The 57,671-nt window shown below is 65.7% G+C and carries 54 protein-coding genes (2 of these 54 only partly in view); 16 read left to right on the forward strand and 38 right to left on the reverse strand.

The features are described from left to right. From treS to CUTER_RS07950, 4 genes are all read left to right on the forward strand, one after another. Position 1 carries a 1-nt sliver of a maltose alpha-D-glucosyltransferase gene (treS, locus tag CUTER_RS07935; protein WP_047259978.1) on the forward strand. It extends 1,781 nt beyond the left edge of the window, so a 1-nt sliver of its 1,782-nt coding sequence is all that appears in the window; the start codon falls outside the window, past its left edge; its stop codon straddles the left edge of the window (only 1 of its three bases is visible, at position 1). Then, positions 2–1,141: a phosphotransferase gene (locus tag CUTER_RS07940; protein WP_047259979.1), complete on the forward strand. Its 1,140-nt coding sequence runs from the start codon at positions 2–4 to the stop codon at positions 1,139–1,141. Between the two features lie 53 nt (positions 1,142–1,194). Further along, entirely contained in the window at positions 1,195–2,562 is a 1,368-nt protein-coding gene (brnQ, locus tag CUTER_RS07945; protein WP_047259980.1) for a branched-chain amino acid transport system II carrier protein, read from the forward strand. Between the two features lie 81 nt (positions 2,563–2,643). Beyond that, the gene (locus CUTER_RS07950; protein ID WP_082121416.1) at positions 2,644–3,639 is read left to right on the forward strand and encodes an LLM class flavin-dependent oxidoreductase; all 996 of its coding nucleotides are present in this window, start codon (positions 2,644–2,646) and stop codon (positions 3,637–3,639) included. Here the strand turns inward: CUTER_RS07950 and CUTER_RS07955 are convergent. Beyond that, complete coding sequence (locus CUTER_RS07955; protein ID WP_047259982.1) at positions 3,636–5,438, reverse strand: BCCT family transporter; 1,803 nt, start codon at positions 5,436–5,438, stop codon at positions 3,636–3,638. The genes CUTER_RS07950 and CUTER_RS07955 overlap by 4 nt on opposite strands. Before the next feature lie 66 nt (positions 5,439–5,504). Here CUTER_RS07955 and CUTER_RS07960 point away from each other — a divergent pair, with 66 nt between their 5' ends. From CUTER_RS07960 to CUTER_RS07975, 4 genes are read left to right on the forward strand one after another with little or no spacing between them, the layout of a single operon-like run. After that, positions 5,505–7,010: an ABC transporter substrate-binding protein gene (locus CUTER_RS07960; protein ID WP_047260707.1), complete on the forward strand. Its 1,506-nt coding sequence runs from the start codon at positions 5,505–5,507 to the stop codon at positions 7,008–7,010. Between the two features lie 5 nt (positions 7,011–7,015). Continuing rightward, positions 7,016–7,948 carry an ABC transporter permease gene (locus CUTER_RS07965; RefSeq protein WP_047259983.1) on the forward strand — a complete coding sequence of 311 codons (933 nt, stop codon included), beginning with the start codon at positions 7,016–7,018 and terminating at the stop codon, positions 7,946–7,948. Further along, positions 7,945–8,751, forward strand: coding sequence for an ABC transporter permease (locus CUTER_RS07970; protein WP_047259984.1), 807 nt, complete (start codon positions 7,945–7,947; stop codon positions 8,749–8,751). The genes CUTER_RS07965 and CUTER_RS07970 overlap by 4 nt, the downstream gene beginning before the upstream one ends. Then, positions 8,744–10,174, forward strand: coding sequence for an ATP-binding cassette domain-containing protein (locus tag CUTER_RS07975; RefSeq protein WP_047260708.1), 1,431 nt, complete (start codon positions 8,744–8,746; stop codon positions 10,172–10,174). Before CUTER_RS07970 ends, CUTER_RS07975 begins: the two co-directional genes overlap by 8 nt. 195 nt (positions 10,175–10,369) lie before the next feature. Here the strand turns inward: CUTER_RS07975 and CUTER_RS07980 are convergent, their stop codons facing one another. Beyond that, entirely contained in the window at positions 10,370–11,593 is a 1,224-nt protein-coding gene (locus CUTER_RS07980; RefSeq protein ID WP_407919162.1) for an alpha/beta fold hydrolase, read from the reverse strand. 41 nt (positions 11,594–11,634) lie between these two features. On the opposite strand from CUTER_RS07980, the gene CUTER_RS07985 reads away from it, so the two are divergent. Continuing rightward, positions 11,635–12,417, forward strand: coding sequence for an aldose epimerase family protein (locus CUTER_RS07985; RefSeq protein ID WP_047259986.1), 783 nt, complete (start codon positions 11,635–11,637; stop codon positions 12,415–12,417). Here CUTER_RS07985 and CUTER_RS07990 read toward each other — a convergent pair. Further along, positions 12,395–13,801 carry a YeeE/YedE thiosulfate transporter family protein gene (locus CUTER_RS07990; RefSeq protein ID WP_047259987.1) on the reverse strand — a complete coding sequence of 469 codons (1,407 nt, stop codon included), beginning with the start codon at positions 13,799–13,801 and terminating at the stop codon, positions 12,395–12,397. The genes CUTER_RS07985 and CUTER_RS07990 overlap by 23 nt on opposite strands. Before the next feature lie 124 nt (positions 13,802–13,925). After that, positions 13,926–15,773, reverse strand: coding sequence for a translation elongation factor 4 (lepA, locus tag CUTER_RS07995; RefSeq protein ID WP_047259988.1), 1,848 nt, complete (start codon positions 15,771–15,773; stop codon positions 13,926–13,928). A 171-nt stretch (positions 15,774–15,944) separates the two neighbouring features. Between lepA and CUTER_RS08000 the strand changes: the two genes are divergently transcribed. Then, positions 15,945–16,445: a type II toxin-antitoxin system PemK/MazF family toxin gene (locus tag CUTER_RS08000; RefSeq protein ID WP_047259989.1), complete on the forward strand. Its 501-nt coding sequence runs from the start codon at positions 15,945–15,947 to the stop codon at positions 16,443–16,445. Between the two features lie 167 nt (positions 16,446–16,612). Beyond that, positions 16,613–16,876, forward strand: a complete 264-nt coding sequence (gene rpsT / locus CUTER_RS08005; protein ID WP_047259990.1) for a 30S ribosomal protein S20 — start codon at positions 16,613–16,615, stop codon at positions 16,874–16,876. 114 nt (positions 16,877–16,990) lie between these two features. On the opposite strand, the gene CUTER_RS08010 is transcribed toward rpsT, so the two are convergent. The 20 genes from CUTER_RS08010 to ndk form a co-directional block, all read right to left on the reverse strand. After that, positions 16,991–17,632, reverse strand: a complete 642-nt coding sequence (locus CUTER_RS08010; RefSeq protein WP_047259991.1) for a LysE family translocator — start codon at positions 17,630–17,632, stop codon at positions 16,991–16,993. Further along, positions 17,629–18,015, reverse strand: a complete 387-nt coding sequence (locus CUTER_RS08015) for an ankyrin repeat domain-containing protein (protein ID WP_047259992.1) — start codon at positions 18,013–18,015, stop codon at positions 17,629–17,631. The genes CUTER_RS08010 and CUTER_RS08015 overlap by 4 nt, the downstream gene beginning before the upstream one ends. 11 nt (positions 18,016–18,026) lie before the next feature. Further along, positions 18,027–18,962: a DNA polymerase III subunit delta gene (gene holA, locus CUTER_RS08020; protein WP_047259993.1), complete on the reverse strand. Its 936-nt coding sequence runs from the start codon at positions 18,960–18,962 to the stop codon at positions 18,027–18,029. Further along, the gene (locus CUTER_RS08025) at positions 18,925–20,325 is read right to left on the reverse strand and encodes a ComEC/Rec2 family competence protein (RefSeq protein WP_047259994.1); all 1,401 of its coding nucleotides are present in this window, start codon (positions 20,323–20,325) and stop codon (positions 18,925–18,927) included. Before CUTER_RS08025 ends, holA begins: the two co-directional genes overlap by 38 nt. Next, positions 20,322–21,041, reverse strand: coding sequence for a ComEA family DNA-binding protein (locus tag CUTER_RS08030; RefSeq protein WP_052844083.1), 720 nt, complete (start codon positions 21,039–21,041; stop codon positions 20,322–20,324). Before CUTER_RS08030 ends, CUTER_RS08025 begins: the two co-directional genes overlap by 4 nt. Positions 21,042–21,120: 79 nt before the next feature. Continuing rightward, a complete protein-coding gene (locus CUTER_RS08035; RefSeq protein WP_047259995.1) occupies positions 21,121–21,918 on the reverse strand; it encodes a DegV family protein in 798 nt (265 codons plus the stop codon). Then, a complete protein-coding gene (locus CUTER_RS08040; RefSeq protein ID WP_047259996.1) occupies positions 21,915–22,544 on the reverse strand; it encodes a histidine phosphatase family protein in 630 nt (209 codons plus the stop codon). The genes CUTER_RS08035 and CUTER_RS08040 overlap by 4 nt, the downstream gene beginning before the upstream one ends. Before the next feature lie 5 nt (positions 22,545–22,549). Further along, positions 22,550–23,017, reverse strand: a complete 468-nt coding sequence (rsfS, locus tag CUTER_RS08045) for a ribosome silencing factor (RefSeq protein WP_047259997.1) — start codon at positions 23,015–23,017, stop codon at positions 22,550–22,552. Positions 23,018–23,087: 70 nt separating this feature from the next. Further along, on the reverse strand, positions 23,088–23,753 hold the full coding sequence (nadD, locus tag CUTER_RS08050) for a nicotinate-nucleotide adenylyltransferase (RefSeq protein WP_269079408.1): 666 nt from the start codon (positions 23,751–23,753) through the stop codon (positions 23,088–23,090). Positions 23,754–23,783: 30 nt separating this feature from the next. Beyond that, positions 23,784–25,076: a glutamate-5-semialdehyde dehydrogenase gene (locus CUTER_RS08055; protein WP_047259999.1), complete on the reverse strand. Its 1,293-nt coding sequence runs from the start codon at positions 25,074–25,076 to the stop codon at positions 23,784–23,786. Positions 25,077–25,131: 55 nt separating this feature from the next. Then, positions 25,132–26,415 (reverse strand): threonine/serine exporter family protein, encoded by a 1,284-nt coding sequence (locus tag CUTER_RS08060; protein WP_047260000.1) that lies wholly within the window; start codon positions 26,413–26,415, stop codon positions 25,132–25,134. Between the two features lie 124 nt (positions 26,416–26,539). Beyond that, a complete protein-coding gene (locus CUTER_RS08065; protein WP_047260001.1) occupies positions 26,540–27,457 on the reverse strand; it encodes a D-isomer specific 2-hydroxyacid dehydrogenase family protein in 918 nt (305 codons plus the stop codon). Positions 27,458–27,495: 38 nt separating this feature from the next. Continuing rightward, positions 27,496–28,647: a glutamate 5-kinase gene (gene proB, locus CUTER_RS08070; RefSeq protein WP_047260002.1), complete on the reverse strand. Its 1,152-nt coding sequence runs from the start codon at positions 28,645–28,647 to the stop codon at positions 27,496–27,498. Between the two features lie 37 nt (positions 28,648–28,684). Then, positions 28,685–30,214, reverse strand: coding sequence for a GTPase ObgE (gene obgE, locus CUTER_RS08075; protein ID WP_047260003.1), 1,530 nt, complete (start codon positions 30,212–30,214; stop codon positions 28,685–28,687). A 119-nt stretch (positions 30,215–30,333) separates the two neighbouring features. After that, positions 30,334–31,278, reverse strand: a complete 945-nt coding sequence (locus CUTER_RS08080) for a GDSL-type esterase/lipase family protein (protein ID WP_047260004.1) — start codon at positions 31,276–31,278, stop codon at positions 30,334–30,336. Between the two features lie 157 nt (positions 31,279–31,435). After that, positions 31,436–31,714: a 50S ribosomal protein L27 gene (gene rpmA / locus CUTER_RS08085; RefSeq protein ID WP_047260005.1), complete on the reverse strand. Its 279-nt coding sequence runs from the start codon at positions 31,712–31,714 to the stop codon at positions 31,436–31,438. 22 nt (positions 31,715–31,736) lie between these two features. Then, positions 31,737–32,042: a 50S ribosomal protein L21 gene (rplU, locus tag CUTER_RS08090; protein ID WP_047260006.1), complete on the reverse strand. Its 306-nt coding sequence runs from the start codon at positions 32,040–32,042 to the stop codon at positions 31,737–31,739. A gap of 208 nt (positions 32,043–32,250) precedes the next feature. Beyond that, positions 32,251–35,397, reverse strand: coding sequence for an Rne/Rng family ribonuclease (locus tag CUTER_RS08095; protein WP_047260007.1), 3,147 nt, complete (start codon positions 35,395–35,397; stop codon positions 32,251–32,253). Between the two features lie 274 nt (positions 35,398–35,671). Then, positions 35,672–36,235: a TetR/AcrR family transcriptional regulator gene (locus CUTER_RS11095; protein WP_144412290.1), complete on the reverse strand. Its 564-nt coding sequence runs from the start codon at positions 36,233–36,235 to the stop codon at positions 35,672–35,674. Between the two features lie 192 nt (positions 36,236–36,427). Next, entirely contained in the window at positions 36,428–36,841 is a 414-nt protein-coding gene (ndk, locus tag CUTER_RS08105) for a nucleoside-diphosphate kinase (RefSeq protein WP_047260008.1), read from the reverse strand. A 69-nt stretch (positions 36,842–36,910) separates the two neighbouring features. On the opposite strand from ndk, the gene CUTER_RS11100 reads away from it, so the two are divergent. Continuing rightward, a complete protein-coding gene (locus CUTER_RS11100; protein WP_052844085.1) occupies positions 36,911–37,936 on the forward strand; it encodes a LacI family DNA-binding transcriptional regulator in 1,026 nt (341 codons plus the stop codon). On the opposite strand, the gene CUTER_RS08115 is transcribed toward CUTER_RS11100, so the two are convergent. The 6 genes from CUTER_RS08115 to CUTER_RS08140 are packed head-to-tail and all read right to left on the reverse strand — an operon-like array spanning position 37,926 to position 43,478. Further along, entirely contained in the window at positions 37,926–38,636 is a 711-nt protein-coding gene (locus CUTER_RS08115; protein WP_047260009.1) for a DUF1868 domain-containing protein, read from the reverse strand. The genes CUTER_RS11100 and CUTER_RS08115 overlap by 11 nt on opposite strands. 3 nt (positions 38,637–38,639) lie before the next feature. Continuing rightward, on the reverse strand, positions 38,640–39,974 hold the full coding sequence (locus CUTER_RS08120; RefSeq protein WP_047260010.1) for an extracellular solute-binding protein: 1,335 nt from the start codon (positions 39,972–39,974) through the stop codon (positions 38,640–38,642). Continuing rightward, positions 39,974–40,804: a carbohydrate ABC transporter permease gene (locus CUTER_RS08125; RefSeq protein WP_047260011.1), complete on the reverse strand. Its 831-nt coding sequence runs from the start codon at positions 40,802–40,804 to the stop codon at positions 39,974–39,976. Before CUTER_RS08125 ends, CUTER_RS08120 begins: the two co-directional genes overlap by 1 nt. Before the next feature lie 15 nt (positions 40,805–40,819). Beyond that, positions 40,820–41,713 carry a carbohydrate ABC transporter permease gene (locus CUTER_RS08130; protein WP_047260012.1) on the reverse strand — a complete coding sequence of 298 codons (894 nt, stop codon included), beginning with the start codon at positions 41,711–41,713 and terminating at the stop codon, positions 40,820–40,822. Next, positions 41,710–42,792 carry an ABC transporter ATP-binding protein gene (locus CUTER_RS08135; protein ID WP_047260013.1) on the reverse strand — a complete coding sequence of 361 codons (1,083 nt, stop codon included), beginning with the start codon at positions 42,790–42,792 and terminating at the stop codon, positions 41,710–41,712. The genes CUTER_RS08130 and CUTER_RS08135 overlap by 4 nt, the downstream gene beginning before the upstream one ends. Before the next feature lie 29 nt (positions 42,793–42,821). Beyond that, positions 42,822–43,478: an HAD family hydrolase gene (locus CUTER_RS08140; RefSeq protein ID WP_052844086.1), complete on the reverse strand. Its 657-nt coding sequence runs from the start codon at positions 43,476–43,478 to the stop codon at positions 42,822–42,824. Between the two features lie 194 nt (positions 43,479–43,672). Here CUTER_RS08140 and CUTER_RS08145 point away from each other — a divergent pair, with 194 nt between their 5' ends. Together CUTER_RS08145 and CUTER_RS08150 are read left to right on the forward strand one after the other, a co-directional pair. Next, positions 43,673–44,641: a pirin family protein gene (locus CUTER_RS08145; RefSeq protein WP_052844087.1), complete on the forward strand. Its 969-nt coding sequence runs from the start codon at positions 43,673–43,675 to the stop codon at positions 44,639–44,641. A 161-nt stretch (positions 44,642–44,802) separates the two neighbouring features. Beyond that, on the forward strand, positions 44,803–46,293 hold the full coding sequence (locus CUTER_RS08150; RefSeq protein ID WP_052844088.1) for a fibronectin type III domain-containing protein: 1,491 nt from the start codon (positions 44,803–44,805) through the stop codon (positions 46,291–46,293). On the opposite strand, the gene CUTER_RS08155 is transcribed toward CUTER_RS08150, so the two are convergent. The 7 genes from CUTER_RS08155 to CUTER_RS08185 form a co-directional block, all read right to left on the reverse strand. Further along, positions 46,290–46,595 (reverse strand): hypothetical protein, encoded by a 306-nt coding sequence (locus CUTER_RS08155; RefSeq protein ID WP_047260015.1) that lies wholly within the window; start codon positions 46,593–46,595, stop codon positions 46,290–46,292. The two genes, CUTER_RS08150 and CUTER_RS08155, sit on opposite strands and share 4 nt — an antisense overlap. Positions 46,596–46,597: 2 nt before the next feature. Continuing rightward, on the reverse strand, positions 46,598–47,032 hold the full coding sequence (locus tag CUTER_RS08160) for a DUF4233 domain-containing protein (RefSeq protein WP_047260016.1): 435 nt from the start codon (positions 47,030–47,032) through the stop codon (positions 46,598–46,600). Between the two features lie 95 nt (positions 47,033–47,127). After that, positions 47,128–48,015: an ATP-grasp domain-containing protein gene (locus CUTER_RS08165; RefSeq protein WP_052844089.1), complete on the reverse strand. Its 888-nt coding sequence runs from the start codon at positions 48,013–48,015 to the stop codon at positions 47,128–47,130. Between the two features lie 2 nt (positions 48,016–48,017). Continuing rightward, positions 48,018–49,517, reverse strand: a complete 1,500-nt coding sequence (locus CUTER_RS08170) for a bifunctional folylpolyglutamate synthase/dihydrofolate synthase (protein WP_047260715.1) — start codon at positions 49,515–49,517, stop codon at positions 48,018–48,020. A 123-nt stretch (positions 49,518–49,640) separates the two neighbouring features. Then, a complete protein-coding gene (locus CUTER_RS08175; protein WP_047260017.1) occupies positions 49,641–52,358 on the reverse strand; it encodes a valine--tRNA ligase in 2,718 nt (905 codons plus the stop codon). 42 nt (positions 52,359–52,400) lie between these two features. Next, positions 52,401–53,870 carry an Hsp70 family protein gene (locus tag CUTER_RS08180; protein WP_047260018.1) on the reverse strand — a complete coding sequence of 490 codons (1,470 nt, stop codon included), beginning with the start codon at positions 53,868–53,870 and terminating at the stop codon, positions 52,401–52,403. A 56-nt stretch (positions 53,871–53,926) separates the two neighbouring features. Then, positions 53,927–54,910 (reverse strand): malate dehydrogenase, encoded by a 984-nt coding sequence (locus CUTER_RS08185; RefSeq protein WP_047260019.1) that lies wholly within the window; start codon positions 54,908–54,910, stop codon positions 53,927–53,929. Between the two features lie 304 nt (positions 54,911–55,214). Here CUTER_RS08185 and CUTER_RS08190 point away from each other — a divergent pair, with 304 nt between their 5' ends. Further along, entirely contained in the window at positions 55,215–56,009 is a 795-nt protein-coding gene (locus CUTER_RS08190) for a TetR/AcrR family transcriptional regulator (protein WP_144412291.1), read from the forward strand. 9 nt (positions 56,010–56,018) lie between these two features. On the opposite strand, the gene clpX is transcribed toward CUTER_RS08190, so the two are convergent. Further along, positions 56,019–57,302 carry an ATP-dependent Clp protease ATP-binding subunit ClpX gene (gene clpX / locus CUTER_RS08195; protein WP_047260021.1) on the reverse strand — a complete coding sequence of 428 codons (1,284 nt, stop codon included), beginning with the start codon at positions 57,300–57,302 and terminating at the stop codon, positions 56,019–56,021. Between the two features lie 193 nt (positions 57,303–57,495). On the opposite strand from clpX, the gene CUTER_RS08200 reads away from it, so the two are divergent. Further along, positions 57,496–57,671, forward strand: partial view of an ABC transporter substrate-binding protein gene (locus CUTER_RS08200; protein ID WP_047260022.1) — the beginning only. Its footprint extends 1,102 nt past the window's final position; the window shows 176 of its 1,278 coding nt (coding positions 1–176); it begins with the start codon at positions 57,496–57,498; its stop codon lies beyond the right edge, outside the window.

A 57,671-nucleotide genomic window follows, 5' to 3' on the forward strand; every position in this document is an offset into this window, starting at 1 on the left:
GATGAGCATCGCGGACATGCTGATGGGATCCCGTTTTTACGGGGCGAAGAGCGAGGCGATCGACGCGGTGGACGTCGTCGACAGCCGCGACACCCCGGCCGGGTTATGGGCGGTGGTGCGGGTGCACCATGGCACAACTAGTGACCTGTACCAGGTGCTGCTCGACGGCGACGTCGACGTCCTCGGCCAGCGCGCCACGGAGTACGGGCAGGCCCTTGCTGCCGGCACTCCCCTGGGAGCGGGCCAGTTGACCGGGCAAGCACCCATCGCCGGGGAATCCGGGCGCGTGCTCACCGGTGAGCAGTCGAATACCTCCCTGCTCTTCGACTCGGCCATGGTCAAGGTGTTCCGGCGCCTGGAGCCGGGGCTGAGCCCGGACGTGGAGCTGCTGAGCCGGTTGGGCGACTGCCCTCATGTAGCGCCGGTGCGCGGCTGGGTGACGCATACCCTCGGCGGGCAGGACTACACCCTGGCCATGGTGCAGGACTTCGTCCACGGTGGGCGCGACGGCTGGGCCCTCGCGCTGGATTACGCTGCGCGCGGTGAGTCTTTCGCCGCCGAGGCCACCGCGCTGGGCCGGGCAATGCGCGCGGTACACGACGCTTTGGCACGAGAGTTCGGTACCAAGACAGTGCCGGGCGAGGAGGTCGCCTCCCGGCTTTCTGGCCAGGCCCGCGCGTTGGCTACCCGAGTGCCGCAACTGAAGGATTACCTTCCCCAGGTGCTTGATTCCTACGACGAACTTCGCGGCACGGACGTCAGCGTTCAGCGGATCCATGGCGATCTGCACCTGGGCCAGACGCTGCGCACTCATCAGCGCTACGTGCTCATCGACTTCGAAGGTGAGCCGGCGCGGCCGTTGGCTGAGCGGCGCCGCCCAGACAGCCCGCTGCGCGACGTGGCCGGCATGGTGCGTTCCTTGGACTATGCGGCACACTTCAACGGCACGGCGGATACGGGCTGGTCGGCGGAGGCTACCGAGGCGTTGTTGGCCGGGTACGGGGTGCAACCCGGCCCGCTGCTCGACGCCTATCTGGTGGACAAGGCGCTCTACGAAGTTGACTACGAGGCGAATAATCGCCCAGACTGGGTGAGGATTCCGCTGGGGGCCGTGGAGCGGATTATGTCCGCCCGGGCTTAGTTCTTGAGACTCTTGTTTCACGTCACGGGATAGCCCGGTGTACGCTAACGGGCATGTCTAACCCAGTTTCAGCGCCCAAGTCTGTGTCGACCATTATCGTCGTCACGGCGCTCATGCTGTTCTCGATGTTCTTCGGGGCCGGCAACCTCATTTTCCCGCCGGTGCTGGGAGTCAACGCCGGCACGAACTTCTGGCCCGCCATCATCGGCTTCCTCCTTGCCGGTGTGGCCCTGCCGGTCATCGGCATCGTGGCCATCGCCCTGTCCGGCCATAGCGTGCGCGACCTCGCCGGCCGCGCGGGCCGGGTCTTCGGTCTCATCTTCCCGATCCTGGCCTACCTGTCTATCGGCGCGTTCTACGCCCTGCCGCGCACCGGCGCAGTCGCCTTCGAAACCGCCTACACCCCCTTGGGCGGCTCCTCGTCGATGCTGTCCAGCGCCGTGTTCAACCTCGTCTTCTTCGGCATCGCTCTGGCTCTGTCGTGGAACCCGAACACCATCGCCTCCAGCCTGGGCCGCGTGCTGACCCCGGCTTTGGTGATCCTGCTGGCGGTGCTCATTACCATCTCGATGCTGCGGTTCGACACCATCGAGCGCCCCGCCCTGGAGCCCTACGACGCCGCCGCCATGTCTTCGGGCCTGCTGGCGGGATATCTGACGATGGACGCCATCGCCGCGCTGGCCTTCGGCATCGTCGTCATCTCCACGCTGCGTTACAACGGCCTGACCGAGGGTAAGCAGCTGGTCAGCGGCACGATCATTGCCGGTGTCGGCGCGGGCGTCTTGCTCGCCGCCATCTACGTGGGCCTGGGCATCATCGGCCAGGTGCTGCCCACCGCCACCGATCACGAAAACGGCGCCGGCATCCTCGCCGACGCCGCCAACACCACCATGGGCTTCGGCGGGCAGATCGTCTTCTCCGCCATCGTCGTGCTTGCCTGCATGACCACCGCGGTGGGCCTGATCACGTCTACGAGCGAGTTCTTCACCACGATGTTGCCCGGGGTCAAGTACCACGCGTGGGCGGTGTTGTTCACGGTCATGTCCATCTCCATGGCGACGCTCGGTCTCGACACGGTGCTGGCCGTCGCCGCCCCGATCATCGGGTTCATCTACCCGCCGGCGATCACGCTCATGTTCCTTGCCCTCTTTGAGCCCGCCGTGGGCGGAAAGATGAGCTTCAACTGGGCCTTCCGTATCGGCATCTGGGTGTCCGTGGTGTGGTCGGCGCTGACGACCTTCGTCTCCCTGGGGTGGGGTGCGTCCGTCATCGAGCCGCTCATCAACTGGTCGCCGATGCAGGCGGAATCCCTGGGCTGGTTGCTGCCGACCGTCGTCGGCGTCGTCGTGGGTCTCGTTCTCGATGTCACCACGCGGAACAAGGCCACCGCGGTGCCGGCGGATCCGGCTCCCGTGTCCTAAGCCTTCGGAATATTCCCTCTCAGGCGGTCGCTGAATCACAGTGACCGCCTTTTCGCATCGCATTGATTGGGAGTGACCACCGTGTCTCAGCATGTCCCCTTGTCCCTCATCGACTTTTGCACGATCTACGACGCAGAGACACCGGGGCAATCGATGCAGCGCTCCGTGGAGTTGGCCCGCGACGCCGAACGGCTCGGATTCTTAAGGATCTGGTACTCCGAGCACCACAACATGTCCACCATCGCTTCGTCGGCGCCGGCGGTGCTCATTGCCCACATTGCGGCGAATACGTCCACGATCCGGCTCGGCGCCGGCGGAGTCATGCTGCCGAACCACTCCCCCTACGTGGTGGCCGAGCAGTTCGGCACACTGGCGGAGCTGCACCCGGGCCGCATTGACCTGGGCCTGGGCCGCGCCCCCGGCACGGACCAGAACACCCTCGGTCGGGCCCTGCGCCGGCACCCGGCTGCGGCAGAGAACTTCCCCCAAGACGTCGTGGAGCTGCAGAGTTACTTTTCGGACCGCTCCACGATCCCGGGCGTGCGGGCGGTGCCCGGTGCGGGTACGGACGTCCCGCTGTACATCCTCGGTTCCTCGCTTTTTGGCGCGTCGCTGGCGGCCAAACTGGGGCTTCCCTACAGCTTCGCCTCCCACTTCGCCCCGCAGCACCTCACGGCGGCAACCAGCTACTACCGGGACAACTACGTCCCGTCCGAACAGCACCCGGAGCCCTACGTCATCGCGGCGGTCAACGTCATCGCCGACGAGACCTCCGCCGGCGCCCACCAGCAGCGTAGCCTCGTGGAGCGCAACCGGGTGCGGGCGTTTATGACCCGCGGCCGCGTCGGCGCCTCCCTCACCGAGGCACAGCTCGACGGGCTCGTGGCCTCCCCGCAAGGCCGGCAGATCGCGGATATGCTGCGCTACACCGCGTGCGGCACGCCGGAAGAGGTGACGGCCTACCTGGAACAGTTCCAGGACGCGGCACACGCCGACGAGCTCATGATCTCGCTGCAAGGCCCGGACTTCGCCCACGCCCACCGCAGCCTGGAGCTGCTCGCCGGGGCCTGGTTCTAGCGGCCCTGGTCGTCCGCCGGTCGCGGCGCGATCTCCTCCACGATGGTGGTTGTCCGCGCCGGTTCCTCGTCGAGGGCCGAATGTCCGTCCACGTCGAGCGACCCGCCGACGATGACGTCGCCCGGGATGACAAGATTGCCGTCCTCGTCGTAGCCGATGCCCTCCTCCGAGATCTGATTGCCGTCGGCGTCGAATCCCGGCGCGCTCTTGGCCTCTCCGGCCTCTAGCTTCTCGGCAGTGTCGGTCTTCTCCCACCGGCGCGTGCGAGCCCGGTGCTGGGCGGCGGCGTCCTCCGCCATGCCCTTGATGAGCGAGTACATCATGACAAATTGAGTGAGGAAGAACGGCAGTGCGACGATGATGACCACCTGTTGCAGCGTGGTCACCGCCTGGTTTTTGCCCACGAGCAGGATCGCCGCCGTCACCGCCCCGATGGCCACCGCCCAGCCGATGCGGTAGTAGGTGGGCGACTTGCCGGACTCCCCCGTGGCCAGCATGTCATTGACCATGGCGGCGGAGTCGATGGAAGTGACGAAGAAGATAACAATCACCAGCAGGGCAAATCCAGAGACCACGCCGGCAAGGGGATAGTGCTGGAGCAATCCGAAGAGAGCGAAGGGGACGTTACCGTCGGCGACGACGGGGTCGGACAGCGACCCCGGGTTCGCCAACTCGGCCTCAATGCCGGCGCGGCCGAGGACCGCGAACCAGATGATGTCGAATACGGTCGGCAGGAGCAACACCCCGCCGATGAACTCGCGGACCGTTCGCCCGCGCGAAATCGAGGCGATAAACATGCCCACGTACGGCGACCAGCAAATGGACCACGCCCAGTAGAACACCGTCCATTGGCCCTGCCACCCCGGGTTGGTGTGGAAGGAGTCCGTCCAGAACATCAATTCGGGCAACCACGTGGAGTAGATGCCGAAGGATTCGATGATGAAATTCAGCAGGGTGAGCAGCGGCCCGGTGACGAGGATGAAGAGCAGCAGGGCCACGGTCATTCCGATATTGATATTGGACAGGATCTTGATTCCGCGATCCAGGCCGGAGGCGACGGAGATCGACGCTGCCGCGGTGATGACGACGATGACGGCCATCTCCACCCATCCCACGAGCGGGACGCCCCAGAGCATGTTCATGCCGGCGTTGATCTGCAGGGTCCCCAAGCCCACCGACACGGCGATGCCGAACACGGTACCGATGATGGCGAGGATGTCGATGAGCTTGCCCGGAGTCGCGTAAATGCGGCCGTGAAGAACCGGGGCGAACACGCTGGACAGGCGCGGAGGCAGCTTCCGCTTGTGAATGAAATAGCCTAAGGCGAGTCCGGGGATGGTCATGATGACCCACATGTGGACGCCGAAGTGATAGAAGGTGAATCCAAAGGCCTGCTCGATGGCTTCCTGCGACATGGGGGCATAGTCCCCGAGGGGCACGTTCACGGCGTGATTGAGGGGTTCGGCCACGCCCCAGAACATGAGGGTCGCGCCCATTCCGCCGGCGAAAAGCATGGCGAACCACGTCGGTAGTGGGTAGGCGGGCTCGGCGTCGTCGTCGCCTAGCCGCACCGTGGCGAATCGAGAAAAGAAGACTGCTACGAGGAATAAGAAGCCGATGGAGACGCCGCCGATGTACAACCAGTTGAGGTTGGTGGTCAACGCGTCGGCGGTGGCGCCGAAGATGCGTTGACTCGTTTCACCGAACGTCAAGGTGGCGACGACGAAGATCGTGATGAACCCGAGGGCCCCGAAGAATATGAAGGGATCGGACTTGAGACGTCCGGAGGATGTGGTCATGACCCCCTATTATGTCAGGGGTAGCCGCACCTCAAGGTTTTCCGCTGTTCTGATATTATGCCGTCCATGTTTTCGCGCAGGACGATGCTCGCCGCTATGGCCGGCACGGCTGCCACTGCCACTGCTACCGGGTGTTCCGCCGGATCCACCGCCACCCAGGACGGACGGCTGCGTGACTCCGGCATCGTCGTCGGCGCCACCACGGCGCCTGCGTCGCTGGACTTCACCAACACCGGCGGCGCCGCCATCCCGCAGGCGCTCATGGGCAACGTTTTTGAGACCCTGGTCCGCATCGACGCCGACGGCCACCTCGTCGGCCACCTCGCCACCGCCTACGAACTCAGCGACGATGGGCTCACCTACACCTTCCACCTGCGTGAGGGAGTTCGCTTCAGCAACGGCGACGCGTTTACCGCCTTCAGCGCCGCCGCGACCATTGACTACGTCCGCACCTCGTGGACCAACGCGCTGAAGTCCCAGATGGCACCGGTGCAGCGGGCATGGGCGGTGGATGACGCGACCCTCAAAGTTGAGCTACGCAAGCCGTCGAATCGGTGGCTGTGGACCATGGCCACCCTCACCGGGGCCATGATGACTCCGAACGCCTGGCCTGCCGGCGCCACCGCGCCGGTCGGCACCGGGCCCTACACCGTCAGCCGCTTCGTCGCCCTGGAGTCGGTATCTTTCGCCCGCAACCCGGACTATTGGGGCCCACCCGCCGCCGCCGACGCCGCCATCCGCTACTACTCGGACGCCATGAGCGCGGTCAATGGGCTGCTCACCGGGGACGTCGACGTGCTCTACGGGATGCCTTCCCCGGAGCTGTTGGCCTCCCTGCCGCAGCGTTTCACGGTGGACGTCGGCACCACCAACGGCGAAGTGCTGTTGAGCATGAACAACCAGGCCGCGCCCTTCGACGACGTCCGGGTGCGCCGCGCCGTCGCCCACGCCATCGACCGGCGCGCCGTGAGCAACGTGGTGTGGGAGGGCCACGCCGTGGATACCGGCGCCGCCCCGGTCCCGCCGACGGACCCCTGGTTCAGCGGCCGAGACTATGCCCCCTACTCCCCCGCGACGGCCCGGGATCTCCTACGCGAGGCCGGCTACCCCGACGGTGCGGGCCCCCGGGTGGCCATGACTGTGCCCTCGTTGCCCTACGCGGAGGCCTGTGCGGAGCTGGTGTACTCGCAGCTGCGCGACGTCGGCTTCGAGGTGGAGATGACCACGGTGGAGTTTCCGGCCGTCTGGCTCGCCCAGGTCATGGGCGCGGCCGATTATCAGATGTCCATCATCGCCCACGTAGAGTTCCGGGATCTACCCACGCTCTTCGGCAACCCCGAGGGCTATCTTCGCTTCGACGACGCCCGCACCCGAGCCTTGCTCGACCTGGCCGACACCACCGATGACGAGACCGAGCACATGCTCGCCGCGGTGGAACGCATCACTGACCTGATGCCGGCAGTGACGGTGGCGAACCTGCCGAACATCGTGCTGCTCGCGCCCGGGGTGAGCGGCGTGCAGGCCACCGTTATTACCGACTCCATCCCCCTGGCCGGGCTGCGGAAGGAGTAGCGCCCGTGAGAATCCTGCTGCGCTACGCGACGTCGTTGCTGGTGGCGTCGCTGCTCATCTTCGCCGTCATGCGGCTTATCCCCGGCGACCCGGCGCGCATCGCTTTAGGGGTCACCGCCACCGACGACGCCGTCGCCGCCCTCTCCCATCAGCTCGGCACGGACCGGCCCTTACCCACCCAGTACTTCACCTGGATCACCGGGCTGCTCACCGGGGACTTCGGCGTGTCCCTGGCCTCGGGAGAAAACATCACGGCGCTGGTTGTTGACCGCGCCCAAGTCTCGCTTATCCTCTGCGGCGCCGCGATGGTCGCGTCGCTGGCGTTGGCCGTGCCCCTCGGGGTGGCCGCAGCCCGCGGGAGCTGGCTCGTTTCCGCCGCCACCCAGGTCGGCATAGCGATCCCCAGTTTCCTCGCCGCGATCCTCCTCATCGGCCTGTTCTCCGTGCGCCTGGGATGGTTCCCGGCCAACGGATGGGTGCCACCGGGAGACGATCCCGCCGGTTTTGCTTCCCGGATCGTGCTGCCAGTAGTGGCGCTCACCGCCGTGCAGGCGTCGATCCTCACCCGCTACGTCCGCAACGCCGTCCTCGACGTCAGCCACGCCGATCACCTACGGACCGCGCGGGCGCTGGGGGCGTCGCGCACGTCGGCGATGGCCCGGCACGGGGTGCGCAGCGTCGCCCTGCCCGTACTAACCGTCGCCGGGGTGCAGCTGACCAGCCTCATCGTCGGCGCGGTGGTCATCGAGAGGGTGTTTCTTCTTCCCGGGCTGGGATCCATGCTGCTCGACGCGGTGGCCGCCCGAGACATCCCCGTCGTGCAGACCATTGTCATGCTGTTGGTGGTGTTCACCCTCAGCGTTAACCTGCTCGTCGACGTCGCCTACCGGGTCATCGACCCGCGGCTGCGTCGCCAACGCGATCGGAGGCCGGCATGACCCGCGCCCTCATCGGAGGCGGGATCCTCAGTGTCATCCTCGCCACCGCAGTCCTGGCCGCCGTGTGGACTCCCTACGACCCGCTGCACGCCGTGCCGGCCGAACGCCTCATCGCGTTCTCCGCTGAGCACCCCCTGGGCACGGACCGCTTCGGCCGGGACATCCTGTCTCGTCTCATGACCGGTAGCCAGATCACCCTGCTCGTCGGCACGGTCGCCGTCGCTCTTAGTGCCGGGATCGGCACGGCGCTGGGCGTGGTCGCCGGTATGCGCGGCGGCTGGCCGGCCACCGTCATCCTGCGCGGCTCCGACATCCTGCTCGCCTTCCCCGCGCTGCTGCTGGCGATCGTCGCCGGCGCAGTGTTCGGCCCGTCGACGCTCTCGGCGATGATCGCCATTGGTATAGCCGGTGTCCCCGGCTTCGCCCGGGTGGCGCGCGCCGGCACGCTCGGTGTGATGCGCCAGGACTACATCGCCGCCGCGCGTATCAGCGGGCTGAGCCCGGTGACGATCGCCCTGCGCCATGTGCTGCCCAATATCTCCGGCGTGCTCATCGTCCAGTCGACCGTCGCCTTCGCCCTGGCCGTGCTCGCCGAGGCGGCACTGAGCTTCTTGGGCCTGGGCACACCGGCGCCCGAGCCGTCATGGGGTCGGATGCTGTACTCCGCGCAGGCCTCGTTGGGCACGCACTGGCACCTCGCGGTGTGGCCGGGCGCGGCGATCGCCGTGACGGTCCTCGGCGCCAACCTGCTCGGCGACGGCCTGCGTGATCTCCTCGACCCCCACCGGAGGCAGCGTGCTTAGCATCACGGACTTAACCATCGACGGCCTGCTCCACGGAGTGAGCCTGGACATCGCGCCGGGCGGCCGGCTGGGGCTGATTGGCGAGTCCGGCTCGGGGAAGTCCTTGACCGCGTTGTCGGTGATGGGCCTGCTACCGGCGGGGCTGACACCGCGCGGGTCCATCACCTTCGACGGCCAGGAGCTCATCGGGCTACCCGACCGGGCGCATCGCCGGCTGCGAGGTCCACGGATCGCCATGGTGTTTCAGGAACCGATGACGGCGCTCGACCCCATGATGACCATCGGCGCGCAGCTCGCCGAGGCACTCGCCGGCCCGGGCGGGCACCGTCGGCGCGCGCACGCACGCGTGGCACAGCTGCTCGCCGACGTCCAGCTCGACGCCGCCCTGGCCCGGTCCTACCCCCACGAGCTGTCCGGCGGTCAACGCCAGCGGGTCCTCATCGCTATGGCCATCTCTCGGGACCCGGACCTGCTCATCTGCGACGAACCCACCACCGCGTTGGACGTCTTCGTCCAGGACCAAATCCTCACGCTGCTGGAGGATCTCGTCGCCGCCCGCGGCATGGCGCTGTTATTCGTCACCCACGATCTGGGGGTCATCGCCCGGATGTGTGAGGAAGTGGCCGTCATGAGCTCCGGCGAGGTCGTCGAGCGTGGTGGCGTTGCCGAGATTCTGCACACCCCGACTCATCCGTACACTCGGCAACTCGTCGCCGCCTCCCGGCCTGGCCCGCCCGCCTCGCAGCGACCGGTCGGCGAGGAGATCATCCGGGTGGAAGACGCCACCTGGCGGCCCGCGCTGAACGCGGTGAGTCTCACTGTGCGCCGCGGTGAGCGGCTCGGCATCGTCGGCGGTTCCGGCTCGGGCAAGTCCACTCTGCTCGGCCTCATCGCGGGCCTGCGCACGCCGGACTCCGGTACGGTGAGCGTGTCCGGGCGAGTGCACATGGTGTTCCAGGACCCGCAGTCCTCCCTCGACCCGCGAATGCCCGTTGCGACTTCGGTGGCGGAGGCGTGCCGTGGTGATCGGGCAAGGGCCGAGGAGGCGCTTGCGGAGGTGGGAATTGCCGGTGAACGCCACGGGGACCTGCCGCACCAGTTTTCCGGCGGGCAGCGCCAGCGCATTTCCATCGCCCGGGCTAATGCTCCCCGCCCGGATATTCTCTTAGCCGATGAGCCGGTCTCCGCGCTCGACGTCTCGGTCCGTGCCCAGGTCCTCGACGCTCTCAATCGCCTCGTCGACGACCACGGTTTGACCTTGGTGTTTGTGTCGCACGACCTCTCCGTCGTGCGCCAGGTGTGCACGACCGTGGCGGTGGTACACGACGGCGAAATCGTCGAACACGGCCCAACGGAGCAGGTGTGGCAGCGGCCGCAGCATCCCTACACCCAGGCGTTGCTCGCGGCGGTGCCGTCGGTATAGCGGCGTCGACTCGCCCGGACGCCGACGGTAGTGCCGCCTAGCTGGCGGAGGGGCGAAGTAGTAGCGCTGGGTCGACGAGGTGTTCCTCCTCGAACTCAAACTCCTGCTCGATCTCGGCGAAGACACCGTCGTACTCGCGGGAACCGGGGAAACGCATGGCGCTAACCCTACCCCATCGACGTTCGGGCGTCGCCGTCAGCGCACCGATTTGTACAAGCGCTCAAACAGGGCCGCACCGTCGACGCGGAGACCGTCGTGCTGATACTCGGCCGTCTCGATGACGCGGACGTCGGGCAGCAATTCCGCCGTCGCGAGGCTGAGCTCGCGGGGGACGAAGATGTCATCGCGGTAGACCACCGCCGCGACGCGGGCGTCGGCCTGCGCGAGGCCCGCGGCGTCGTAGGCCGGTTCCCACTGATCCCACGCCGCCAGCTGCTCGGCGGCCTCCTTGAAGCCGATGAGCGCCGGGTCTTCGTCGAAGAGCCACGGGTAGATGTGCTCGCCGGTGAGGTAGGTGGGGTCCGCCTCGTCGAACCCGCACTTGGCGCGCAACCGGTGCGCCGACCAGTCGGTGGCCGCCTGGCCTCCCAATCCGCCGTAGATGGACTCATGGATGACCGCGTAGAGGGGATTGGGCTCGAAGGAGACTCGGGAGCCGATCGCCGCCAGGGTGTCTCCGCGCAGGCGCTTCTCCCCGCGCACCCGGTGGAAAGGTTCCTCCAACAGGCCGGCGAGCGTGTCGAAGCCGGCGCCTCGGCCGAGCTCGATGCCGATGGTGCGCAGCCGACGCGAACTCAGCCGCTCCCCTGTTGGGAGGCGTTCATCGTGGTTATCGAGATGATCGCACAGTTCGATGAGGCGGCGGCGAGCCCACGGATTGTCCTCATAGAACCGGTCGTGGCGCCGGCGCAGACTCGCGTACGTGGCGCGGTAGACCTCGTCGGCCCCGAGCATGCTGGGCAATCCGCCGGTGAGATAGGCGTAGCGAATCGCCTGCGGGTGGCGTGAGAGGTAGGCGAGGGTGCAAAAGCCGCCGAAAGACTGCCCGAGGACATCCCAGCGGTCCACTCCGAGGTGGCGGCGCAGGTCCTCGGCGTCGGCGACGATATGCGGGGCTTGGAGCAGCATGAGATGCTTCGCGTCGCACAGCGCAGGGTCCGCGAAGCGATCCAGCCGTGTGGAGCGGCCCGTGCCGCGCTGATCCAGCAGGATGACCCGGTGGTGTTTAAGGGCGGCGGTGATCCAGCCGTCGAAGGTACGCGGCGCCGGGGACCCGGGCCCGCCCTGCAGAAACAGCAATGCCGGGGCGTGTTCTGGGCAATCGGGACGACGCAGCTCACGCGCGTAGAGCTTCAGCTCCCCGAGGCCGGGGTTATCTCGGTCCCAGGGGACGGAAAGCTCGTGATCAATTTTGTGCAACCTCGACATTCTTCCTCATCGTAGTAGCTAGCATCGAGGTCATGACCGACGCCACAACTTTCAAGTCCGATAACCTGAAGATCTCCGCCAACGGCGCGCACGTCCTGTCCGCTGCGACGTCGCTGGGCGAGCTGTTCTACGTCTCCTCCGCGTCTTCCTTTGCCGAGGGCGCCGCAATCCGCGGCGGCAACCCCATCGTCGCCCCCTGGTTCGCCACCTTCCTCGGCGAGCTGCAGCACGGCTGGGCCCGCGTTCAGCAATGGGAGATCTCGGAGGTCGACGGCGGCTTCCACGCCTCCCTGAGCAACGACGGCCTCGTCCTGGGCTTCGACGCCCTCAACGTCAATGATTCCGTGACCCTGCGGCTGACCGTGGAGAACACCACCGACGAGTCCCGGATGTTCCAGATGGCCTTCCACCCGTACTTCGCCGTGTCCAACGTCGAGGAGATCGCCGTGCGCGGGCTCGACGGAGTGGACGTCAGCGACCGGGCGAAGAACGCCCCGGTGCCGAACTTCACCCAGGAAGGCGACATCACCTTCTCCGGCGAGGTGGACCGCATCTACCACGCGTCGAAGACCGTCGAGATTGTCGACGCCGAGCGTGTGCTGAGCATCTCCGCGGTGGGGGCGGACTCTACCATCGTGTGGAACCCGGGTGCGGAGAAGGCCGACACCATGGCTGATCTGGGTGCCGGCGAGTTCCCGGGCTTCGTGTGCGTCGAGCCCGCGCTGCTGGGTGCGGACTTCACCCAGGGCGTGCAGCTCTCCCCGGGTGAGATCACCACCTTGGAGATGACTGTTAACGTGTCAGCGCGTTCTTAGTCACCGTCACCGTCCAGCCGGCCGCGCCTTCCTGAGCGAACTCGGAGATGGCGTGGCCGTTGTCGGCTGCCCACTGGGGGATGGAATCCGTTCCCTGCGTGCAGTCGAAGGAGATGACCATCTCGTCGCCGTCGTCGAGGGTGGCGATCGCCTCCTTGGCTTCGACGAGCGGGAAGGGGCACACCATCCCCATGGCGTCGAGGTGATAGCGGTGCGCCGTGAGCTGGGTGAGCTTCTCGGTGACCGGGGCCTTGGTCTTGGTGGCTACTCCTAGGAAACCGCTGGCCACCGGGATGTTGGCGAGGTAATCCGTGGCCGGGGCGGCCGGCGCCGCACCGCCGACGGCGGGCTGGTCGCGCCGGGTCTGCGGCGCCACCGGCGCCGGGCGCTTCTTCGGCGTGATCCACAGCTTGGCCCCGAGGCCGATGCCCAGCGCGATGGCTCCCAGCGCCACCCAGCCCTGGAAGCTGAACAGGGACGTCTCGACCATGCCGTTGCCCACGGTGCAGCCGCCGGCCAGGGTGGCGCCGACGCCCATGAACACCCCACCCCAGACCGAGCGAACGGCCACGGTGGCGTCGGGAACCCGGACGCGGAACTCGCCGGTGGCCTTCGCGGCCGCGTAGGCGCCGATGAGCAAGCCGACGACGAGCATGACACCCCAGTTCAGGCGGGCGGGGTCGCCGGTGGCGGTGAAGGTGATGATGTCGGCCGTCGGCGTGGTGATTCCCAGCCCCGAGTTACGCCCCGCAGCCGCCGAGAGCGGCCACGCGATGACCCCGAGTAGACCGACCAGTACACCAGCGGTGTACATGTGCAGCGGCTTCTTGTACCAGGGAGCGTCGATCATCGCCTTGGGGCGGGCGGCGTCCTTGACCAGGAAGTACCGGGCGGCGACGAGTGTGCCGGCGCTCAGGGCGAGGGCGAACACCCAGGGGCTCAGCCCTGTCGCCTCGGGGAGGGTGGTCCAACCGGTGTCGTAGGACTTCATCCAGGCGTCGAATTTATTGAGGACGCCGTACTTCATCGCCGCTGCGGACAGGCCGTAGGTCAACAGGGCGATCCATGACCCGACCAGGCCTTCGGCGGAGCGGTACCACGTGCCAGAGGCGCATCCGCCAGCGAGCACGATGCCGAGGCCGAAGAGCAATCCGCCAACGATGACCGCAGCCGGGGCGAACGTGGAGTACTCCGGGGCGATAACGCCGGCGCTGGTCAAGGCGGCGAGACCGACCGCGTGGACGGAGATGACGATGAACAACGCAACGAGGTTGCGCCAGGTATTAGACAACCAGATGTCCCGGATCATGCCGGTGACGCAGAAGCGCCCTCGTTGCATGACGACGCCTAGCAGTACGCCGACGCCAAGGCCCGTGAGGATCATCGAAAACCCGCCTTTTCTTCAGGGGTACACAGTGTCCCGTGAAGTTTAAGACAGCTCGGTACGCTTTGTCCAGTTTTTCCGAACCGCTCGGTCTATAGCGGGTTTGTCGTAGCCAGGCGCCGGCCTATCCCTCGTCGGTAGACAACGCCGCGACGAAGGCCTCCTGCGGCACCTCCACCGAGCCAATGTTCTTCATCCGCTTTTTACCAGCCTTCTGCTTCTCCAGCAGCTTGCGCTTACGGGAAACGTCGCCGCCGTAGCACTTTGCCAACACGTCCTTGCGCAAGGCCCGAATGTTCTCCCGGGCGATGATCTTGGAACCGATCGCCGCCTGGATAGGCACCTCGAACTGCTGACGCGGGATGAGCTCACGCAGCTTCTTGGTCATCTTCAGCCCGTAGTGGCGGGCGTCGTCGCGGTGCACGATGGCGCTAAACGCGTCCACGGGCTCCCCCTGCAGCAAGATGTCCACCTTGACCAGGTCCGCCTCCTGCTCCCCCGCCTCTTCGTAGTTGAGCGAGGCGTAACCGCGTGTGCGGGACTTCAACAGGTCAAAGAAATCGAAGATGATCTCGCCGAGCGGCATGATGTAACGCAGCTCCACGCGGTCCTCGGACAGGTAGTCCATGTTCTTCATCTGCCCGCGCTTGCTCTGGCACAGCTCCATGGTGGTGCCGACGAACTCGCTGGGCACAATGATCGTCATATTGACGATGGGCTCGTACACCGCCTCATTCTTGCCCTCCGGCCACTCCGAAGGATTATGGACGTGGTACTCCTCGCCGGACTCATTAACGACGTGATAGGACACGCTCGGGGCCGTGGAGATGAGATCGAGATCGAACTCCCTCTCCAGCCGGTCGCGGGTGATCTCCATATGCAACAGACCTAAGAAACCACAGCGGAAGCCGAAGCCCAAGGCCACCGACGTTTCCGGCTCGTAGGTCAACGAAGCGTCGTTGAGCTGCAGCTTTTCCAGCGCATCGCGAAGATCCGGGAACTCCGCCTGGGACACCGGAAACAGGCCGGAATACACCATGGGGTTGGGGTCCTCATAGCCTTCCAGGGCCTGCACAGCGCCGTTCGCCGCCCACGTGATCGTGTCGCCCACCTTCGTTTCGCGGACGTCCTTCACGCCGGTAATAACGTAACCCACCTCGCCGGGGCCGAGGCCCTGACACGGCTTCGGGGTGGGCGAAACGACGCCGATTTCGAGGATCTCGTGCGTGGCCCCGGTCGCCATCATCTTGATCTTCTGACGTGGTTTAAGGGTGCCGTCGACCATGCGGATGTAGGTCACCACGCCCCGGTAGGTGTCGTACACCGAGTCGAACACCAAGGCTCGCGCCGCCGCGTCACCCGGCTCCGTCGTCACCGGTGCGGGAACCAGCTCGGTGAGCCGGTCGAGCAGCGCCTCCACGCCCTCGCCGGTCTTACCGGACACGCGCAGCACCTCCTCGGGCTCACAGCCGATAATGTGAGCGATCTCCTCGGAGTACTTGTCGGGGTCCGCGGCCGGCAGGTCAATTTTGTTGAGAACCGGGATGATCTCCAGGTCCTTTTCCATCGCCAGGTACAGGTTGGCCAACGTCTGCGCCTCGATGCCCTGAGCGGCATCCACGAGGAGGATAGCCCCCTCACACGCCTCAAGGGCGCGGGAGACCTCGTAGGTGAAGTCGACGTGGCCGGGGGTGTCGATCATCTGCAGGATCATCCGCTCACCGGCATGCTCGCCCGAGCGGGGAATCCACGGCAGGCGAACGTTCTGCGCCTTGATGGTGATGCCGCGCTCGCGCTCGATATCCATGTTGTCCAGGTACTGGTCGCGCATGTCTCGCTCAGCCACGACGGCCGAGAGCTGCAGGATTCGGTCCGCCAACGTCGACTTACCATGATCGATGTGGGCGATGATGCAGAAATTGCGGATCTTATCCAGATCCGTAAACGTCTGCTCCGCGTAATTCGTGCTCAATCCTCAAAGCTCCTTAACAACAACAATCCCCGGGGCTGCTTTCTCCTTGACGAGAGTAACACTGACCTTTACAACGGCTGTAGACTTGGGAGGATACTTCCACGGCCGTCGCGACCTCAGGGCTCCCCCGTGCGCACTGCGACGACCTCAGCGACCAGGACGTGATTACCCGTGTTCTTTCGCCAGCGCAAGCGACACAGCGTCGAAGACGCGCTGAAGGCACTGCGCAGCCGCCTGGGGCTCACGGAGTCCACGGAGCCGGCGGACGCCGCACGCACCATCGCCACCATCACCGTCCACAAGACCGAGGACAAAGCCCGCGCGATCGTGTACGGGGCGGACATCGACGGCCAAGTCGAGGCCGGCGAGGTGGTGTGGCTGTGGGTGCCGGCTAACCCGCCAGCGGAACGCGTCATGCTCGTCGTCGGCCGCACCCTGGCCGGAGACGTCCTCGGGCTCCTCATCTCTCCCGACGAGCGCCATGCCGACGAACCCGAGTGGATCAGCATCGGCACCGGCTACTGGGAACCCAGCGGGCATCCGACGTGGATCCGCCTAGACAAGCTCATCGAGGTCCCCGAGCACGACGTCCGACGGGAGGGGCTGCTCTTTCCCGAGCGCCGTTTTGACAGGCTTGCTCAGGAACTGCGCCGCCGTTTTGGCTGGTTCTGACCTTAGGTGGTAGAGTTCTCCAGGTTATTCACGATCGCCGCGTGATCGGCCTTCCAGGCGGGCAGGACCTTGGGCTCGCATTGTGAAGCGTCGTTACGTTCTTCCACGGCGATGGTGGGTCGAAAACAATAAAGTTCTACGACTCGAAAGTCAAGAGGTTTTTCACCATGGCTAACATCAAGCAGCAGAAGAAGCGCGTTCTCACCAACGAGAAGCGTCGTCAGCGCAACCAGGCCGTTCGCTCCGCCGTGCGCACGGAGATCCGCAAGTTCCGCGAGGTCGTCGAGACCGGCGACAAGGCGGCCGCCGAGACCCAGCTGCGGGTCGCTTCCCGCGCGCTGGACAAGGCCGTCACCAAGGGCGTCTTCCACCGCAACAACGCAGCGAACAAGAAGTCCAAGATGGCCAAGGCCTTCAACTCCATGGCCTAACGCTTCACCGCCCCGTCGTGGGGCGTGAACGTCTTTACCCCGGCTACCTCGACGCAGCGTCCCTTTCCCGGACCGCCGAACGGAAGCCGGGGTTTTCCTATGCCCTACCCGGGGTTATAAAGCACCGAGGCCGTGAATGAACAGCGTCGCCCCAGCAACGAGGAAGAACACGCCGGCGCCGAGGTCAATGTACGGATTAGCGCGAAGCATCCGTCGCCGCACCGCCACGGTGGACAGCAACAGCGCGACGCCCATCTGCGTGATAAGCGAGGTGGCAAACAGAAGCGCGATCACTCCCCCGGCCAGCGCCGGCGAGGGGCTCGCCGGCAACAGCGGGGCGATGATGGCCGCGAGGTAGAGCACAATCTTCGGATTGGACAGGTTCGTGGCCAGCCCGTGGCGATACAGCCGCGGAAGGGAGCCCAGTGTTGCCGCCGAGGCCTGAAGGTCCATCGGTGGCGCGAGCCGATCCTTCCACCCCGAACGAACCATCGACTGCCCGAGGTAGGCCACCCATCCGCCACCAACTACTTGGATGACGCCCACCAGCTGCGGAAACGCATTGAGGACGGCTGCCGCGCCCAGCACCGTCAGTGCCATCCACACGAGCACCCCGGTTTCGATGCCGGCGGTCACGGCCACCGCGTGCCGGCGCGACCGCGTCGCCGTACGCATGATGAGCACAAAATCCGGTCCCGGAGTCAGCGCGCCGAGAATGTTCAGGGCCGCGAGAACGGCCAGTTGCCCGACACTCACTGGAGGAGATCGAGCAGGTCTGCGCGGCCAAACATCCGGGCGCAGTCCACCGCGGTCGGTTGCCCGGCCAACGGGTCGGCACCCGCGGCGAGCAAGGCGTGAACGACCTCGTCTTCCTTCTTGAAGATCGCGCCCGCGAGCGGCGACTGCCCACGCTCGTTGAGCAGGTTCACATCGGCGCCCACCTCCGCGAGTTCCCGCACCAGCCCGGCGTGCCCGGAGTACGCGGCCAGCATGACGAAGGTATTACCGTCCTGGTTTTTCAGGTTCGGGTCGACGCCCTGGCGGACGTAGTCGACCAGCACGGCGTCTCCATTTCGAGCCATGGCGAAGAGACGGGTAACGAGGTCCTGAACGTCCTCGGGCAAGGATTGCTCACTCATAGTGGGGCAGTTTACCGGGCCAGCTCTGCAATCTTGCGGACAGCATTCTCGACGGCGAAGTCGATGTCGCCTCCGGCGCCCTTGGCTCGGGCGTCGAGGTCTGCCACGATGACCACCGCTCGGCTCACCGCAGTGCCCGACCACCGCCTGGCCACCGGAAGTGTTTTCTCCACGACGAAGGGGTGCATACCCAACACTCCGGCCAGCTGCCGAGGGTTTCCGCCCCGGGTGGAATACAGCCTGGCAATGGTGCCCACCTTCGATCCCAGTGCGGCCGCCAGCGCCACCGGGGAAATCCCCAACTGCAGCGCTCGCCGCGTCGACGCGACCGCCTTGACCGTCTGGCCGGACACAGCCAAGTCGGCGATGTCGAACCCGGAGACCTCCGCCACCCCTTGGTAGTAGCGGCGAACGTCCGCAAGCGCCACCTCCCCGCCGGTGTCCGAGACCAGTTGCGATACCGCGGAGGCTAGTTCTCGTGGATCTGAGCCCACCCCTTCGAGAATCGCGTGAACCACATCCGGCGTGGGGCGCACTCCGTGCTCCCGAAACTCGGCGGTTACCCAGTTGTGGAGGTCACGCGGTTTGAGGGAATCGGCCCGGTGCACCTCGGCGATCTTCTCAAACTTCTTCACCAAGGCTTTGTTTCGGCCGCCACCGGTGTGGTGAATGATGAGAGTGATGCCGGGACCGGGATCAACGGCAGTGGCCAGCAGCAGCTCCGTCGGGTGCTTTCCCGCAAGTTCCGTGTGCGTGACCACGATCACTCGGTCCTCGGCAAATAGTGACGGGCTAGTCAGCTCGATCAGTTCCGGTTCGGTGAGATCCCCGGCGCGCACCGTGGTCGTCTCGACTCCCGCGTCTAGCCCGCTCAGGATGCGTCGACGAGCCCGTTCGGCGAGGAATTCGTCATCGCCGAGAATGAGGTGCACCGCGGTGGAAGTCATGGTGTAAGTCTAAGGCCCACGCCCCCGCCACGAACCAACCGTAGCCGAGCGCCACCACCGGGGTGCTCGCCGGCACCGTCGAGAAGGGCAAGGCCGACAACGTGGTGGCCACCGTGTGAACCCACCAGGACAGCGGAGACACGACTACCAGGAGCACCGCCTCGGCACCACCGGGAAGCAGAGCGACGACGGCGGCGACCATGCCTAGGACGGTGATGGGCGCCGTCACCGGCGCCACCAGGAGGTTCGCCAGTATCGATACGGTGGACACCTCCCCGGTCGCTAAGGCGATGAGCGGCAGGGTAACCACGTCCGCTGCCACTGCCACCCCGATGGCGCGGCAGACCACGCCGGGAGAACCGTCGTCGCTGTCGTGAGCGCGACGGGAGGGCAGCGCCCGCCATAGCACCCGGGAGAATAGCGGCGAGAGGCAGACGATGCCTGCCGTCGCGCTCACCGACAGCGCGAAGGCGAGGTCCACCGCCAGCCCCGGTTGTACGAGCAACAGCACAAGTATCGCCAGCGAGAGGGCATGCAGGGGCGTCATGCGGGAGGAGGCGACGACCGCCACCAGCCCCACCAGGCCGGTCAGCGCCGCCCGGAGCACAGAGGGCTGCGGGCCGACGAGCAGGGTGAACGCCGTCAACGCGAGACCGGCGGCGCCGACTTGGGCCCGCGGTCCGAGCGTGAGCAAACGACAGAGCACGACCGCTGTGGTGGTGATGATCGCGACGTTGCTGCCGGACACCGCGGACAAGTGGGACAGCCCAGTGGCGACATACACGTCCGCCGCCGCCGGTGGCTGCAGCGACGTATCGCCGAGCACCATTCCGGGGATCAGCCCGCGGTGGTCACCGGCCACGGATGTGGAGACCGCCTCCGCGAAGGTGGTGCGCACGTGATGAACCCACCCGTGAGGCGGCTCGCCCGTAGTGTTTAAGGTTCCGTGGGCGACGACGGGGATCAGACCGGGGTGATCCGCCGCGTCGTACTGCACTCGGGCTATGACCTCGGTGCCGGCGGACAACCCCACCGGTTCCTCAGTGAAGACGGTCAGCGTATCCGGTAGGCCAGGCACCCGGAGCCGGGCCACGGTGTCGGGGGCATGGGTGGCGAGACGCCCGACGATGACGCGGGGTAGCTCGATGGCCTCCGCAGCTCGGCGCCGCACGTCCGCGGCAGCCACGATGGAGCCAGCAATCCCACCTATGAGCAACGATTGCCCGGACACCGCCACCATAATCAGCGCCGCGGCAGCAACGATCACCAGCGCCCAGCCGGGCGAGCGGGTCAACAGCCCGACAGCGGTGGCTAGCCACGCCGTGAGTGCTGCGGGCACGAGCCGCAGCTCGGAGAGGGTCATAGGACGACCTGGTCGCGTAGCCCCGCCAGCTTTGCTGGGCCGATGCCGGGAACCTCCTCAAGCTGCTCGATGCTAGCGAAGCCACCGACCTCCTCCCGGTAAGCGACGATGGCCGCGGCAGTCGCCTCACCCACGCCCGGCAAGGTCTGCAATTGCTCCAGGGAGGCAGAGTTGAGCGACACCGACGCCGCAGCCCCCGGAGCCGCGGGCGCCGGCCCTGCCTGGGGTGGAGGCACCGGCTCACCGGGAGCGGGCACGACGATCTGTTGGCCGTCCACGATCAGCTGAGCCAGGTTCACCGCAGCCGGATCTACGCCTGGAACGGCCCCACCGGCCGCGTTGAGAGCATCGGCAACGCGGGCGCGCGGGGGCAAGGTGACCAGGCCCGGGGTAGCCACCGCCCCGACCACGGAGACAACGATGTCCGATGACGGCCCGGCGGCCGGCGCAGACGCAGAACCGTGCGGCGGTGCAGACGTTGGCGCCATAGCCGAGGGCAGCGCGACGGCTGGAAGTGCGTGGGAGTCCCCCGGTGGCCACCAGCGCACGGCAATGGCTAGCGCGACGGCGATGACGAGGCCGGCTGCGATCGCGGCGACGCGCGACGGAACCCCGATGCGCGGCGGTGCCTCGTCGGGGAAAGCAACGGCAAGGTGTTCTTCTTCGCCGGTGGGAGCGGTCAGTTCGGGCAGGCGATGAACGGCGGAGATCTTCATGACCCGAACGCTAGAACCGCAACGGACCAGGAGCTACCGCGCCACCACTTAGCTGTGGATAAGTGACATCCCGGGCGAGTTATCCACAGTGATGCTCGCCCCGGACGAGGGACACGCCCACCGCCCCTACCCCGGCGTGGACGATGAGCTCCGCCGGCATCTCGGTGACGAGCACCGTCGAACCGTCGGGTAACTGCTCGGAGAGGACGCCGCGGAGGTGTTCGGCCTGGGTAGCCGCATGGGCGTGCTGAATGGCCACGAGCGCTGGTGACCCTCCGGCGGCACTCCGCACCAGCTCCACCAGGCGGGCCATCGCCTTCGTCGCGGTGCGGGTCTTGCCGGCCAGCTCGAAGCGGCCGTCGGCGATGCGCAGAATCGGCTTCACTGCCAAGAGCGCCGCGGACAACAGGGCCGTGCCCGGCGACAGCCGCCCGGACTTGCGGATGCTGTCCACCGTGGGCAGATACACCCACGTGGCGGAGCCATGCAGGGTCTCCCGTGCGGCGGCCGCGCATTCGGCGAGGCTGCCGCCGGCCTGCGCTCGCGTGGCGGCCGCCATTGCCGCAGCGCCCACGGCCATGCCGACCGTTCCCGTATCGACCACGTCCACCGCCCCGTCGAACACGGCGGCGGCAGCCACGGCGGACTGATGGGTGGACGACAGCTGCTTCGCCACGTGTAACGCCACCACCCCGTCGTCGCCGCCTCGCTCGAGTTGCCGGGCGTAGGCCACCACCAGCTCCAGGGTGCCGAGCCCCGAGGTGGATTCCGCTTTGTCGTCGGCCAAGCGGTGCAGGCCGAGGACCTCGATGTCCAGCCGCTGTACGACCTCCGCCGGGAGGCTAGCGGAGGAATCGACGACGACGCGCACGCTCATGCCCAACTCCCCTCGCTGAGGTTCCAGCCGTCGAGGCGCCAGCTATCGCCAACCCAGCTCAACTCCGCGAAACGGGTGTTGCCCAACGTCTTGAGCTTCGGAAGGACCATCGGATCGAGGCCCACTAAGGAGCAGGTCAGCGCAGAGATAGTCCCTCCGTGGGCGACGACGAGCACCGTCGGGCCTGGCCAGACGTCAGGCGACGCCGTCTCATCGAGGCGAAGCTCGTCGATGACCGGCCGGGCACGGCGGGCGACGTCGAGGCGCGATTCGCCGCCCGGGGGCGCCCAATCCGGGTGGGCACGCCAGTGGGCAATGATTCCCGGATCGGCGGCGTCGACCTCGGACTGGAGCTTGCCCTGCCAACGCCCCAGGTTTGTTTCCCGAAGCCGGGCATCGACGTCGACTGGCAGGCCCGTGGCCTCTCCCACGGCGTGGGCGGTGTCACGGGCCCGTGAGAGGTCGGAGGCGATGATGCGCGAAAGATTCGCTCCGCGCAGCCGGCGGGCCACAGCCAGGGCCTCGGCTCGGCCGTGCTCGGACAGCTCGGTATTGAGATGTCCCTGCATCCTCCGGGAGGCGTTGTAGGTGGTCTGGCCGTGTCGCAGCAGGATGAGGCGCGCCATGGGAGCTAGATTTCGTCGTCACCCGGCGCCTGACCGGCCAGCGGAATCTCCTCGATAGTCTCAACCTGACGGGTGTTGACAGCGTCGCTGTAGTGGCCGGGGCGCACGAAGGTGTCGAGGCCCTCGACGTCGAGCAGCGGGCAGTCGGCGTAGAGCCGGTCGAGCCCATAGAACTCCCGCTCCTGGGGGCGCTGAACGTGAACCACGAACTGGCCGTAGTCGAGCAGCACCCACCGGAACTCGCGGTTTCCTTCGCGGCGAAGCGGCTCCCGGCCGGCCTTGGACAGTTCGTCCTCGATCTCCTCGCACACCGCGCGCACCTGGCGCTCGTTATCTGCGGTGACGACGACGAACACGTCGGAGATAGCCATAACGTCGGAGACGTCGTAGACGGCGATGTGTTCGCCGAGCTTCTCATCGGCGGCGCGGGCGGCGATTTCGGCGAGCTGACGAGACTGATCGGTGGCTGTCACGGATACGGCCTTCTTCCTGTACGTGTGCTGAGTACTCTCGCCTAGTCTTGCACGAGGGTCAAGCAAACACCTAGTTGAGCTGGCCACCAACGACGCCGTCGACGGCCCCAGCAACCACACCGTCGCGCGGAGAATCACCGGCGGAATCCACGTACAGGCGGTTCTTGGCGATGAATTGGACCACCCCGTCAGGAACGAGGTACCACACCGGGCGGCCCTGGCGTGCTCGATCGCGGCATTCCGTCGAGGAAATCGCCATGGCAGGCACCTCGATGAGCGACACCCGCTCGCGTTGAGGCCCGGGCAGCATCTGCTCGGTGAGCTCATAGCCGGGCCGGGTCACCCCGATGAAGTGGGCGAGGTCGAACATCTTCTCCCAGTTCCGCCACGTGAGGATGGAACCGAGGGCGTCGGCGCCGGTGATAAAGAACAGTTCGGCGTCCGGGAACTGGGTGGCGATGTCATGCAGCGTATCGACCGTGTAGGTGGGGCCCTGCCGGTCGATGTCTACCCGGGACACGGTGAACTGCGGGTTCGACGCGGTGGCGATGACGGTCATGAGGTAGCGCAGCTCCGCCGCAGAAACGCTGCGCCCCCGCTTCTGCCACGGCTGACCAGTGGGGACAAACACCACCGAGTCGAGCGCGAACCGGTCCGCCGCCTCGCTGGCAGCGACGAGGTGGCCGTGGTGGATCGGGTCGAACGTTCCACCCATGATCCCAATGCGTTGTGCCACGGAAGTCTCCTTGCTCCTCGCCGAGGTGTGCTACGGGCGGGTGTGTCCCGCGCCTTCGAGAATCCACTTCGAGCTCGTCAGCTCCGGCAACGCCATCGGGCCGCGGGCGTGGAGCTTCTGGGTGGAGATCCCGATCTCGGCGCCCATGCCATAGACCTCACCGTCGGTGAAGGCCGTCGACGCGTTAATCATCACCGCTGCCGAATCCACCCGGGAGGCGAATTCCCGACACGCGTAGGCGTCCAGGCTGGCAATGGCCTCCGTGTGCCCGGAGGAGTAACGGGCGATGTGATCGATGGCGCCGTCGACGCCGTCGACGACCTTGGCGGCGATGTCGAAGGAAAGGTATTCCTCCGCCCAGTCCCGGTGTTCTGCTGGGACGACGCCGGCGGCACCGAAAGCAGCCAGCTCCTCGACATCACCGTGCACGGTCACTCCGCGTTCCTGTAGCGACGTGATGATGCGCAGCTTGGCGGCGTCGTCGAGCGCGGCATCGATGAGGACGGTTTCGGTGGCGTTGCACACCGAGCAACGCCGGGTTTTGCCGTTGAGCAGCATCTCGATAGCCGAGTCAAGATCCGCCGCCCGATCAACATAGAAGTGGCAGTTGCCGGTGCCTGTCTCGATGGTGGGCACGGTGGCGTTGGTGACCACCGCGTCGATGAGCCGGGCGCCGCCGCGGGGAATGACCACGTCGACGAGGCCGCGGGCGGTGATGAGGTCGTGGACGCTGTCGTGCGTGTCGCAGGGCAGCAACTGCACCGCCTCCCGAGGCAGCCCGTGGCCGGCCAGCACGTCCTGGAGGATGGCGACCAGGGCCTCGTTCGTGCGGCGGGCAGACTTTGAGCCGCGCAGCAAAGCCACGTTGCCGGACTTGAGTGCTAGGCCGAAGGCATCGACGGTGACGTTGGGGCGGGCCTCGTAGACCATGCCCATGACCCCCAACGGCACGCGCACCTGCCGCATGGTGATGCCGTTGTCCATGGTTCTGCCCCGGAGGACCTCACCCACCGGATCCGCCAGCCCGGCTACTTGGCGCAGGCCGCCGGCGATGCCCTCGATGCGCGCGGCGTCCAGCTGCAGCCGGTCGATGAGGCCGTCGCTCATGCCGGCGGCGCGCCCCGCCGCGAGGTCCTCGGCGTTGTGCGCGACGATCTCCTCGGCGCGGGCGATAAGTTCTTCAGCGGCGGCGCGCAGGATCTGGTTTTTGGCCGGAGTGGGCAGGGTGGCCAGCACCGGGGCGACGGCCTTGGCGGCGCGGGCTTTAGCGAGGACGTCCTCGCGTTCGGCGGCGCGGGCTGCGGAGGGCTGCTGAGAAGTCATAGTCCTTCAGCATAGTCGCCCGGGTCACCTCCCCCGCTGCCCCGGGCGCTAGGTGTTATTGCGGGTTGACCACTTTTCGCCACGGCGAGGACGTCGCCAGGTGGCCGAGTGCGAGTCCGAGCGCGATGGCGATGACCACCTCAATGCCTTCCACCGCGTGCTCCAGCGCGGCTAGCACGTTATCGGTGTTGCTCTCGATGTAGCTGAGGTACATCGTCAACCCCGGAATCATGATGACGACCGCCGGCACCGAAATCGACGAGCGGGGAATATGGAAGCGGCTGGCGATGAGATAGGCGATGAGCCCCACAGCCGTGGTGGCAATCAGGGCCGCGACCTGCGGCTCAACGCCGACGTGATCGCGCAGGATGAAGCGACCGACGTTGCACACCACCGACACCGAGGCCGCCGTCGCCGCGATCTTCGGCGGAGAATTAAACAGCACCGCGAAGCCGAACACACCGACCGCCGTGGCCGCCGCTTGGGCCAGGACCTGCCACAGCCCCGGCAGCGTCCACACCGCCGGGTAGCTGATGCCGCCCTGGAAGAATCCCACCAGCCACAACCCGGTGGCTGCCGCGAAGATCATCAATAGGGCGTAGGTGACTCGTGCCTGACCGGCAGCGAAGTCGCTGCGCACGAGGTCTAGGAGCCCAGTGACCAGCGGGAAGCCCGGAACGAGGAAGAGGGTGGTGGCCAGGTAGCCGACATGGTTGCCGTGGATGGGATGCCCGAGCAAACCCGGCGCAGCCTGGATGAGCAGGTACATCGCGCACGTGGCGATCGCCGTGAGGAGGGTGACCAAGAAGTGGTTCCAGAAGCGGCTGAGCAGGATACGCCGCAGGGCCTGGCCTAGGGTGGCGGCGATGAGCACGCACACCATGTCCGTCGGGTTGCCGCCGTTGAGGAAGGTGAAGGCCGAGCAGGCGGAGCCGGCTGCCACGGCGTTGGCGGCCGGCCCATAGCGGTGCGCGCGGGCGGTGATCGCGGCGAGCCGGGAGGTCAGCTCCGCGGCGGTGATTTTCTCTGGCAGCGTCTCCACGAGGCGGACGGTGTGGTAGAACAAATCCACGTTGACGCCGGGGTGCGTCGGGCGGGTGATGCGGGTGCGGTAACGCCCCGACATCGTTGCGGTGGCCACAATATCGGTGTAGGACACCACTGAGACGAAGCTCGATAGGCCGAGTGCCCGGGCACAGCGAGCCATGGCCCACTTGACCCGGTAGGAGCCCATGCCGGCGCCGAGGAGGACGCTTCCCACCTCAGCGGCGGCCTCCGAGCGGATGGTGAGGGATTCACCCACTTCGGTGGGGAGTTGATCGTCGCGAACTACAGACATAACTTCTAACCTACGACGTCTGATATCCAGATGCCGACTCGCGTGAGCGATGACACGTCGGCTCCCAGTCCTATGGAGCCGCTCACACGCACCACCGGGCGTCGACTCCACAACAGTCGATACGTCAGTAGCCGGCCCGGACGTCCACCTCGGTAGGCATCCGCTCCCCGGCCGCGAAGGCCGCGGCATTGGCGATAATCGTGTCAGCCACCAGCAGCTTCGCCACCGACGGCGGGGCCGCGATGTGCGGGGTAATGAGCACATTGTCCATCGCCCACAGCGGATGCTGCGCCGGCAACGGCTCCGGGTCGGTCACGTCCATCGCCGCTCCCGCAATCTCCCCACTGCGCAGCGCCGCCACCAGGTCGTCGGTGACAACCAACCCACCACGCCCAACGTTGACGAGCACGGCATGACGGGCCATCGCCTGGAGCACGGTAGCGTCGACGAGACCTCGGGTTTCATCCGTCAGCGGCGCCGCGAGCACGACGACATCCGCATGCGCCCAGTGCGCGTCGACGTCGTCGATGGGCACCGTGCTCACCGCTCCAGCAACGGGGCGACCGGAGCGGTTGACGGCGGTGATCTCACAGCCGAAGGGCTCAAGGAGCCGGATGAGCTGCGCTCCGATGCCGCCGGCGCCGACCACCAGGACCTTCTTGTGATGAAAAAGCCACTGCTGGGCGGCATCGATGTCGCCCCGCCGGTCGAAGCAACCATCCTTCGTCGCTACCTTCACCCCGTGGTACAGCCCCAGCAACAGCCCCAATGCCACCTCGGCGACGGGCGTGCCGTAGGTACCGGCAGCATTGGCCCAGCGCACCTCGTCGGTCATGACGCCCTCGTCGATGAGCGCCTCCACCCCGGCAAAGGGCCATTGCACGAAGCCAATGTTGTCCGGAAGCGGGGACGGGAAAGACCTAGTCGATCCGTTGAAGACGAGGAACTCAGCCTCGGATAGAGCGTCGGTGTAGGTGTGCCCGGCGGCGACGACGGAGTCGACGACCTCGGGCCACACCTCCGGGATCATGGTGAACTTCATGTCCGCCACCGTAGCCGGGCCTCCAGCCCGGACGCTGGCTAGACCCGGCTCGCGTAGTTGGACAGGTAGTCGGCGTGGATGATGGGGCGGCGCTGGTCCTCAGGCAATTCGGCGGTGCGGCGGCCGATCATGCTGGCGAGCGTGGTCGCGTCGTAGCCCACCTCACCGCGTCCGATGGCCTGGCCCTCGGGTCCGATGACTTCGACGATGTCACCGCGATGAAACTCGCCTTGGGCTTCGAGCACGCCGACGGGCAGGAGCGAGGCGCCCTCGGCGGTGACCGCCCGCATGGCCCCGGCGTCAATGCGCACGACCCCTTCGGCATCCGCCGCGTACAAGGCCCAGAACTTCCACGCCCCCAGGCGATGATCGGGTCGCGGATGGAAAACCGTACCCACCTCCGCGGTCGACAAGGCCTCGGACACCCGTTCCGCCGAGGTCAGCAGCACCGGCACTCCCCCGCGCGCCGCGAGCCGGGCCGCGGACACCTTGGCCGCCATGCCGCCGGTGCCAAGCCGGCCGCCATCGCCGGCCGCGACGTCATGAAGGTCCGCGCCGGTGCGCACCTCGGGGACGAAGCGCGCCGCTGGATCGGCGGGCGGGCGGTCGTAGAGGCCGTCCACGTCGCTGAGCAAAATGAGCGCATCCGCGCTGATGAGGTGAGCGACAATAGCGGCTAGCCGGTCGTTGTCGCCGAAGCGCATTTCCGAGGTGGCGACCGTGTCGTTTTCGTTAATGATCGGCACGGTATGCAGCTGCCGCAACCGCTCGATGGTGCGCTGCGCATTGCGTGCCCGGTCCCGCTGGCCGGCGTCGGAGGCTGTGAGCAGCACCTGGGCGACGGTACGGTCGAAGCGGCCGAAGGAGTCTGACCACTGCTCGGCCAGCTGCACCTGCCCGACGGCGGCCGCCGCCTGCTTGGTCGCGAGGTCCTGCGGCTTCACGCTTAACCCCAGCGGCTTCATGCCGGTGGCAATGGCGCCGGAAGACACCACCACCACGTCTGAGCCGGCGCTCATGCGGTCTTCTAGGGCCTCCACGTAGTGGTCCATCCGAACCCGGTCCACTCCCCCGGTCGGCTTCGTCAACGCTGAGGAGCCGAGTTTGACCACAATCTTGCGCGCCGTGGCAATCTCTCGGCGAAGGTCGGACTCGGTGGGAAACGCGTCGTCGGCGGCGGGGGTAGTCATGGTCGTTAAGCATAACCGCCACGGCCGCCGCCGCGTGCTAGCCCTGCCAGCGTTCGCGGGAGGCTTCCTCACCGTCGCCGAAATCATACTCGTCGATGAGGCCGCGGCGCGCCTGGGAGGCGCGCTTGCGCTCGGCGGCGGAACGACGGTTGGTGCCCAGCAGCCGGGCGTCGCGGCCGCGGCCAGCCAGCGTCGGATCCCCGCCGCCAGTCATGGGCTCCCAGTCGAAGGAGATATCGCCGATGCTCACCGTGCAGCCCTCGACGGCGCCCGCCGCGAAGAGCGCATCCTCCACGCCGATCCGCGCGAGCCGGTCCGCGAGGTACCCGACGGCTTCGTCGTTCTCGAAATCGGTCTGGGTGATCCAGCGAAGCAGCTTGTCGCCGGTGACGATGAACCCGCCGTCGATGTCGGGGTCCTCGACTACCTCAAAGTCCGCCACCTTGCCCTTGCGCCCGCGCGAAGCGTCAGCGTCAACCGCCCGCGGCCGGATGACGGTGTGTTCGGCATCGGCCTGTGCTCGTGGCCGCTCGGCCCGGGCCTTGTTGACGATCTCCAGCAGGGCATACTTCAGCGGTTCGAGGCCCTTTTGTGCCACGGTGGACACCACGAACACAGGGCAGCCGAAGGCCTCCTTGAGATCGTCGGCGACGAAATCGGCCAGCTCACCGGCCTCCTGCACGTCGGCCTTATTGAGCACGATGACTCGCGGCCGCTCACGCAGATCGCCTAAGCCCGTGTCTTCCTCCAGCGCTTCCTGGTAGGCAGCCAGCTCCGCCTCCATTGCTTCGATGTCGCTGAGCGGGTCGCGTCCCGGCTCCAGGGTGGCGGTGTCGACGACGTGGACGAGCACCGCGGTGCGTTCGATGTGGCGCAGGAAGTCCAGGCCCAGGCCCTTGCCTTCGGACGCCCCGGGGATCAGCCCCGGCACGTCGGCGATGGTGAAGGTGTCCGAGCCCACGTTGACGACGCCGAGGTTGGGCTGCAGGGTCGTAAACGGATAGTCGGCGATCTTCGGCTTCGCGGCGGAAAGCACGGAGATGAGCGAGGACTTGCCCGCCGAGGGGAAGCCAACCAAGCCGACGTCAGCCACCGACTTCAACTCCAGCACCAGATCGTGCGCTTGGCCCTCCTCACCCTTGAGAGCAAAACCGGGGGCCTTGCGCTTGGCGGAGGCGAGCGCCGCGTTGCCTAGGCCGCCGAAGCCACCTTCGGCGGCGATGAACCGGGTGCCCACGGTCGTCAAGTCGGCCAGGAACTCTCCTTCTGCGGAGCGCACGACCGTACCCACCGGCACCTCCAGTATCAGGTCTTCACCGCGGGCGCCGTGGCGGTGGTTGCCTTCGCCATTACCGCCGCGGCCGGATTTGAGGTGCGGGCGGTAATGGAAGTCCAGCAGCGTGTGAACCTGGTCGGAGACCTCCAGAATGATGTCTCCGCCGTGGCCCCCGTTGCCTCCGTCGGGCCCGCCCAGCGGCTTGAACTTCTCCCGGTGCACGGAGGCACACCCGTGCCCGCCGTCGCCGGCCTTGAGGTGCAGGACGGTCCGGTCGACGAACTGTGCCATCGGCGCTCTCCTTGATTCATTCGTGGTGCAGGTATGCACCTAGATACTAGTGACACCACCGCCCCGGACCCTCACAGCGGGGACCGGGGCGGTAGCAGGTAGGTCGGAAAAAGACCTGTTTAGGCGAACATCTTCTTACCGATGATGTCAGCGAAGGCAACCATGCCGTGGTCGGTCGGGTGCATGATCTGCGGGCCCTCCTCCGGGTCCTTCAGGCCATTGACCCAACGCTGGCCGTCCGGCGCGCAGGTGCCGTGACCCTTGGTCGGGGTGTAGAGGTCAACGAAGTTCATGCCGGCGTAGTTGGCGACATTGGCCTGGTTGTCACGCAGGGCCAGCTGGATGCGCTCGCCGCGCGGGACGACGATCTCCATCTTGTTGCTCTCGCCACCAGCCGGGTTCGGGGTGATCAGCGGGCAGAACTTATCGCCGCTGAGGAACTCCGGGTAGGAGACGAGGGTGATGCGGGCGTTCGGGGCGACCTGGCGAACCCGGTCGGCGAAGGACTTCACAGTGTCGCGGAAGAGCGACGGGCCGGTGGTCGAAGACAGCGTCGGCAGGCCCTCGTTAGAGGACAGCTGGGACGCGACGTCGGTGCGGATGGTCGGGTCGACACCGCCGTACATGAGGACAACGTCCTTGGTGTCCACGCCGAGGTCACCGTTCTGGATGGCCAGCTCGGTGTACTGCTTCAGCTCGAACGGCATGTCGCCCGCACCGTTGCAGGACCAGTCAGCCAGGGACTTGTTGTAGTTCTTGGCCATGATCTTCGGCCAGTTAGCGATGTGGGTCTGGCAACCGAAGGCGAGCGGGTGGCGCTCCGGGGTGAGCTTGATGGTGGGATCCTGCTTGCCAGCGTTGGAAACGAAAGAGTCGCCGAATACGACGAGCTCCGCACCAGTCTCAAAATCCTGCAGCGGCTCCACGCCCTCCACAGCCGGCGGCGCCGGAGAGAACGGCAGGAACGGCGGCAGCGGCTGCGCGTTGGCCACCGGGGTGGCCAGGCCACCGGCGATGGCGAGTGCCGACAGGCCAGCCAGCACGGACTTCTTGATGCTCTTCACTTTTCTCCCTTGTTCAACGACCCCCGACGCCTCGCAACGAAGATGCCGCCGGTAGTACGGGTACTTTCTGCCATAAAACACGAAATGTGTTACAGCACGCGAAGGAGTGTAACACATTCGTTATAACTTGTCAGCTGGAAGCCAGCGGACTGTGCGCTTAGGCGGAGGCGGCGACAGCCTGCTCCTCAGCCGGGACGATGCTGACGATGCGGCGGTTGCGCTTGATGCCGAACTGGACGGAGCCAGCAGCAAGGGCGAACAGCGTATCGTCGCCACCGCGGCCGACGTTCTCACCCGGGTGGAACTTGGTGCCGCGCTGGCGGACCAGGATCTCGCCGGCGTTGACCTTCTGACCGCCGAAGCGCTTCACGCCCAGGCGCTTGGCCTCGGAATCGCGACCATTGCTAGAGCTCGATGCACCTTTCTTGTGTGCCATGGTGTTTTCCCTCCCTCGCTACTTACTTGATGCCGGTGACCTTCAGGACCGTCAGCTTCTGACGGTGACCCTGACGCTTCTTGTAACCGGTCTTGTTCTTGTACTTCAGAATCTTGATCTTCGGGCCCTTGGTCTGCTCGACGATCTCAGCGTCGACGCGAACCTCGGAGAGCTCCTCAGCCTTGGACTTAACGTCGGCACCATCGACGAGCAGAACGGGAGTGAGAGCGACGGACGTACCCGGCTCACCCTCGATCTTCTCGACCTTGACGAGGTCGCCTTCGGCGACCTTGTACTGCTTGCCGCCGGTCTTGACGATCGCGTACATCGGAGGGTTACCCCTTATCTATACTCGGCTCAGCCCCGGGGTTAAGCCCCAAGTCTGATACGGACAACATTCATTTTGCGTTCCAGAGCGCGCTCACGCCCGCCTCGCAGGCGGATACACGGACGCCCCAAAACAGCGACTGTAGAAGACTACCCCGCAGCCAGCTCAAACTCCAAACCACGGGGCACCTCGCTAACAGTGCGTTTTTCTAGGCCCCGGCGCGCCGACGCACGGCACGGCGTCGCCCACGTCCCTGCGCCTTCCGCACCGTCGGCACGTCCTCTGTCGGTTCGGCTGCCGGCGCCGTCGATACTGCCGGCTGAGTCCGTTGCGGCTGGGCCGACGCGCGCCGACGCACGGCACGGCGCCGCCCACGCCCGCTAACGCGGCGCACCTCTACCCCGCCGAGGATGTCGTCGCCGTCATCCGCGGCACTGCGGGTGTCCTCACTGTCGTGCGGCTGGCGTGCCTTCGAGTCGGCGTAGTCTTCCGGTCGCGGCCGGTGGTCGGAGCGGGAGTTTCCGCGCGTACGACGCTTACGGCGCGGGGATGCTTCGAAGGCCGCTACGGCCTCCTCGTAACTGGTGGAGTCGACTTCGGCAGTCTCCTCGCGGGAGGCTTCCGACGCCTTCTCGTTCGTCGACTCCGCTTCGCGACCCGCGGATCCCCGTCCGCGGCTACCACCGCGGCGACCGCGACGTCGGCCGGGCTTGCGCGGGGCTTCGTCGTCGACGAGGACTCCAGCCACCATATCGGCGAGTTCCTTTTCCTCGTCGACGTCCCGACGAGCGGGCTGCTCGACGGGTTCGGCCGCCGGCTTCTGCGGCGCCGGAGCGGGGCTCTTCGTCCGCTCCACCGAGTGACGCTTCTCCCGCGGGGTGTCTCCGAGGCGCTCGTCTACCGGATCTTCGTGCAGGATGAGCCCTCGGCCATCGCAGTGCTCGCACTCGGTGGCGAAGGTCTCTAGCAGGCCGGTGCCCAGCCGCTTGCGCGTCATCTGAACCAGCCCCAGCGACGTCACTTCGGACACCTGGTGCCGGGTACGGTCCCGGCCCAAGGCCTCCTTGAGGCGGCGCAGCACCAGGTCTCGGTTCTCGGGCAGGACCATGTCGATGAAGTCCACGACGATCATCCCGCCGAGGTCCCGTAGCCGCATCTGGCGGACGATCTCCTCCGCGGCTTCAAGATTGTTGCGGGTCACCGTCTCCTCGAGGTTGCCCCCGGATCCGGTGAACTTTCCGGTGTTGACGTCAATGACCACCATGGCCTCAGTGCGATCCACCACCAGGTGTCCACCGGAGGGCAGCCACACCTTACGGCTCAGCGCCTTCTGGATCTGCTCGTCGATGCGGTAATGCACGAACGCGTCGACGTCGCCGTGAGCGGCGCGGTCAAACTCCTCCAGGCGGTCCGCCAGGTCCGGGGCGACCGACTCCACGTAGGAGCGGACGGTGTTCCACGGGCGGCGGCCGTCGACCACGAGCGAGGTGAAGTCCTCGTTGAAGAGGTCCCGCACCACCTTGACGAGCATGTTCGGCTCTTCGTAGAGCGTGACCGGCTTGGCACCCTTGGAGCTCTTCTCCCGCTCGGCGCGGGCGGAAATGTCTTCCCACATCGAGTGCAGGCGATTGACGTCGGCGGCGATAGCCGGCTCCTCAACGTGCTCTGCCGCGGTACGGATGATGGCACCGCCCTGTCCCGGGATGACGCGCTCCAGGATCGCCTTGAGGCGCTTACGTTCCGGTGCGGGCAGCTTGCGGGAGATGCCCGCGCTGCGGCCGTTGGGCACGTACACCAGGTACCGGCCGGCCAGGGAGATTTGCGTGGTCAGGCGCGGACCCTTATGCCCCAGCGGATCCTTCGACACCTGAACCAGGACCTGGTCTCCAGAGCGCAGGACCTGCTCCACCCGGCGGCTCTTGCCCTGGGCGCCGAACGCGCGCCAGTCGATGTCCGGGGCGTAGAGCACGCCGTTGCGCCCGGTCCCGATATCGATGAATGCAGCCTCCATGCTGGCCAGAACGTTCTGCACCCGACCGAGGTAGATGTTGCCGATCATCGAGGCTTGCTTCTCCGTGGTGACGAAGTGCTCGACCAGCATGGAATCCTCAAGGACACCTACCTGGGTGATGGAGCCGGCACCGTCGTGGCGCGGCCGTTCCCGCACCACCATCGTCCGGGTGACCGATTCCCGGCGCGCGAGGAACTCGGCCTGGGAGACGATCGGCGCCCGCTTGCGCCCGGCCTCGCGCAGTTCGCTGCGGCGGCGACGCTGGGCCTCAATGCGGGTAGACCCCTTCAGAGCCACCGGCTCGGTGATCTCGGTGACGTCCTCGGCAGGCTCGGAAAGGTCGTCCGCCAACGGCTCTTCGATGACCACATCGGCATCCAGCGCGGTGGCGTCGGCGTCGTCGATAATGTCCCCGGATGGGTTTTCCGGCGAGGGTGCCGCTGCTGCCTTGTCGGCAGTGTCCTTCTCAACCGGGTCCTTCTCGGTGGAGCGACGCGCCCGGCGGCGGCCGCGGCGACGCGGGGACTGGAACTGGGGCGCGAGGGCGGCCGTGGCGTCTTCGACGCCTTCTTCGGCCTCGTCCGTGTCGCCGTCCTGGTCGCCGGCCTGGGAAGCGTCGTCCTGGTCAGCGTCGGCCGCGGCGACGGTGTCGCCTAGCTCGGTGTCTACCGAGGCAGAGGCAACGGCGTCGGTGACGTCGTCGGTGCTGGTGACATCGTCGATCTCGTCGGCTGCGGCATCTCGCTCTGCGATCTGCTCGCTGATCTCCGCTTCTACCTTCTTTTCGAGCTGATTGATCTCGTTCGCGACGTTCTTGCGGACCCGCTCCCGCAGCTTCTTATCCTCGGTATCCGGCCGTTCCTCGGCGGAAGGCTCACCATCGGTGGCGACGTCCGCAGCAGCGTCGGATCCTCGCTTTGCCGAGGAAGGCTTCCTCGACGACTTCTTGGCGGACTTCTTCGCCGCCTTCTTGCTGGTCTTCTTCGCCGCCTTCTTCTGCGTTTTCTTAGCCGGCTGCTCGGCCGTGGGTTCCTCGGCCGGGGCTTCCTCAGCCGAGGGTTCCTCGGCGGCTGCGTCCGCGGCCTCGTTCTTCTCGGCGTGTGCTGGCCGTTCACCTTGCGCAAGGCCGATGAGCTGGGCGATCTCCTCAGCCGACATGGACGACTGAGCCACCTTCTTCAATCCCAGCTCTTCGAGGGCGACCGTGATGGCCTTGGACTTCACCCCCAACTGCTTGGCCAGAACGTAGACCCGCACCGGGGAGTCAACGCCGTCGGGGTCAACCCCGCGGAGGGCCTCGGCGAGTACGGGATCAAGTGATACAGACGAGGCACGTGGGGCCACGGGTTCTCCTTAGAAGAGTCGGCAAACACCGTCGCCTCGTCGAGGAAAGAACCTTCCATGGGGGACCACCGGGCGCTGGTCGCCAGCCACCGCAGCGCTGCTTGTGCGCCGCCGCTGGCAACCGCCGCCGCGCGGAGGTCAACTCGTCACGCTCATCTCTTCACGATGACGTCGGTGATGTGTAGTTGTAAAACGTCTTAAGGCGGCACGGCCGAGCATCACGCAGGCCGGTCAGCCGTCGTGTTCATTGTGTCACACGAATCGTTCAACGCGCCTACAGCACGTCAAGATAGCAGGTCAGCGCCCGCGTCGCGGCGGGGTGCGGGTCCTCATTGCGCAGAATGGCGGCGACGGCGGCGCCGTTAATCATGAGGAACACGACGTCGGCCGACACGTTTGTGCGTCCGGCCTGAGTGAGCACGGCCCGCACGTCGGCTAGCGCTTCCTTAAGAACCTGGGACCACGCCTTGCGGAATTCCTCGGACTCGCGGGCGCAGTCCATGCCAATCTTGACCCAGCCGGCGAGCAGCGTAGCCGCCTCTGGGGCGCAGGTCTCCAGCAACAGTTCGATGAGCAGAGGGGTATCGCCCGGGATGATCTCGCGCAGTTTCCGCGCGTAGTCGGAGCGCCGCTGGGCGACGGTAGCGATAGCCTGGACCACCAGCTCGTCTCGGGAGTGGAAGTAGTAACCCACGGAGCCGACGGGAACGTTCGCACGCGCCGCCACTTGACGGTGGGTAACCCCTGGCAGGCCGTGGAGGAACATTAGGTCGATGGCGGCATCAAGGATTCCAGCCTTCTTTTCAACGCCTCGGCTCTGCTTAGACCGGCTCTTCATGGTCACTGCAGCACCTCCATCTCCTCGTAAACTGCACCAGGCTTCGCAACCCGATTTCCATTAGCCATATTGCATGTTCCGGCTAAGACACTACCTTCCACATGCACTAACACATAATTTCAACGCCATTAACCTGAGAGTCAGCTAAGGGCCCTATCCCCTAGCGAGGATAGGGCCCTGTGAACTGGCCTTTTAGAGGTTCGGGAACCAGATCGCGATCTCGCGATCAGCCGATTCTGGGGAGTCCGATCCGTGGACCACGTTGTGTGAAACCTCCAGCGCGAAATCGCCGCGAATCGTTCCCGGGGTGGCCTTCGCCACCGGGTCGGTGCCGCCGGCAAGCTGGCGCCACGCCTCGATCGCGCGAGGGCCTTCCACGACGCCGGCCACCAGCGGGCCCGACGTGATGAAGTCCACGAGTTCGCCGAAGAACGGCTTCTCCACGTGCTCTGCGTAGTGCTTCTCTGCGGTCTCGCGGTCGGCCACGCGCAGGTCCATCGCGACCAGGGTCAGGCCCTTGCGCTCGATGCGGGAGATGATCTCACCGATGTGGCCGTGGGCGACGCCATCCGGCTTGATGAGGATGAGGGTGCGTTGAGTTGTCATGCTGTCACGGTACCAAAGCAATAGGATTGAATCTCTGCCAAAAACCTCAACCCCACCGGGAAGGCAACGATGCCACACGACCGCCCACCTCAGACGGCCACCATCATTGACGTGGCCAGGTTGGCTGGCGTGTCAAAATCCACCGTGTCTCGGGTGATCCGCGACCAGGAAAAGGTCGCCCCCCTCACCCGCGAGAAGGTGCTGGCAGCAGCCCGGGAGCTGCATTACACCCCCGACCAGTGGGCCCGGCGGCTGCGCCAGGGCCCGGCACCCTCCATCGGGCTGGTGATTAGCACCGTCGACATCCCGATTTTTGCCAAGCTCAACCGCTACTTGCACGAAAAGCTCCGCGACCGGGGCTACCACGTCGTGCAAGAGATGGTGCTTGAGTACGACGAATCCCTCATCCGCTCGCAGATCGACAACGTCCAAGGCCTCCACGCCTCCGGGATCATCCTGGCCGTGGGATCCATGCCGGACGAGCTGTTGTTGACCTACTCCTCGCGGGTGCCGCTGCTTTACTTAGGCGCCCCTACACCGGAGCTACCCATCGAGAACATCGCCTGGGACTCGAAGTCCGATGGTCGCCTCATCGTCGATCACCTTTACGAGATGGGGCACCGGCATATCGTCATTCAAACGGAGCAGAAGAGTCACAGCCGCGGAACCTGGGCGCGGACGACGGCCGCCTACGTGCATTCGCAAACCCTAGGCATGACCGCGTCGCTCGTGGACGTCTTCGACATCGACGACGTCGACACCCACGTTCGTTCAGTGCTTCGCCAAGGGGCTACGGCCGTGGTGTGCGCCTACGATAGCTGGCTCTTCGAGACGTGGCGGGCGGCGAAGCGCTGCGGCCTGCGTGTGCCGGAGGATCTCTCGCTCGTCGGCTCTGATGGGGTGGCCGACGGGCTAGATCTCCTCGGCGCCACCACCGTTCGCCACCCGGTAGATCAGCTGGCCACGCTGGCCGCTAACCGTATCGTCGAGTTGGTCGAAAACCCCGACCTTCGGCGCGGCCCGGCCCAACAGCTCTACCTGCCGGGCGAGCTCCTGGAAGGCAGCGTCCGCCGGCTGCCTCCCGCTACGCCCTGAAGTGCAGAATCGGCGCGAAGGACAGCATGTCGTTGAAGGCGCAGAACGCCACCGGCTCCAATTCGGTGGCGCCCGCCTGCCTCACCCACTGCGAATAGCGCTGCTCCAGCAGCTCGGACTGTTCCCGCGACTCCTGCGTCATCCGGGTCAGCCGGTATCCCAGCGAAGTATGAAAGCGATACTCCCCTAGCACCGGAGCCGGAAAACCGAACGCTGCCGCGACCTCGGTACGAAACCGGTGCAACTCGGCGGCGTCGGCCGCCGTCGCCGGTACCTGCTCAATCGTCAGCGACTGGTGCAGCGGGTACACCCCCTTCGGGATCATCGTGACGTGCTGCGGCGCACGGATGTCGGCCACGACCAGGCGTTGACGCAACTGCTGCACCGTCTCCGTGAAGGGTTGATCGACGTCGATACCTTCCGGCCACAGCTCGCGTTGATTGAGGTAGCTGGGATCCTTTAGCCCCGGGAAGACGGTCATGTGCATACTCGACAGGGGCAAGAGCCCGAAGTCCGGGGCGCAGCCCTCGGCGTGAATGTCGTCAAGGATACGGCCGCAGACCTCGTACAGCGGACTATCGGCGACGAGGTAGCTAATGAGCGTCGAACCGCGATGGCGCAGCGCCCGGCCACGAGTGTCGAACTTCTCCCAGGTGAACGGGTTATTTACCCAGCGTGTCGGGGTGTTATTAGTGGTCATGGGTTAGGCACCAGCCCGTTCGATGTAGGAAGCGACGGATTGATCGGCGGACACCTGTGCGGCGTCCAGCGCGCGAGCGGCATCGGCGCCGTTGGCGATATCGGTCATGGCGGTTTGGTAGCTGTTCCGGGCGTCATTGAGGGCGCCGGACTTGCATCCGGCGGTGACCGTGGACACCGGGGTGGTGGCCAACTGATCGAGCAGGGCCTGCTGTTGCGGGGTCACGTCGGTCAGCCCCGCGAGAGCCGACCGGGTAGTGGGCAGATAGCCGGTCTCGGTGAAGATCTTCTGCTGGGCGGCGTCGGAGCCGATGAACTTCATAAACTCCCACGCAGCCTGCTGGACCTCCTCAGAGTGGCCTTCCTTGATTGCCCACAGGGAATTGCCACCCGGAACCGCGCCGGCAGAGTCTGTTGAGCGCGGCAGCGGAAGAATAGACCAATCGAACCCCAAATCGGCACCCGCCAGGTTGCCGTATCCCCCGGAGGAGTTCATTTGCATGGCGGCCTCCTCGGCCTGGAACGCGCCGGTGGCCGCGGCGCTGTCCGTGCCCGGGTTGTGCAGGGCACCGGAGGCGAACATGGCGCCGAACTGCTGCCACGTGTCCACGAGGGCGTCGTTGGTGAGGTTAAAGGAGCGAGCTTGCTCCGCGGTGGTGCCGTTTTCCGGGGTGCAGTGAAGCTCTCCGAGCATGGCGTTGGATTGCTCGACGTACCAGCCGGAATGGTGGAAAGTCAGACCGGCTTTCCCGGTCTTGTCCTTGATGGTCGTGGCGGCGTCGATGAGGCCTTGCACGGTACCCAGGCTGTCTTTGTTCACTCCGGCCTCGGCGAGGAGGTCGTTGTTGACATACAACGCCGGCTGAGACACCATCGCCGGCATTGAGTACACCTTGTCCTCAAAGGAGTAGTAGTTCTTGACCAGGGGAAGCAGCTGCTCGAAATCGTAGCTGCCGTCTTTTTCCGCTAGCTCGTAGGCGGGCACCGCGATGCCGGAATCGTGCAGGTAGGCGGTTTGCACATCGGAGGCCTGCAGGATGGCTGGGAGATCGCCCGTTTGGACGGAGGCGATGAACTTCGAGATCGCGTCGCCGTAGTTGCCCTGGTAGGAGGCGGTGACCTCGATCTGTCCCTCGTGGGATTTGTTGAACTCGTCGACGAGCCCCTGGAGGGTTTCTCCAGCCGCGCCGGAGGAGGAGTGCCAGAAGTTGACGACGATCTCACCGTCGGCATTGGTTTCCGTGCCGCCGTCGTTTCCGCAGGCGACGAGACCGGTGGCGCTGATGCCGACAGCGGCGATGAGGGCGGCGATTCTTGAGGTAGTGCAGGGAGAAGACATTACTTAACAGCTCCATCTGTAAGTCCTCGGGTCAGGTACTTTTGCCCGAAGATGACGAGAAGAATGGTGGGGATGACGGCCAGGATGAGGCCCGCGAGGACCAGGCCTTGGTCGACGGCGGCCTCATCGGCCAGCGCCTTAATGCCCGGCTGGATGGTGCGAACTGAGGGCGTTTCGGTGATGAGCAACGGCCACATGTAGCCGTTCCAGGCGGCGATGGCCGAGGTGACCAGTGCGGTCATGCACACCGACCGGTTGAGTGGGATGAGGAAGGTGAACAGGAAGCGTAGAGGTCCGACGCCTTCCAGCCGTACCGCTTCCCAGATTTCCTTCGGGAACTGGGAGAAGGCCTGGTAGAAGAGGAAGACGGTGAAGCTCGACGCCAGGTAGGGCAAGAAGATGCCGACCACCGAGTCGTAGAAGCCGAGGTCGCGCACGGTGAGATAGTTACCGATGATGGCCACCTCGGAAGGGATCATCATGGGGATGAGGAAGATAATCAACCACTTGCGCGCACCGCGGACGCGGCCGAATACTAAGGCGTAGGCGGCCAGGACAGCGGTGAGGAATTGTCCCGCAGTCTGGCAGATGGTGACGATCACCGAGTTGATGAGCTGGTTGCCGATATTCGACTGCTTCCACGCCGTCGGATAGTTGGCCAACACGAGGTCGCCGAAGAAGAGGGTGTGGACGCCGCCTTGAATGTCGGCCGTGGATCGGAACGATCCCACGAGCGCGTAAACGACGGGAAAAACGATGAAGATGGCTGCGATGGTCAACCACACATAGAGGATGACGGTGGTCACCGGTGAGCGAAATTGCGTATTCATGGGTGAGATGTCCTTTTACTGCCGCTTCGACAACCGGAACTGCACGAGGGTGAGCACCAGGATCATGATGAACAGCACCATGCCGCGCGCGGACGCCGCCGCGAAGTTCGCGGTTCCGCCGCCGAACGCCAGGTCGTAGATGTCGAGCACCAATGTTCGGGTGGCGTTTCCCGGCCCGCCGGCGGTAAGAACCTGAAACACTGTGAATTCCCGCATAGCCTGCATCGACTGCGTTACTGCTAGCACCAGCAACATGGGGGCGATCCCCGGGATGATGATGTGGCGCACGTAGCGCCCGCCGGTGCATCCGTCGAGGTTGGCGGCCTCGACGACGTCGTGGGAAATGCCATCAATGGCCACGAGCATGAGCAGGATGACAAACGAGATGCCAATCCACACGTCCACGATGATGACGGAGATCAGCGCGATCCGCGGGCTCGTCAACCAGCCCACGTCGCCGAAGCCAAGGCCTCGCGCAACCTGGTCGAATAGCCCCACCGCCGGGGCGTACATCGAGCGGTAGACGAGGGTGCCGACGGCCGTGGAGACCGCCATGGGGACCAGCACCACCGCCCGCATCCAGGCGGTTCCTCGCAGCCGGTAGGACAACGGGAGCGCCACCGCGAGGCCAACCGCCAGCTTGAGGGTGACGGTCACGGCCGTGAAGATGAGGGTTCGCGACAGCGTCGCCAGGAAGTTCGGGTCCGCGAGCATGTCCAGATAATTGTCCACCCCGGCAAAGCCCGACGGCCGGCCGAAGAGATCGACCGAGGTAAAGGACAGATACAGCGCGCGCAGGAAGGGGAAGAACTCAAAGACGCAAAAAAGAAGGAGCGTCGGAAAAAGGAACAGATAGGCCCACGGGGCTGTCTTCTCCCGAGGTGGTTTCATGGCTGCTGCGACACTCATGCGACGATCCGCTCCGTGGTGGACGCGTCGAAGATATGAAGCGTGGTGCGGTCGACGCGGATATGGATGTGGTCGCCAGCCTGGACGTTCGCGACGGACGGGACGCGAACGACGAAGTCCCCCAACCCCGCAAGGCCCTCAATAGAAAGATGAAGGAACTTATCGGAACCGAAGTTCTCGAGAAACTCCACGTGTGCTGCCGTGTCGGCGTCTGCTTCGCCAACGAGCTCGAAGCTCTCCGGGCGCATCCCGACGATGACGTTGTCCGTGGTGGGCGCCTCCGTCAACGGCGGGCACGGCAAGACGATGTGCCCGATATGGATCTCGTTTCCGACGGCAGTGCCGGTGACCATGTTCATCGCCGGCGAGCCGATGAAGGACGCCACGAACGTGTTGGCCGGGTGGTGATAGAGCTCCTCGGGGCTGCCGACCTGCTGCATGTTCCCGCCTTCCAACACCGCGATGCGATCGGCCATGGTCATAGCCTCGGTCTGGTCGTGAGTGACGTAGAGCATGGTGGTGCCCAACCGGCGCTGCAGCTGGCTGATTTCCGAGCGGGTGCTCACGCGCAGCTTCGCGTCCAGGTTGGATAGTGGCTCATCCATGAGGAAGACGCGCGGATCGCGAACGATGGCCCGGCCCATGGCGACGCGTTGGCGCTGACCGCCGGATAGCGCCTTGGGCAGGCGGTCAAGGTAGGCGTCGAGGTCTAGGAGACGCGAGGCCTCGGCCACGCGTCGTTGCTGCTCTGCCTTGGGGACCTTCTGCATCTTCAGTGCGAAGGCCATGTTCTCGGCCACCGTCATGTGCGGGTACAGGGCGTAGGACTGAAAGACCATGGCCACGTCGCGCTTGGCGGGCTCAAGTTCGCTCGCTTTGTCATCGCCGATGTAGATCTCGCCGCCGGTGAGGCGTTCGAGGCCGGCGACCATGCGCAGCGTGGTGGACTTTCCCGATCCGGAAGGACCAACGACGGCGATGAACTCTCCGTCGCGAACCTCCAAGTCCATCTCGTTAATGGTCGGGCGCGGGTTACCCGGGTAATGCAGTGATGCCTTGTCGAAGATGATTCGTGCCATGAGTTTCTGCTTTCGTCGTGCCGGACGCGTTAGCGTCCGGTCGTGTTCTCCAGGGGCATGCCCGCCTCAATGAGGACGCGACGGGCGTCGTCGGCACCGGTCCATAGGTGCGCGGACCATCCGTGGGCATGGGCGGCGTCGACATTGACCTGCCGGTCGTCGAAGAAGTGCACGCGCCGACGTTGCTCCTCGTTCACCTTCAGGTCGGCGTCGACGATCGAATAGATGACGTCGGCGGGCTTCATGACTCCCACCTCGGAGGAGAAAACGGCGGTGGCCATGGGCTGACACCAGTCGCGCTGGCGCGCTGCCTGAGCCATCCGCCGAGGGGCGTTGCTGAGGATAGCCAGGCGGATACCAGCCGCCGCGAGATCGTCGAGCAGCGCCCGGGGTTCTGCGGTGATCGTGGTGTTAGCGTCGGCGTCCTGCGCCGCCGTGGCCGCGACGAGCTCCCGAATGCGGTCACCGGGACTGGTGTCGATGCCGGCGGCGGCGAAGACCGGCAGCCAGAACCGCTCGTCGAGGCAGCCCAGGTCGTAGCGGTTGCGGCCGGCCCAATAGGCCTGTGCGAAAGGTTCCCGGTTCAGGGAACCGGTTCGTTGTTCAACAAAGTCCTCAAGACGACGCATCCTGGTTCCCTCCGGAACCAAGACCCCGCCAATGTCAAAGACCACGGTGTGCGTCATTGAATCCTCCTTCCATCTTGTTTGGGAACGTTCCCATCCAACGCTTTCACTGAAACAGAGATCCCTTACTTGGAGGTAACCTGTCAGTAAATTCCCACCCAACTCCCCGGAAAGGTTTCCCCAACTACCCCCGCCCAGATGCGTGCGAGCCGAAATCCCTTCCCGGAGTCACGACAATCCCTAAGATAAGTGATATGTCCGCAACACCGGTTGAAATCATCACCGCACGCGAGGTGCCGCTCGGCGGTCCCCGTGCAATGACCGTCTACCGAACCCTGCCGCAACGTCAACGCTCCATGATCGGCGCCTGGTGCTTCGTCGATCACTACGGACCCGACGACGTCTCCACGACCGGCGGCATGGACGTCGCACCGCATCCGCACACCGGCCTACAAACGGTCAGCTGGCTCTTCGACGGTGCAATAACGCACCACGACTCTGGCGACAACCATGCCGTCGTCCTACCCGGCGAGGTCAACCTCATGACTGCCGGAGCCGGAATCTGCCACTCGGAAGTATCCACCCAGGCCACCACCTCCCTGCACGGAGTGCAGCTATGGACCGCCTTGCCGGATCACGCACGCCACGGTCAGCGACGTTTCGATCACTTCCGCCCCACCCCGCACCTCTTCGACGGTGGCCAGGCCCTCGTGTTCATCGGCGAACTCCTGGGGGAACGCTCCCCGATCCCCACCTTCACCCCGTTGGTAGGCGCTGAGATCCGCCTCGACGCCGGGGCCGCCCTCACCATCGATGTCGATCCCACCTTCGAGCATGGGGTCCTCGTCGATACTGGTTCGATCGAGCTCTGCGGAACCGTCGTCGCGCCGCGCGAACTCGGCTACACCGGAATTGGCGAAACGCACCTACAACTGCGTAACACCGGCGATCATCCCGCCCTCCTGCTTCTCATCGGCGGTGAGCCCTTCGGCGAGGAGATCGTCATGTGGTGGAACTTCCTGGGACGAAGCCACGAGGAAATCGCTCAGTTCCGCGAGGATTGGCAGCAGCACTCCGATCGCTTCGGTGTCACCCACGGATACATCGGGCACGACCCGGAGGGCTTGCCCCGCCTCCCTGCGCCGCGCTTTCCCATCACGCGCATCAAAGCTCGGAAGAATCCCGCGCCGCACGCTCGTCCGGAGGTTCGCATCGAATCCTAGGTCCGTCACCGCCGGGAAGGCGCGAATTCACCGACCCTTAACCCACAGGTTTTCTTGACGTAGCCACAATCTTGCCTTCGCCATCTAAGGTGCCGGGTGACCTCAGCCGCGTGCGTGCCGCCGCGACGGTGGCGCGCCCCACATGGAAAGTAGCACCGTCGATGACGTCGAGCACTCCCTCGCGAAAGAAACTCCTCACCGCCGTCCTGGCCCTCGGCTTGATCGGCAGCACCTGCCCGCCGGCCTTCGCGATGGGTGGCGCCCCGGCCCCAGGTCCGGCACCTGCCGCCAACATTCCTGTCATGCCCGACGCCCCCGCTACTCCAGAAGCGGCCACCACCATCACCGTCGGCATCGGCGCCAGCGAGTCCCAAGCCAACTTCAACTGGACGACGCAGGACACCAACCCCTCCTACCTGCAGATCGCCCCGACTACGCAGGGCCTCGACAGCGACGCCACCTTCACGGTCCCCAGCCGCAGCGCCTACGTCCTCGTCGTCCCCGCCGGGAACTACGCGCACACCGCCGAAGTCGGCGGGCTGGCAGAGAACACCGACTACGTCTACCGAGTAGGCAGCGACGCCTCCGGCTGGTCCACGCCGGAAACCTTCACCACCGGCACCTATGGCGACGAATGGAACTTCATCGCCTTCGGCGATCCCCAGATCGGCGCCTCGGGCGATGCACGGGCCGACGGCGCCGGTTGGCGGCAGACGCTGGACACCGCGCTGGCCCAGGCTCCGGACGCGTCCTTCATCCTCTCCCTTGGAGATCAGGTGAACTACCCGGACTTCTACGTGGAGTTTGAAGAGTTCTTCTCCCCTGAGCAGCTCGATAACCACCGGCTGGCTGTCCTTAATGGCAATCACGAGGTCCTGGGGCTGTCTGGCGCACACGCCCGGATGTTCAACGAGCCCAATACGGCCGCGGATAGTCTGACGGATTCGCATCACTACTTCTTCGAGTACAACAACGCACTCTTCGTAGTGCTCGACACGAACTTTGACTCCGACGCGGACATCGCGACCCAGAAAGCGTTCCTCCGCAACACCATCGCCGAGTACGGTCAGGACAAGGACTGGCGGATCGTCAGCTACCACCACTCCACGTTCTCTCAGGCGTACCACCAGACCGACAACGTCGTACAGCGTTACCGCGAGGAGATGACCGAAGAGCTCAGCGCCAACGGCGTCGACCTGGTCCTCAGCGGGCACGACCACATTCACACCCGGTCTCATCTCATGGAGGGCTCCACACCCATCGAGCCGGACACGGAAACCCGGCCGGGAGATGTCCTCTACCCGAAGCCTGGACAAGTCCTTTATTACACCGCCAATTCCGCCAGTGGCTCGAAGTTCTACCCCATGGCAGTGGCCGAGGGCTCGGACTACGTTGAACACGAGGACATCACCACCATGGAACAGTCCGACGCCTCCGGCCTGACCGCCGAGTCCACCGCGTACTGGGTCCAGGATGAGACCCCGGACTACACCACCATCGACGTCACCGAAGACGAGCTGACGATTGTCACCCGCAATACGCAGGACAATTCCCTCGTCGACCACGTCACGCTTCGCAAGGCAGACCCCGCTTCCTACCCGGACAGCGAGGCAGCCGAGTCCGGTGAAGTGACCAAGGACTCCGAAAGCTAGAGGGCGTCGAGGATCCGCCGGGCGTCCTCCGCGCTGGCGTAGCGGTGCCACATCTGGATCTGGCGCAGCGCAAGGCCGTAGTCGCCCTCCGCCTTCATCCGGCGGAGGGTATCTTGTTGTTGCTCAGTGATGGTCACCTCAGCGGTGCGCACGGTGCGTGCCTTCAACCAGGCCGCCCCGAGGAAGCACAGTGCCGCCCCGACCAGTGCCATCACGGAGATGGCCGACGGGGCGCCGAGGAAGGTGGCACCGATAGCGACGACGCTCAGCGCCAGCGAGGCAGCCCAGGCCAGCCACCGCACGGCTACTCGACCCCGAGGTGCTGGGTGGTGAGCAGCCCTCGGCTCATCCGCTGCAAAAGGTTGCGCCGCAGCACCAGGACGTACCACCAGACAATGGCGAAGACAACCATGGTGGCGCTGAGGGACCAGTGCACGAACAGGCCGCCGACGATGCCCACTACCTGCACTCCCAGCGCTGCGGGCAGGGCCCACGGGAACCGCTGGACGAAGGCCAGCAGAATGTGTACGGCACCGAGGGCGGTGATAAACCCCCAGTTGAACGGCGTCCAATAGGCGCCGCCGTTGACCTTAAGCACCACGGTGAGGGCCAAAAAGATCGTGATGGCCTCCAGGATGAGCACGCCAGCCATCACTCCCCGGAGCCCCTTCATCGGGTCCTTGACCGGTGCCCGCCCGGGCCCGAGCGGGCCCACCTCGGCTGGTGTCTGCTGGGTCATCGCCTACTCCTCCTGGTTATTATTCCGCCCGCTCGCCCGGCCGCGGGCAGACTAACTGCCTCATCTTAAGCCACACCCGGCGCCGCTACACCCCGTCACCACCCCATGATGGAAACCACCTGCGCCACGATCTCCGCGGCGACGTTGCATCCCGTGGCCTCCTCCAGGCCTACGAACTGGGCGTTGGAGTTAACCTCCAGGACCACTGCCCGATCACCGTCGATGAGCAGGTCAATCCCGGCAACGTCGAGGCCTAGGCCCCGGGCGGCGGCGACGGCGAGGCGTGCCTGCTCGGCGGTGGGGGTGAATGCTTCAGCCCGGCCGCCGGCCGACACATTAGCCGCCAGCTGGCCGACGGGAGCATGACGCTGCATCGCGGCCACCACCCGCCTGCCAACCACGAACAGTCGGTAATCATCGGAGCCACCCGGGTGCCAGGCCTGGATTAATACGTCTCGATCCTCGGCGGCGACGAGGGCAGCCAGCAGCTCATCGCGGCTATCAACGCGGAGGATCCCCTTGCCCCACGAGCTCCGCGTGGGCTTGACCACCAGCGGGTATCCGAGCTCCTCGGCGGCAGCCAGTGTGTGCGAGGCACCCCACTCACTCGCGTCGAGCGGACGGAAGCGCAGCGGCACGATGACGCTTCTCGGCTGCGCAATCCCTAGCGCCCGCAATGCCAGGTAGGTGGCAGCCTTGTCATCGCAGACTCGAATCGCATCGACGGGATTGAGCACGCGCACACCCCGGGATTCCAGCAGAGAGAGCACGAGGACGTCCTTGTCGTAAGCCAGCGCGACGTCGGGCAGCTCGTCCTGAGCCAGGCTGTCGAGGTGGGCCGCCACCCAGTCACTGCTCGTCACCGACGCCGCGATGCCCACGGTCGCGGCCTCCTCAATGAGGCGGTGGAATTGCACGTCGAACGTGGACCACTCCAACCACGCGTTGCGCACGATCCACACTCGGCGCGAAGCTGCGACCATCGCTAGCGCACCAGCAGCGCTCTCGCCTGGCCGGCGGTGACCACCGAGCCGGTGATGATGATGCCGGCACCGGATTGAATCTCCGCGTCCTCGGCCAGCTCCACCGCGAGAGCGTAGGCGCTGGGCAGGGAATCGACGACGTGCACTCGCTCCTCGCCGAAGATCTCCCGGGCCTGGTCGGCGAGGTCGTAGGCATCCAGTGCCCGTGGACTCACCGGCTGAGTGCACACGACCTCCGCCAGGTGAGGTTCCAGCTCGGTGAGGATGCCGGCGGCGTCCTTGTCTGCCAGCACCCCCACCACGCCGACGAGGCGGGAAAACTCGAAATCCCGGTCAAGCGCGGCCGCCAGCGCCGACGCCCCGTGGCGATTGTGCGCGGCGTCGACGAAAGTGGACGGCGTGGTGCGTACGCGTTCCAGGCGACCCGGCGTCGTCACCGCCGCGAAGCCTTCCCGAACCCGAGCAATGTCCAGCGGCCGGCCCGAGCCGGCGCCGAAAAAGGCTTCCACGGCGGCCAGCGCCACCGCCGCGTTGTGCGCCTGGTGTTCGCCGGCCAGCGGCAAGAAGAGGTCCTCGTACACTCCGCCCAGGCCTTGCAACGTGAGCATCTGCCCGCCGACGGCCACCGTCGAACTCAGCACCGCAAACTCGCTGTCCATCCGCGCCACAGCGGCGTCCACCTCGATGGCGCGTTCGGCGAGCACTCGCAGCGCCTCGGGTTCCTGCCGGCCGATGATGGCCACGTTATCGGGCGGGGTGAGCAGGTCGGACGCATCCCAGCGGGAGGTGATGATGCCGGCCTTGTGGGAAGCGATCTCGGTCAGGGTTTCGCCTAGAAAGCCCTGGTGGTCCAGGCCGATGGGCGTGATGACCGCGACGTCGCCGTCGACGACGTTCGTCGCATCCCAGGTTCCACCCATCCCGGTTTCCACCACCGCCACGTCGACGGGGGCATCCGCGAAGGCCGACAAGGCCACACCCACCAGGACCTCGTAGCGAGACATCGGCGCCTGCCCGCGCGCAGCGAAGGCGTGGTCCACCATGTCCACTAGCGGGGCGATCTCGTCGTGCTGCGCAGCGAATTCGCCGGGGTGAATCTCGGCGCCGTCGATGGCGATGCACTCGGTGATTCGCTGCAAATGCGGCGAGGTGAATAACCCGGTGCGCCGGTGGAAGGCTTGCAGCAGGGAGTCAATCATCCGCGCGGTGGACGTCTTGCCATTGGTGCCCGCAATGTGAATCGCCGGGTAGCTGTGCTGCGGGTCGCCAAGCAGGTCGACGAGCATGGCGATGCGGTCCAACGAGGGGTTGGGGTCCGTTTCCAAGGCACGTGCCGCCAGCTGGGCTTCGACGCGGGCCAGCTCACGCTCATCCGCCTCGGTCACGTCACGGCTGAGGGTGTCCGGGTTCTCCACATGGGACTCGCCGAGGTTGAGGGTCAACCCCTCCTGCCCGACGACGACGCGGCCGAACTCCGTATCCGCGTCGGCGAAAAGCTCCACTTCGGCGTCGTCCGACTCCTCGCGGGCTACGGCCTCGGCGGCTTCTTCTACGGCGTCGGTGGCGTTCTTCTCGGCGTCGACCAGCTCGCCGAGCCGCTTGAGCAGATCATCCGGCTCGGCCACTTACTTCAGCCCCTCCAGTCGCGCGGTGACGCGCTCGAACTCTTCCTGGGCCACCTGCTGGCGCGCGCGGATCTTAGCTACCACGGCCTCCGGCGCCTTGGCGAGGAAGTTGTCGTTACCCAGCTTCTTCGCCGTGGTGTCCAGCTCCTTCTGCGCGGCGGCGAGTTCCTTCTCCAGCCGCTTGCGCTCGGCGGCCTTGTCGACGGTGCCGGAGGTATCCAGCCCCACCTCGATGGTGGCCTGGGACAAACGGATCTCGATGGACGCGGACTCGACGAAACCTTCGCCCGGCGCGTCAACCCGCGCGACCGAGCGGATCGCGCCTTCCTGTTCGCTGAGGTCCGCGGCCGCGAAATCGATGGCGGCCGGCACCTTCTGCGAGGGGCGAACACCCTGGTCGGCACGGAAGCGTCGCAGTTCGGTGATGAGCTTGATGGCATCGTCGATGCGACGGGCAGCCACCTCGTCGACGTCGGCGCCGCCGTTGGTGTCGGCGCTCGTCGGCCACGGCGCCAGGGTGACGGTCTCCTCACCGGTGAGCGTGGTCCACAGCACCTCGGTGACAAAGGGCATCGTCGGGTGCAGCAAACGCAGCACGACGTCGAGCACGCGCCCGAGCACCACCTGGGTGGTGCGGCCGCGGTCGAGGTCCTCCTCGGAGGCCGCCGCGGCGTCGCGCGGGATCTGGTTCTTGGAAATCTCCAGGTACCAGTCGCAGAACTCGTTCCAGGTGAATTGGTAGAGAGCCTCGTTCGCCTTGGCAAATTGGTAGTCGTCCAAGAAGGCGTCCACGCTGGCCCGCGTCGTTTCCAGTCGGTCGAGGATCCACCGGTCCGCGTCCGTCAGTTCCGCTCGCGGCGGCAGCTCCCCAACGACGGCGCCATTCATGAGGGCAAACTTCGTGGCGTTGAACAGCTTAGTGGCGAAGTTGCGGGCGCTGGCCGCATTGTCCTCACCAATCGGCAGGTCGATGCCCGGGTTTGCGCCGCGGGCCAGGGCGAAGCGCAGCGCGTCGGCGCCGTACTCCTTGACCCACTTCATCGGGTCGATGCCATTGCCCAAGGACTTGGACATCTTACGGCCCTTTTCGTCTCGGACGAGGCCGTGCAGGTAGAGGTGGGTGAACGGGATCTGCGGGCGCCCGTCGACGCCCGTGCCAAGCAGTTCAGGGGTTTCGGTGCCGGCGAAGGTGGCGAACATCATCATCCTGGCCACCCAGAAGAAGATGATGTCATAGGCGGTGATGAGCACGCTAGTGGGGTAGAACGCCGAGAGGTCCTCGGTGGCCTCCGGCCAGCCCATCGTGGAGAACGGCCACAGCGCTGAGCTGAACCACGTGTCGAGCACGTCCGGGTCCTGCTCGTAGCCGGCGGGCGGTTCATCGTCGGGGCCGCAACAGACGATCTCACCATTGGGGCCGTACCAGATGGGGATGCGGTGGCCCCACCACAGCTGCCGCGAGATCGTCCAATCGTGCATGTCATCGACCCAGTCGAAGTAGCGAGGCTCCAGCGCCTTCGGGAAGATGGTCGTATCCCCTTCCCGAACGGCGTCGCCGGACATCTTCGCCAGCTGGTCGACCTTGACAAACCACTGCAGGCTCAGGCGCGGCTCGATGGCCTCGCCCGAACGCTCCGAATGGCCGACAGAGTGCACGTAGGGGCGGATTTCCTTCTCGATGCGCCCCTGTTCCCGCAGCGCCTCGCAGATCTCCGTCCGGGCCTCCTCGCGGGTGAGCCCGTCAAAACGCGTGCCAGTGTCGGCAATGCGGCCGGTCTCATCCATGATGATCGGCATGTCCAGGTTGTGCCGCAGGCCCATCTGGTAGTCGTTCGGATCGTGCGCCGGGGTGATCTTCACGGCGCCGGTTCCGAACTCCATGTCCACGTAGTCATCGGCGATGACCTTAAGCGTGAGGTCGTCGCGGAACGGGTGAGGCAGGGTCTGGCCAACGAGGTGCGCGTAACGCTCGTCGTCCGGGTGAACGGCGACGGCCACGTCACCCAGCATCGTCTCGATGCGGGTGGTGGCGACCACCACGTGTGGTTCGTCGTCGTTGAGTGAACCGTAGCGGAAACTGACCAGCTCGCCTTCGTCGTCCTTGTAGATGACCTCCTGATCGGAGATGGCGGTTTCCAACACCGGGGACCAGTTGACCAGTCGGTAGTCGCGGTAGATCAACCCGGCGTCGAAGAGCATCTTGAAGATGGTCTGCACAGCGCGGGCCAGATTCTCGTCGAGCGTGAAGCGTTCGCGAGACCAGTCGACGGAGTCGCCGATGGCCCGCATCTGGGTGGTGATGGTGCCGCCGTAGTTGCGCTTCCACTCCCAGACCTTCTCGATGAACTCCTCCCGGGAGTAGTCCCATCGCCGCTTGCCTTCGGTCTCCTTGAGCATCGCCTCCACCTTGGTTTGGGTGGCGATGCCGGCGTGGTCCATGCCCGGCAGCCAGAGAGTTTCAAAGCCCTGCATCCGCTTGCGGCGGACGATGGCGTCGCTGAGCGTGTGGTCCAGCGCATGACCCATGTGAAGCTGACCGGTGACGTTTGGCGGCGGCAGGACGATGGAGAATTTCGGTTTCTCACTCGTGGCATCGGCACGGAAGTAGCCGCGCTCGTTCCACTGCTCGTACAGCCTGGCCTCGTGCTCGGCCGGGTCCCACGTCTTGGGGAGCTCGTCGGCACGGCGGGTACCCAGGAATTCGCTCGCTTCAGTCATGGCAGGAATTATAGCCCGCCACCGCGACGCGAACGCCGGGGCCTAACCGACGACCAGACCGGTCTCCGGCAGCTCGATGCTCACCCGCGCGATGCCGTCCGCGTTGATGCGGATCTTCTCCACCACCTCGGGGCCGTGATCCCGCCGTTCCACGACGATCGAGCTGAGGTCCGGCCGAGCGGATAGCCCAGCTTCGAAAGGAACGATGACTTCCTTCAGCAGGGCCATATCGCCCGGCTCGCCGTTCTCGTTGAGTTCCGTGTACTCCACGAAGCGGAACACGCCCACGTTGTGCGCGGCACGGTAACGCCTGGTGACGCGGATGATGCCGTCGTCGTCGGGCTGAGTATCCAAGCCCACCAGCGGGTCGAAGGTCACGCCCTCGCCGGCATCGCGCTCACGGAACACTCCGATGCCGCGTGCCGTACGGTCCACCAGGTTGAAGTCCGTGCTGGGGTCGGCGGCGATGGCCAAGCCCACCGCGGTGGACGCTCCGGGGATGGGCGAACGGTGGACCCGGCGTGCGTAGCGCTCACGAAGCATCCGCGGGACGACGGGCAGGGCGCTCGACCCACCCACCAGGTAAATCCCGGCGATGTCCGTGTCCGTTAGGGAATCTTCGTAGCCGATCAGCTGCGCCATCGAATCGATGGTCCGCGCGATGAGAGGGCGAATCTCGTCGTAGAAATCGTTCACGTCGATGAACGTCACATCGCCGCCGAGGTCCAGCACGAGCCGCTTAGATTGTGGCTTGAGCTGCTCCTTGGCCGAGCGGGCCTCGTCGAGCAGCTTCGAGCGCATCCGGTAGCCGAAGGCGTCGCCCTCCCGGTCTGCTGCCTTCAGTGCCATGGTGAGCAGGATCTCGTCGAAATCGTCACCACCGAGGCGGGAGATGCCGCGTGCCGATACGACGGTGTGGGCGGTTCCATCAATGTGAACCAGCGACGTGTCGAAGGTGCCGCCGCCGAGGTCGTAGACCAGGATGGAGGACCGCTTCGAATTGAGGGTGCGTGGGTGCCGGTGGGTGTATTCAAACGCCGCCGCGCTCGGCTCGTTGACCATCGCCAACACGCCGATCCCGGCCCGCATGAACGCGTCCAACGTCAACAACCGCTGCGCACTGGAGGCGTTGGCGGGAACGCCAAGCACCGCCTGAATGGTGGAGGTATCGCCTATCTCCTCCTGGTAACGCCGAATCTGCCGGGCGACTTCGTCGGCGTACGCGCTCAGCACCTCGTAGAGGGGCCGGCTGTACTCCCCCATTCGCACCGGAGTGCGGCCGTTGACCGAGGGATCGGCCAGCAGCCGCTTGAAGGATCGTGCCAGGGTGGCGCCGTCGCCGGTGAGTGCCTCCCAGCCCGCGGTGATCTCGTCGTCGCGCAAGGCCACCGCGCTGGGTAGGTAGTCGTGGGAATCCCCCCACGCGTCGCGCATGGCGATGACGGGGTAGTTACCCCGATCAGCAACCGCCACGACGGTCCTCGTTGTTCCGAAATCAATGCCTACCCGCATGGCCGAGACACTCCCCTTCTGCCCTAGTCGACGTCAACCGGTGTTAAAGCACTACCTTAACCGAGCAGGTGTGCAACGGCGGCACGCTCGTCCCGCAGTTCCTTCACCGTGGCTTCGAGGCGCTGCTTCTGGAAGTCGTTGAGCTCAAGGCCCAGGACGATCTCGTAGCCGCCGTCCTTCCACACCGTCGGCACGCCACAGACGAGGCCTTCGTCGATGCCGTAGGAGCCGTCGGAGGGCACCGCACCGGTTGCCCAGCCGCGGGAGCCCTGGACCCAGTCGTGCATGTGGTCGATGGCGGCGGAGGCCGCAGAGGCGGCGGAGGACTTACCGCGCACCTCAATGATCTCGGCGCCACGCTTGGCAACCCGCGGGATGAACTCGTCGGTGTACCAGGACTGCTCGTACTTGCCCTCGATGCTCTCGCCGCCGACGGTGACGTAGCTGAGGTCCGGGAACTGGGAGGCGGAGTGGTTGCCCCACACGACCATGTTCTCGATGTCGGTGGTGTCGCAGCCGAGCTTGCCGGCCAGCTGGCTCAGGGCACGGTTGTGATCCAGGCGCATCATGCCGTGGAAGCGCTCCGCCGGAACGTCCTTGGCGGCGTTGGCGGCGATGAGGGCGTTGGTGTTGGCCGGGTTGCCCACCACGAGGACGCGAATGTCGTCAGCGGCGTGATCGTTGATGGCGGCACCCTGCGGGCCGAAGATCTTGCCGTTCTCGGCGAGCAGGTCCGCCCGCTCCATGCCCTTGCCGCGCGGCTTCGCGCCCACGAGGAAGGCGGCGTTGGCGCCGTCGAAGGCCTCGGTGGCCTGGTCGGTGACGGTGATTTCCTTGACGAGCGGGAAGGCGGAGTCCAGCAGCTCCATCGCGACGCCTTCGGCGGCGGTCGCGGCAACGGGGATCTCCAGCAGACGGAGGGAGACGGGGGTATCGTGGCCAAACACGTCGCCAGCCGCGATGCGCCACAGCAGAGAGTAGGCGATGTTGCCAGCCGCGCCGGTGACGGTGACGCGGACGGGGCTCGTGGAAACAGACATTCGTACCTCTTCCTAGAAGACGGATCGGATACTCCCATCATAGGCTCCTATCGGGTGATGACGCGCCCCGTTCTTCGGTCAAAGTCGGGCACGCTCCCACGTGCAGCCCTAAAATCACCCCCAAATTAATGTGATAGGGTTGCCATTCATCAGGGATTCCTGAAAGTACTCCCCAGCACGGTGCATCTTGATGCACGATAGGCAGTAGCCGAGCGGGCGATACGGTCATGTCCGCCAGAAACAAGTACCGTATTAATTTCTGCTTATCCATTACCCAGCGTCGTCAGCTGCTACACACGAAAGGGTGAGAACCCCCTTGGACACCGCCGCTCATCACGCCACCTCCCCCGAGGATACGGCTACGAGCACCGTCTCCCCGGACCACGTCGTAGAGGTCGCCATGAGGGCCTTCGCTGAGCGCGGTTTCGACGACACGAAGCTCGACGCTATTTCGCGCGAATCCGGCCTGTCGAAGCGCATGATCCACTACCACTTCGGCGACAAGCGGGGCCTGTACCAGCAGTGCCTGCGCACCGCGGCCAACCTGCTTCAGGTCCCGGAGGGCGAACTCCAGCTCGATACCGACGTCCCCGTCGAAGGCGTCTCCGCCCTCATTAACGCGATGTGGGACCGCTTCGTCGCCCACCCGGTCTGCCTGCGCCTGCTGGTCATGGAGAATTACCGGGCGGTGTTTGACCCGGCGGAGGCCTCGCCGATCGAGTCCGTCGCCCCGATGACGCTCTACCTCGACCGCTTGTTGCTGCTCGGCCAGGACTCTGGAGCTTTCCGGCCGTGCATTTCCGCGCAGGATATCTTCGCGCTGATCTGCGCGATCGTGTTCTTCCGCAGCACCAACCACGCCCCCATGCTCAACCTCTACGGCATTGACCTCACCAACGCCGCGAATACGGAGGGAATGCGGCGGCTGGTCATCGACGCGGTCCTCGCGTTCCTCACCGCCCAGATCCCCGACGACGGTCACCCCACCTACCTCACCGCTGAGGCAGAGGATTCCGACCGCCGAAGCGAGAAGGGCGCGGCCAGCAACCTCTACGACGACGACTCCGCGCTCAACGACGTTCTCTTCATCGACGAATAGGCCGCCCGGCTAGGCGGAGCGCTTCCCGCGCTCCTCAATAATCTCCGGCTTGGCGTTGCCGCGCACGACCTCCGCGGTGATGATGACCTCTGTGGCGTCCTCCCGGTCGGGGATCTCGTACATGACCGGCACGAGAATCTCCTCCATGATGGCGCGCAAGCCGCGTGCGCCCGTCCCGCGCGTCAGGGCGGCCTCGGCGATGACCTCCAGCGCCTCCTCGTTGATCGTCAGCTGGACGCCGTCCATGTCAAACAGCCGCTCATACTGACGGACCAGGGCGTTCTTAGGTTCCGTGAGGACCCGCACGAGGGAGTCACGGTCGAGATTCTCCACCGTCGCCACGACGGGCAGCCGGCCAATGAACTCCGGGATGAGACCGAACTTCACTAGGTCCTCGGGCAGCGCCTGGGAGAGCAGGTTGCTGCTTTCCTTATCCTCGGCGCGGGTGAGCTCCGCCCCGAAGCCAAGCCCCTTCTTCCCCACGCGGTCCGCGACCACCTTCTCCAGCCCGGAGAACGCGCCGGCGACGATGAAGAGAACGTTCGAGGTATCGAACTGGATGAACTCCTGGTTGGGGTGCTTGCGCCCGCCCTGAGGCGGGACGGCCGCCACCGTGCCCTCAAGGATTTTCAGCAGGGCCTGCTGCACACCCTCACCCGACACGTCGCGGGTTATGGACGGGTTGTCCGACTTCCGGGAGATTTTATCCACTTCATCGACGTAGATGATGCCGCGCTGGGCCCGCTCAACGTCGAAGTCGGCTGCTTGGAGGAGCTTGAGCAGAATGTTCTCGACGTCCTCGCCGACGTAACCGGCCTCGGTGAGACTGGTGGCATCGGCGATCGCGAAGGGAACGTCGAGCATCCGCGCCAGCGTCTGAGCCAGATAGGTCTTGCCGGACCCGGTCGGCCCCAACAGCAGGATGTTGGACTTGGCCAACTCCACGTCGTCGTCCTTGCGGTGGCGCGCCGTGGAGCCCGTTCGCCGCTCAGCGTGGATACGCTTGTAGTGGTTATACACCGCCACGGAGAGCACCCGCTTCGCGTTGTCTTGGCCGATGACGTATTGGTCCAAGAAGGCAGCGATGTGCGACGGGCGCGGCAGCTTCGACGCCTCCGGGCCCAGGTCCACTCCGGGTTGGCCGAGCTCTTCTTCGATGATCTCGTTGCACAGCTCGATGCACTCGTCACAGATGTACACTCCGCCGCCGGCGATGAGCTTCTTCACCTGCTTCTGGCTCTTGCCGCAGAAAGAACATTTGAGCAGGTCGGCGCTTTCTTGCATGTGTGCCATAGAGGTCAGCGATCTCTTTTCCGCAATTGAGGGTGGAAAGGATTGACTCCCTACCTTAGTAGCCACGTCAAACACGCGCCCCACGGACGCCTCCTACCCCCACTTTTGGTGACCGCAGTCACGCTGAGGCCGTCGAAAGGGGTCAGTCATTAGAGTCAGGAACCAGACTGCCCATCGATTGAAAGGCCGGGACATGACGCTCTTCCCCTTCCGCCGCGCCCTCGGTGCGCTGGCCACCGTTGCCGCCGCAACCGCCCTCGTTTCCTGCACCTCCGGCTCTGATGAGCCGGCCGCCGCCCCGCCCGCGGCGTCGGAAGGCGTCGACGCCCGCGGCCCCATCACCTTCGCCATGGGCGCGAACGACATCGC

This window comes from Corynebacterium uterequi (genome assembly GCF_001021065.1).
Taxonomy (GTDB): domain Bacteria; phylum Actinomycetota; class Actinomycetes; order Mycobacteriales; family Mycobacteriaceae; genus Corynebacterium; species Corynebacterium uterequi.

Excerpts from the sequence above, each read along its gene's own strand:
- CUTER_RS11095 (WP_144412290.1), bottom strand. The coding sequence starts at position 36,235 with ATGAAGAGCCGGTCTAAGCAGAGCCGAGGCGTTGAAAAGAAGGCTGGA.
- brnQ (WP_047259980.1), top strand. The coding sequence starts at position 1,195 with ATGTCTAACCCAGTTTCAGCGCCCAAGTCTGTGTCGACCATTATCGTC.
- CUTER_RS07955 (WP_047259982.1), bottom strand. The coding sequence starts at position 5,438 with ATGACCACATCCTCCGGACGTCTCAAGTCCGATCCCTTCATATTCTTC.
- rpmA (WP_047260005.1), bottom strand. The coding sequence starts at position 31,714 with ATGGCACACAAGAAAGGTGCATCGAGCTCTAGCAATGGTCGCGATTCC.
- CUTER_RS08135 (WP_047260013.1), bottom strand. The coding sequence starts at position 42,792 with ATGGCACGAATCATCTTCGACAAGGCATCACTGCATTACCCGGGTAAC.
- CUTER_RS08025 (WP_047259994.1), bottom strand. The coding sequence starts at position 20,325 with ATGACCCTCTCCGAGCTGCGGCTCGTGCCCGCAGCACTCACGGCGTGG.
- rplU (WP_047260006.1), bottom strand. The coding sequence starts at position 32,042 with ATGTACGCGATCGTCAAGACCGGCGGCAAGCAGTACAAGGTCGCCGAA.
- CUTER_RS08185 (WP_047260019.1), bottom strand. The coding sequence starts at position 54,910 with ATGTCTGTTTCCACGAGCCCCGTCCGCGTCACCGTCACCGGCGCGGCT.
- CUTER_RS08015 (WP_047259992.1), bottom strand. The coding sequence starts at position 18,015 with ATGAGTGAGCAATCCTTGCCCGAGGACGTTCAGGACCTCGTTACCCGT.
- CUTER_RS07960 (WP_047260707.1), top strand. The coding sequence starts at position 5,505 with ATGTTTTCGCGCAGGACGATGCTCGCCGCTATGGCCGGCACGGCTGCC.
- CUTER_RS08055 (WP_047259999.1), bottom strand. The coding sequence starts at position 25,076 with ATGACTTCTCAGCAGCCCTCCGCAGCCCGCGCCGCCGAACGCGAGGAC.
- CUTER_RS08165 (WP_052844089.1), bottom strand. The coding sequence starts at position 48,015 with ATGGTCGCAGCTTCGCGCCGAGTGTGGATCGTGCGCAACGCGTGGTTG.
- clpX (WP_047260021.1), bottom strand. The coding sequence starts at position 57,302 with ATGGCACACATGCAAGAAAGCGCCGACCTGCTCAAATGTTCTTTCTGC.
- CUTER_RS08140 (WP_052844086.1), bottom strand. The coding sequence starts at position 43,478 with ATGACGCACACCGTGGTCTTTGACATTGGCGGGGTCTTGGTTCCGGAG.
- CUTER_RS08060 (WP_047260000.1), bottom strand. The coding sequence starts at position 26,415 with ATGTCTGTAGTTCGCGACGATCAACTCCCCACCGAAGTGGGTGAATCC.
- CUTER_RS08160 (WP_047260016.1), bottom strand. The coding sequence starts at position 47,032 with ATGACCCAGCAGACACCAGCCGAGGTGGGCCCGCTCGGGCCCGGGCGG.
- CUTER_RS08035 (WP_047259995.1), bottom strand. The coding sequence starts at position 21,918 with ATGAGCGTGCGCGTCGTCGTCGATTCCTCCGCTAGCCTCCCGGCGGAG.
- proB (WP_047260002.1), bottom strand. The coding sequence starts at position 28,647 with ATGACTACCCCCGCCGCCGACGACGCGTTTCCCACCGAGTCCGACCTT.
- CUTER_RS07970 (WP_047259984.1), top strand. The coding sequence starts at position 7,945 with ATGACCCGCGCCCTCATCGGAGGCGGGATCCTCAGTGTCATCCTCGCC.
- CUTER_RS07990 (WP_047259987.1), bottom strand. The coding sequence starts at position 13,801 with ATGATCCTCACGGGCCTTGGCGTCGGCGTACTGCTAGGCGTCGTCATG.
- CUTER_RS08125 (WP_047260011.1), bottom strand. The coding sequence starts at position 40,804 with ATGAATACGCAATTTCGCTCACCGGTGACCACCGTCATCCTCTATGTG.
- ndk (WP_047260008.1), bottom strand. The coding sequence starts at position 36,841 with ATGACAACTCAACGCACCCTCATCCTCATCAAGCCGGATGGCGTCGCC.
- CUTER_RS08145 (WP_052844087.1), top strand. The coding sequence starts at position 43,673 with ATGTCCGCAACACCGGTTGAAATCATCACCGCACGCGAGGTGCCGCTC.
- CUTER_RS08120 (WP_047260010.1), bottom strand. The coding sequence starts at position 39,974 with ATGTCTTCTCCCTGCACTACCTCAAGAATCGCCGCCCTCATCGCCGCT.
- CUTER_RS08040 (WP_047259996.1), bottom strand. The coding sequence starts at position 22,544 with ATGGCGCGCCTCATCCTGCTGCGACACGGCCAGACCACCTACAACGCC.
- obgE (WP_047260003.1), bottom strand. The coding sequence starts at position 30,214 with ATGGCACAGTTCGTCGACCGGACCGTCCTGCACCTCAAGGCCGGCGAC.
- CUTER_RS08115 (WP_047260009.1), bottom strand. The coding sequence starts at position 38,636 with ATGACCACTAATAACACCCCGACACGCTGGGTAAATAACCCGTTCACC.
- CUTER_RS08030 (WP_052844083.1), bottom strand. The coding sequence starts at position 21,041 with ATGAAGATCTCCGCCGTTCATCGCCTGCCCGAACTGACCGCTCCCACC.
- CUTER_RS08150 (WP_052844088.1), top strand. The coding sequence starts at position 44,803 with ATGACGTCGAGCACTCCCTCGCGAAAGAAACTCCTCACCGCCGTCCTG.
- CUTER_RS08175 (WP_047260017.1), bottom strand. The coding sequence starts at position 52,358 with ATGACTGAAGCGAGCGAATTCCTGGGTACCCGCCGTGCCGACGAGCTC.
- holA (WP_047259993.1), bottom strand. The coding sequence starts at position 18,962 with ATGACTTCCACCGCGGTGCACCTCATTCTCGGCGATGACGAATTCCTC.
- CUTER_RS08180 (WP_047260018.1), bottom strand. The coding sequence starts at position 53,870 with ATGCGGGTAGGCATTGATTTCGGAACAACGAGGACCGTCGTGGCGGTT.
- CUTER_RS08065 (WP_047260001.1), bottom strand. The coding sequence starts at position 27,457 with ATGAAGTTCACCATGATCCCGGAGGTGTGGCCCGAGGTCGTCGACTCC.
- CUTER_RS07985 (WP_047259986.1), top strand. The coding sequence starts at position 11,635 with ATGACCGACGCCACAACTTTCAAGTCCGATAACCTGAAGATCTCCGCC.
- CUTER_RS08130 (WP_047260012.1), bottom strand. The coding sequence starts at position 41,713 with ATGAGTGTCGCAGCAGCCATGAAACCACCTCGGGAGAAGACAGCCCCG.
- CUTER_RS11100 (WP_052844085.1), top strand. The coding sequence starts at position 36,911 with ATGCCACACGACCGCCCACCTCAGACGGCCACCATCATTGACGTGGCC.
- CUTER_RS07940 (WP_047259979.1), top strand. The coding sequence starts at position 2 with ATGAGCATCGCGGACATGCTGATGGGATCCCGTTTTTACGGGGCGAAG.
- rpsT (WP_047259990.1), top strand. The coding sequence starts at position 16,613 with ATGGCTAACATCAAGCAGCAGAAGAAGCGCGTTCTCACCAACGAGAAG.